The following is a 57101-nucleotide window of genomic DNA, read 5'->3' as shown; positions in this document are numbered from 1 at the left end:
ACCCGCCCACCCGTGCTGCCTCGGCTGCGCCTGCCAGGCCCCGGCGCCAGCGCTTTCCCGCCGTTGTCGTCGTGTTTTCCCACCCGCCCACCCGTTCCGCCCTGGCTGCGTCTGCCCGGCATCCGGTCACGCCGGTCCGCCCGGCGGAGTCCTTCACTCCCCGCGCCGCAGCGGTTCCGGGGTGCGGCCCCGGGTCTGGGGAGCAGCCGTGTGGGGGCTGTTGGGCGGGGTGAGGCGTGGGGCAGGCTCTGCGCATGGACTCCGGTGCTGAGGTGGTGCGGGCGCTGCGGCGCGAGGTGCGGGGGCGGGTGGACGCCGGGGCCGGGGCGCGGGCCCTGGTGACCATGGACGCCTCCAACTACCGCCGCGTGCCCCTGGCCGTGGTCGCCCCGCGCGACGCGGCCGACGTCACCGCCGCCCTGGCCGTCTGCCGGGACCACGGCACGCCCGTGGTGCCCCGCGGCGCGGGCACCTCCATCGCCGGTCAGGCGACCGGCACCGGCGTGGTGCTCGACTTCACCGCCCACATGAACGGGATCGCCGAGCTGGACCCGGCCACCCGCACGGCCCGCGTCCAGCCCGGCCTCGTCCTCGACACGCTCCGCGCCGCCGCCGCCCCGCACGGCCTCACCTTCGGCCCCGACCCCTCCACGCACAGCCGCTGCACCCTCGGCGGCATGATCGGCAACAACTCCTGCGGCTCCCACTCGGTCGCCTGGGGCACGACCGCCGACAACGTGTGCGCGCTGACCGTCGTACGCCCGGGAGGAGACGGGCCCGTCCCGCTCACCCCCGGCACCTGGGACGGGGCCCCCGCCGGGCTCCAGCCCCTCGTCGACGGCGCCCTCGCCCGCCTCCGCACCGGCTTCCCCGACCTGCCTCGCCGCATCTCCGGCTACGCCCTCGACGCCCTGCTCCCCGAGCGCGGCCCGGACCTGCCCCGCCTGCTCTGCGGCAGCGAAGGCACCCTCGCCGTCGTCACCGAGGCCACGGTCCGCCTCGTCGAGGCGCCCCGCGCCCGCGCGCTCGCCGTCCTCGGGTACGCCGACGAGTCCGCGGCGGCCGAGGCGGCCGTCGGCCTCCTCCCGTACCGGCCGCTGACGGTCGAGGGCATGGCCGCCGACCTCGTACGCGACGCGGAGGGCCTCCCCGAGGGCGGTGCCTGGCTGTTCGTGGAGACGGGCGGCGCGGCCCCCGCCGAGGCGCGGGCGCGGGCGGAGGCGATCGCGCGGGCCGCCGACTGCGTGGCCGCGGTCGTCGTCACCGACCCCGCCGCGCAGCGCGCCCTGTGGCGGGTGCGCGAGGACGCCGCGGGCACCGCGACCCGGATGCCGGACGGCACCGAGGCCTGGCCCGGCTGGGAGGACTGCGCGGTGCCGCCCGCCCGCCTGGGCGCGTACCTGCGGGAGTTCCGCGCGCTGCTCGCCGCGCACGGCCTGCGCGGCACCCCGTACGGGCACTTCGGCGACGGCTGCATCCACGTCCGCATCGACTTCGACCTGCTCACACCCCCGGGCGTGGCCCGCTTCCGCCGCTTCTCCGAGGAACTCGCCGACCTGGTCGTGGCGCACGGCGGCTCCCTCTCCGGCGAGCACGGCGACGGGCAGGCGCGCGCGGAGCTGCTGCCGAGGATGTACGGGCCGGAGCTGGTGGACCTCTTCGCCCGCGTCAAGGACCTCTGGGACCCCTCCGGCACCCTCAACCCCGGCATGCTCGTCCGCCCCGACCCCCTCGACGCGAACCTCCGCTTCGCCGTCCTGCCGCGCGAGCCCGTCGACGTCGCCTTCGGCTACCCCGGCGACGGCGGCGACTTCACCGCCGCCGTCCGCCGCTGCGTCGGCGTCGCCAAGTGCCGTACGGCCACCGCGGGCGCGGGCGGCGGCGTCATGTGCCCGTCCTTCCGCGCGACCGGCGAGGAGCGGCACTCCACGCGCGGCCGTGCCCGCCTCCTGCACGAGATGCTGGCCGGGGAGGTGGTCACCGGCGGCTGGCGCGCCCCGGAGGTACGGGACGCGCTCGACCTGTGCCTGTCCTGCAAGGGCTGCCGCTCCGACTGCCCGGTGGGCGTCGACATGGCCACGTACAAGGCGGAGTTCCTGCACCACCACTACGCGGGCCGGGTGCGGCCCGCCGCCCACTACGCGATGGGCCGGCTGCCCCGCTGGCTGCGCGCGGTCGCCGCGCTGCGCGCCGCGCGCCTGGTCAACGCCCTGGCCGCGCTGCCCCCGCTCGCCGCCCTGGCCAAGCGCGCCGGCGGCGTCGAGCCCCGCCGCCCGCTGCCCCGCCTGGCGCCCCGCACGCTGCGCCGGTGGTGGCGCGCACGCCCCGGCCCCCGCGTATCCGGCGCGGGCCGCACGGTCGTGCTGTGGCCCGACACCTTCACCGACCACCTCTCACCCTCGGTGGGGCGGGCCGCCGTCCGGGTCCTGGAGGCGGCGGGGCTGACCGTCCGCCTGCCGCCGGAGGGGGTGTGCTGCGGGCTGACGTACGTCTCGACGGGGCAGTTGGACCAGGCTCGCGCCGTGCAGCGGCGCACGCTCGCCCGCATGCGGCCCCTCCTGGAGGCGGGTGTGCCCGTCGTCGTCCTGGAGCCGAGCTGCGCGGCGGCGCTCAAGGCCGACCTGGTGGACCTCGTCGGCGCGGCCGACCCCGCCGCGCGCGCCCTCGCCGACTCCGTCCGCACCTTCGCGCAGGCCCTGGAGGAGTACGCGCCCACGTGGAAGCCCCCGCGCCTTGACCGCCGCGTCGTCGGCCAGACCCACTGCCACCAGCACGCGGTCCTGGGCGACGCGGCGGAGCGCCGCCTGCGCGAGAAGGCGGGCCTGACCGGCGGCCTCAGCGGCGGCTGCTGCGGCCTCGCGGGCAACTTCGGCTTCGAGAAGGGCCACTGGGAGGTGTCGACGGCCTGCGCGGAGGAGCACCTCCTGCCGTCGGTACGCGAGGCCCCACCGGGTACGGCGGTCCTCGCGGACGGCTTCTCCTGCCGTACGCAGCTCGACCACCTGGCGGGGGTCCGCGGGCGCCACCTGGCGGAGCTGCTGGCGGAGGGGCTGGACGAGGGCGGGGCCAGGGGGTGAGGTCGATGTGGCGGTGGTTCGCCCAGCGGTCGGAAGTGACGAGAGGCCGCCCCCCGGCCGCCGGCTCCCACGAGTTCGACGGCCCCGGCGCAGTGCATTACATTGGACGGTAGAGTTCAGGAAGATGACCTAAGGGGCGGGCTGCCGCGCGCGGTGGCGGCGGAAAGGCGTGGCATGAACATCTCGGACGCGCAGCAGGCGGCGGGACGCGGCGGCGGAGCGCCGGGACCGCGGGCCGCCGCGGAGGCCCCCGCCACGGTCGGGCAGCCCGAGGTGGCCGGGGCCGCGCAGGAGGCGGGGCCGGGCGCGCCGGCCGGGGGCGCCGAAGCGGGGCCGGGCGCAGGCCCCGGAGGGCGCCACGCGGCGCTGGCGCCCGTGGGGCTCGTGCTCGCGGGCTGCGTCTCCGTGCAGTTCGGCGGGGCCCTCGCCGTGAACCTGATGCCGCGCACGGGCGCGCTCGGCGTGGTCACGCTGCGGCTGCTGTTCGCCGCCGTGATCCTGCTCGCCGTCTGCCGCCCCCGGCTGCGCGGCCACTCGCGCGCCGACTGGGGCACGGTCGTCGCCTTCGGCGTCACCCTGGCCGCCATGAACGGCCTCTTCTACCAGGCCGTCGCCCGCATTCCCCTCGGGCCCGCCGTCACCCTGGAGGTCCTGGGCCCGCTGGCCCTGTCCGTGCTGGCCTCCCGCCGCCTGGTGAACGTGGTCTGGGCGGGCCTCGCCCTCTGCGGCGTCTTCCTGCTCGGCGGCGGTGGGGGCTTCGGCGGCCTCGACCTCGCCGGTGTCGCCTTCGCGCTCGGCGCGGGCGCCATGTGGGCGGTGTACATCGTCTTCAGCGCCCGCACCGGCCGCCGCTTCCCGCAGGCCGACGGGCTCGCGCTCGCCATGGCCGTCGGGGCCGTGGTGATGCTGCCGTTCGGCATCGTCGAGTCCGGCGCGAAGCTCACCGTGCCCAGCACGCTCGGCCTCGCCGCGGCCGTCGCCGTGATGTCGTCCGTGCTGCCCTACACCCTCGAACTCCTCGCCCTGCGCCGCCTGCCCGCCTCCACCTTCGCGGTCATGATGAGCCTGGAACCGGCCATCGCCGCGTTCGCCGGCTTCCTCGTCCTGGACCAGGGCCTGACCGTCCTGGAACTGCTGGCCATCACCCTGGTCATCGCGGCGAGCATGGGCGCGGTGCGGACGCAGGTGGGGCGCGGCAAGGCGAAGACGGCGGCCTGAGGCCGGGCCTGCCTACGCGGCACGGGATGAAACAACGGGAGAGAACGGCCTCTTGAGCAGGTGGGATGGCTGTACGCCTCCGGGGGGGGGGTTAGGGCCAGGGCTCGTCGGGGTTGTCCAGGCGGAGTCGGTGCCCCAGTACGTCGCGGGCGGTGGTCAGCAGGGAGCGGTTGTGGCTGAAGGCGTAGCTGCGCAGGCGGATGAGGGCTTGGGCGCAGCTGATGTGCATTTGGGCGGAGAGCATCCCGGTGGCCTGGTGGACCTCGGCGAAGTGCAGGCCGGGCTCGTCCAGGAGTCGGGCCTCCGGGGGGTCGGTCCAGGCGGCCTGGCTGATGATGGCCTGGGCGAGGGTGTCGGTGAGGCCGAAGGCGTCGGCCAGTTCGTCGGGGCTGAGCGGGCCGGGCCGGGTGCGGTGGCCGGTGAGGGCGCCGAGGGCGATGACCCCGATGCGCAGCGGGAACGCGAAGACGGCACCGACCCCGAGCTCCTCGATGGCGCCTGGCAGGCCGGGCCAGCGGGTGGGGGCGAAGGCGGTGGGATCGGACAGGTTCGGCAGCAGCATCAGCATCCCGTACTCGGCCGCGTCCAGGCTGGGTCCCTGGCCCTGGGTGCGCTGCAGATCTTCCAGGGCCGTGGTGTGCTCGCCGAAGGACTGCACCAGCTCCGCGCTGCTGTCACGAGGGCGCAGCAGCAGTGCCAGGCCGTCAAGGCCCAGCTCCCGGGCACATCCCTCAAGCGGCACCCGGCTCAGCCCGGGGCCGGGATCCGCGGCGATAGCCCGCAGGTAGGACACCATCACCCGCTCCAGCACCATTCTTCACCCCCCTTGCAGCGTGTCCGGCGCCACGAGGCGCACCGGCCCGGGCCGTGCAGCGCCTCACTGCCCGGAGTCCAGCAAGGAGGGATCCGCGGTGCCGTGCAGGACCTGGCGGGCGATTTCGGTGAACCGGGTCCGGTGAGCGCGGGCGTGCCCGCGCATCAGTGTGAAGGCTTCCTCGACGTCGACGTGGCGGCGGTGGGCGAGGAAGCCCTTGGCTTGTTCGATGATGACCCGGCTGTCCAGCGCGGCCTGCAGCTGCGCGTTCACGGTCATGTGCTCACTCACCGCCCGCTGTTGAAGGACGCCGATGGTGGCGGTATCGGCCAGCGCCTGGCCCAGCCGCAGCTGGCCGGCAGGCAGCGGGCCGGGCTCGTCGCGGAACAGGTTCAGCGCGCCGATCACCTGTTCATGCAGCCTGAGCGGGGCCGCCACCACCGAGGTGAACCCCAACTCCACGGCCGCCGGGGCAAAGCGCGGCCACCGGGCCTGCACGGCGGGAGCCTGCAGGGACCCGGCGGTGACCTGGGCACGGGAGTGGAAGCAGTCCCGGCACGGGCCCTCGTCCCACTCGAGGCTGGCCAGCTCCAGCTTGCGGGTCCGTTCGTCCGAGGCGGCCGCGTCCACCAGCTGGCCCTGCGGGGTGGCCAGCAGCACCCCGGCCGCCGTCACGTCCAGCAGATCCACGCAGTGCTCGGTCAGTGAGTGCAGGAAGTTGATGACGTCGAAGTCCTGCACCAACGTGTCGGCGAGGTCGACGAACGCCAACGCCAGCCGGTCCTCATGCGATGGATCAGACATGCCCCGCGCCACCCCCAAGGGCCCAGGAGACGCCCGTTGGGAGGCATCCCACCTGCTTCAGTCTCCACCCCGGGCGGCAAAGAGGCGAGCCTGCCCGTCCGGTGCACACCAGCGACCGAGAGCGTCCGAAGTCGACTGCTTGGGTGTACGGACGTGTTCATAAACGCAGTAACAAGCGGACCCCGCCGGGCCCACGTCTGCCGCCCACGGGAAGGGCCGCCCGGCACCAGCGTTTCCGCGGGCCTGCTGGGACGAAGGCACCGGTGGTGGAGCAGGCCCCCCGGTGCCGCCGCATGAGCAGGATGCCGCTTCACCACAGTTCTCGCGCGCAGGAGCAGGAGCCGGCGGCGCAATTCGCCACGCAGGCCACCGGTCACCGGCGCTACCGCCGGAGCTTCGGCGACTACGCGGTCCTGCGGCCCGGCGCGGAGCGCGTTCGGTAGCCCCGGGGCGGCGGTCAGGTGCCGGGGGCCAGGGGCGCGCCCGTCAGGCCGTTGCGGACCAGGGTCAGCAACTCCTCGTCGGCGAGGCCCAGTTCGCGGGCCTGCGCGACGAGGCGCTGCACCGCCTCGGTGAGCCGGGCCTGGTCCGCCGCGCGGGGAGCCGTGGTGATCACCGCGCCCCGGCCGCGGCGCAGCTCGATGAGGCCCTCGTCGCGCAGGCGCTGGTAGCCGCGGAGGACCGTGTGCACGTTGACGCCCAGCGACGCGGCCACCTCGCGGGCGGGCGGCAGCCGCTCGCCGGGGGCCGCGGTGCCGTCGGCGACGGCCCCCCGTACGCAGGCGGCGATCTGCTCGCCCAGCGGCACGGGCGAGCCGGGAAGGACCCGGAACAGCATCGCTACCCGCGCTCCCCGGTCCCTCGGGCCACCAGGCCGTTGAGCAGCGCGGCCGCGGTGGTCGCGTCGTCGACGGTGACCACGTACGCGCGCCCGGCCTTCGTGCGGACCGAGAGCGCCTCGCCCGAACGCAGCACGAAACCGCGGCGGTTGGAGCGGATGCGGTAGCCCCAGCCGCCGAAGTCGCCGAGGGCGTGCACCTGGACGCTGTCGGCTCCGGTGACGGTGTCGAGCGGCAGGATCAGCCGGGGCCGGGGCAGCACCGTCGAGGCGACGGTGACGCCGCGCCGGTCGACGGTGACCCTGACAGCGGCGAAGGCGGCGCAGAGAAGCCCGACGGCCAGCAGCGGCAGCCCGGTCGGCCACGAGGCGGACGCCAGGGCGTACAGCGCGCCGAGGGTGACGGCTGCCGCGACGAGCAGCATCGGGCGGGAGACCGCGGTGCGGCTCCAGGCCGCCGCCTCGCCCTCGGCCAGGCGCAGGGAGGGGCCCGGTGGCGGGGGCGCCGGGCGCGGCCCGGGGCCGATGAGCCACCAGGCCGAGGCCCCGGTGGCGACGCCCAGGAGGAGGGACGCGACCGCGTGGCGCAAGGGGAGTTCGACGGTGGCCGGGTCGGGGACGTCCGAGTTGGCGAGGACGGTGACGACCGACAGATAGCCGAGTGTGACGGCCGAGCCGACGCCGAGCGCCGCGGTCACCCGGAAGCCCGACGTGTCCCGCGTGGCCACGGTCAGCACGGTGAACAGCAGTCCGAGGCCGACGAGCAGGCCGGTGGCGAACCACAGCGCGGCGGTGCGGCCCATGAATCCGTCGGCCGTGCCGTCCCCGGAGAAGTGGGTGGCGATCCGCCCGGGCAGCCGGTCGCGGTGCGCCACGAAGACCCCGACGTAGGCCGCCGTGGCGACGGCGAACGGCACGGCGGTCACGGCTCCCCGGCGGACACCGGGCACGGCACCCCGGGGGGCGGGGGCATCGGCCATCTGACGTCCCTCCCTGGTTGTTCGTTCGCGACTTGTTCGCATTGGAGTAGAACAACATCAGCATACGTGGCCGACACACCGATCGGCCGTCCATTAAGTAAGCAAGCATGCTTGCTTGTTTCTGGCGGTGCTGCCATGCTCCCAGGGCACACCGCCGTCCCCGAGGGGAGCGCACGTGTCCGACGCCCGCGCCGACCGCGCCCTGCTGACCGGCGTACTCGACGATCTGCGCGACGAGAGCGACGAACTGGACCGGCTGGTCCGGGACTTGACAGACGAGCAGTGGGCCCTGCCCACCCCCGCGCCCGGCTGGACCCTCGCCCATCAGGTCGCGCACCTCGCCTGGACCGACGAGGCCGCCCTGCTCGCGGCGACCGACCCCGCGGCGTTCGCCGCGCGGGCCGCCGCCGCGGTGGAGAAGCCGGACGGCTTCGTCGACGACGGGGCCCGCGAGGGCGCCGCGCTGCCGCCCGCCGCGCTGCTCGCGCGCTGGCGGGAAGGGCGCGACGCGCTCCAGCGGGTGCTGCGCGCCGCGCCCGCCAAGGCGCGCTTCCCCTGGTACGGGCCGCCGATGTCGCCCGCGTCCGTCGCCTCCGCGCGGCTCATGGAGACCTGGGCGCACGGGCAGGACGTCGCCGACACCCTCGGCGTCCGCCGTGCCCCGACCGCCCGGCTGCGGCACGTCGCCCGGATCGGCGTACGGGCGCGGGACTACGCCTACGCGGTGCGGGGGCTGAGCGCGCCCAGGGAGGAGTTCCGCGTCGAACTGGCCGCGCCGGACGGGGCGTTGTGGACCTATGGTCCCGAGGGCGCGGCCCAGCGCGTCACCGGGCCCGCGCTCGACTTCTGCCTCCTGGTCACCCAGCGCGCCCACCGCGCCGACCTGGCCGTGCGCGCCGAGGGCCCGGACGCCGACCGGTGGCTGGACATCGCCCAGGCGTTCGCGGGGCCACCGGGGGCGGGGCGGGAGCCGAAGGGGGCGGGCCGGTGAGGGGCGGCCAGGGGACGGGCGGCGCGGGCGAAGCCGCGCTGCACGCGCCGCCCCCGGCGGAGCCCCTGCGCATAGGCAACGCCTCCGGCTTCTACGGCGACCGCTTCGACGCCGTCCGCGAGATGCTCACCGGCGGCCCCCTCGACGTCCTCACCGGCGACTACCTCGCCGAACTGACCCTGCTCATCCTCGGCCGCGACCGCCTGAAGGACCCCGCGCGCGGCTACGCCAAGACCTTCCTCCAGCAGATGGAGGAGTGCCTGGGCGAGGCCCACGACCGGGGCGTACGGATCGTCACCAACGCGGGCGGCCTCAACCCGGCCGGGCTCGCCGACGCCCTGCGCGCCCTCGCCGGCCGCCTCGGCCTGCCCACCCGCGTGGCACACGTCGAGGGCGACGACCTCGGGGACCGCTTCCCCGGCGCGCTCACCGCCCACGCCTACCTCGGCGGCCACGGCATCACCGCGGCCCTGCGCGCCGGGGCCGACGTCGTCGTCACCGGGCGGGTCACCGACGCGGCCCTGGTCACCGGGCCCGCCGCCGCCCACTTCGGCTGGGCCCCGGACGCGTACGACGCGCTCGCGGGCGCCGTCGTCGCCGGGCACGTCCTGGAGTGCGGCACCCAGGCGACCGGCGGCAACTACGCCTTCTTCGCCGAGCACGGCCCCGCCGCGCTGCTCCGCCCCGGCTTCCCGCTCGCCGAGGTCCACGCCGACGGCTCCTGCGTGATCACCAAGCACGACGGCACGGGCGGCCTCGTGGACGTCGGCACGGTCACCGCGCAGCTCCTGTACGAGACGGCGGGCGCGCGCTACGCCGGGCCGGACGTCACCGCCCGCCTCGACACCGTGCGGCTGCGGCAGGACGGCCCCGACCGCGTGCGCGTCGAGGGCGTCCGCGGGGAGCCGCCGCCCCCGGCGCTCAAGGTGGGCCTCACCCGCCTCGGCGGCCACCGCAACGAGGTCGTGTTCGTCCTCACCGGCCTGGACGTCGAGGCGAAGGCCGACCTGGTCCGCGCCCAGGTCGAGGACGCGTTCGGCCGCGCCGGGTCCCGCCCCGCCGAGGTGCGCTGGGAGCTGGCCCGCACCGACCACCGCGACGCGGCCACCGAGGAGACCGCGAGCGCGCTGCTGCGGCTCGTGGTGCGCGACCCGGACCCGGACGCGGTGGGCCGGGCCCTGAGCGGCGCCGCGGTGGAGCTGGCGCTCGGCAGCTACCCCGGCTTCCACGTCACGGCGCCGCCCGGCAAGGGCACACCGTACGGGGTGTTCGAGGCGGCGTACGTGGACGCGGAGTCCGTACGGCAGGTCGTCGTGCTGCCCGACGGGCGGCGCGTGGACGTGCCCGCCCCGAGGGACACCCAGAAGCTCACGGAGGCCGAACCGCCCCCGCTGCCCGAGCCGTTGGCCTACGACGGGCCCACCCGGCGCGTTCCGCTGGGGTACGTGGCCGGCGCCCGCAGCGGCGACAAGGGCGGGGACGCGAACGTCGGCGTGTGGGCGCGCACGGACGACGCGTGGCGGTGGCTGGCGCACCACCTGACCGTGGACCGGTTCCAGGAGCTGATCCCCGAGAGCCGCCCGTTGAAGGCCGTCCGGCACGTGCTGCCCCATCTGCGCGCCCTGAACTTCACCGTCCACGGGCTGCTCGGCGACGGCGTCGCCTCCCGGGCCCGCTTCGACCCGCAGGCCAAGGGGCTCGCCGAATGGCTGCGGTCCCGCTCCACGGACATCCCGGAGGTGCTCCTATGACCGTGCTCGCGTCCGCGCTCGACACCGCGGGCCCCGAGTACGCCGCCCACCGCGCGGCCATGCTCGCCAAGCTGGCCGAGCTGGAGGCCGAGACGGCCAAGGCCCTTGAGGGCGGCGGCGAGAAGTACGTACGCCGGCACCGCGACCGCGGCAAGCTCCTCGCCCGCGAGCGGATCGAGCTGCTGCTCGACCCGGACACGCCGTTCCTGGAGCTGTCCCCGCTGGCCGCCTGGGGCAGCGACTACCCCGTGGGCGCGTCCATGGTGACCGGCATCGGCGTCGTCGAGGGCGTCGAGTGCCTGATCACCGCCAACGACCCGACCGTGCGCGGCGGCGCCAGCAACCCCTGGACGCTGAAGAAGGCCTTCCGCGCGCACGAGATCGGGTGCGCCAACCGGCTGCCGTCGATCCACCTCGTGGAGTCCGGCGGCGCCGACCTGCCCTCGCAGAAGGAGATCTTCATCCCGGGCGGGGCGCTGTTCAAGCACCTCACGCAGTCCTCGGCCGCGGGCATCCCCACCGTCGCCGTCGTCTTCGGCAACTCCACCGCGGGCGGCGCCTACGTCCCCGGCATGTGCGACCACGTCATCATGGTCAAGGAGCGCGCGAAGGTGTTCCTCGGCGGGCCGCCGCTGGTGAAGATGGCCACCGGCGAGGAGAGCGACGACGAGTCCCTCGGCGGCGCCGAGATGCACGCCCGCACCTCCGGCCTCGCCGACCACCTTGCCGAGGACGAGCACGACGCGCTGCGCCAGGCCCGCCGCGTCGTCGCCCGCCTCAACTGGCGCAAGGCGCACGCCGATCCGCCGCCCGCCGCACCGCCGGCGTACGACTCCGAGGAACTCCTCGGGATCGTCCCCGGCGACCTGCGCACCCCCTTCGACCCGCGCGAGGTCGTCGCGCGGATCGTGGACGGCTCCGACTTCGACGAGTTCAAGCCGCTGTACGGGACCTCGCTGGTCACCGGCTGGGCCCGGCTGCACGGCTATCCGGTCGGCATCCTCGCCAACGCCCAGGGCGTGCTGTTCTCCGCGGAGTCGCAGAAGGCCGCCCAGTTCATCCAGCTCGCCAACCAGCGCGACATCCCGCTGCTCTTCCTGCACAACACCACCGGCTACATGGTCGGCAAGGAGTACGAGCAGGGCGGCATCATCAAGCACGGCGCCATGATGATCAACGCCGTGTCCAACTCGCGCGTCCCGCACCTGTCCGTCCTCATGGGCGCCTCCTACGGCGCCGGGCACTACGGCATGTGCGGCCGCGCCTACGACCCCCGCTTCCTCTTCGCCTGGCCCAGCGCCAAGTCCGCCGTCATGGGCCCCCAGCAGCTCGCGGGCGTCCTGTCGATCGTGGCCCGGCAGTCGGCCGCCGCCAAGGGCCAGCCGTACGACGACGGGGCCGACGCCGCGCTGCGCGCCATGGTCGAGCAGCAGATCGAGGCGGAGTCGCTGCCGATGTTCCTGTCGGGGCGGCTGTACGACGACGGGGTCATCGACCCGCGCGACACCCGCACCGTCCTCGGCATCTGCCTGTCCGCCCTGCACACCGCCCCCTACGACGGCGCCCGCGGCGGCTTCGGCGTCTTCCGGATGTGAGGGGCGCGTCCCCGTGAGAGGTGAGAGGCGAGTCCCATGATCTCCAAGCTGCTCGTGGCCAACCGCGGCGAGATCGCCTGCCGCGTCTTCCGCACCTGCCGCCGCCTCGGCATCGCCACCGTCGCCGTGTACTCCGACGCCGACGCGGACGCCCTGCACGTCCGCGAGGCCGACGAGGCGGTACGGCTGCCCGGCGCGGCCCCGGCCGACACGTACCTGCGCGGCGACCTGGCCGTGGCCGCCGCGCGGGCGACCGGCGCCGACGCCGTCCACCCCGGCTACGGCTTCCTCTCCGAGAGCGCCGCTTTCGCGCGGGCCGTCGAGGACGCGGGCCTGGTCTGGATCGGGCCGCCCCCGGACGCGATCGGGGCGATGGCGTCCAAGACCCGCGCCAAGGAGCTGATGGGCCTCGCCCCGCTGGCCCCCGAGGACGTCACGGAGGCGGATCTGCCGGTCCTGGTGAAGGCGGCGGCCGGCGGAGGCGGGCGCGGCATGCGTGTCGTACGCGAACTGGGCGCGCTGCCCGGCGAGTTGGCGGCGGCCCGCGCCGAGGCCGCGAGCGCCTTCGGGGACGGCGAGGTGTTCGTCGAGCCCTACGTGGAGGGCGGGCGCCACGTCGAGGTGCAGCTCCTCGCGGACGCGCACGGCACCGTGTGGCCGCTGGGCACGCGCGACTGCTCGCTCCAGCGCCGCCACCAGAAGGTCGTCGAGGAGGCCCCGGCCCCGGGCCTCGCCGAGGACCTGGTGGAGCGGTTGTACGAGCTGGCGACCGGCGTGGCCCGCAGGGTCGGCTACCGGGGCGCGGGCACCGTGGAGTTCCTCGTCGCCGCCGACGGCACCCCGCACTTCCTGGAGATGAACACCCGCCTCCAGGTGGAGCACCCCGTGACCGAGGAGGTCTGCGGCGTCGACCTGGTGGCGCTCCAGCTCCGCGTCGCCGAGGGCCACCCCCTGGAGGGCCCGCACCCGCCCCGGCCCACCGGGCACGCCGTGGAGGCCCGCCTGTACGCCGAGGACCCGGCGGCCGGCTGGGCCCCGCAGACCGGGACCCTGCACCGCCTGGCCGTGCCGGACGGGGTGCGCCTGGACACCGGGTACGCGGACGGCGACACCGTCGGCGTGCACTACGACGCGATGCTCGCGAAGGTCGTCGCGTACGCCCCCACACGCGCGGAGGCGATCCGGGCGCTGGCGGGCGCCCTGGAGCGGACCACGGTGCACGGCCCGGTCACCAACCGCGACCTGCTCGTCCGCTCCCTGCGCCACCCGGAGTTCACCGCCGGGCGCATGGACACGTCCTTCTACGACCGGCACCTCGCCGAGCTGACCGCCGCCGACACCACCCCGTGGACGCGGTACGCCCCGCTGGCCGCCGCCCTCGCCGACGCCCGCGGCCGCTCCCGCTTCGGCGGCTGGCGCAACCTGCGCTCGCAGCCGCAGGTCAAGCGCTACCGGGGCGCCGCCGACGGCGTCGAGCACGAGGTGCGGTACGCGGCCACGCGCGACGGCTTCCAGGTGGAGGGCGTCCGCGTCCTCGACACCGCGCCCGACCGCGTGACGCTCGACGTGGACGGCGTCCGGCGCGTGTACCCCGTGCGCCGCTACGCCGGCACCGACCACGTCTACGTCGGCAACCTGGCCCTCGTCCCGCTGCCCCTGCTCCCCGAGCCGACCGCCCGCCAGGAACCCGGCTCCCTGCTCGCGCCCATGCCGGGCACGGTCCTGCGGGTCGCCGACGGGCTCACGGAGGGCGCCGCCGTCACCGCCGGGCAGCCGCTGATCTGGCTGGAGGCCATGAAGATGGAGCACCGCGTGACCGCCCCCGCCACCGGCACCCTCACCGCGCTGCACGCCGAACCGGGCCGCCAGGTCGAGGTGGGCGCGCTGCTCGCCGTCGTACAGGAGTCGGCCCCCACGCCCGGAGCGTCGACCGCACCCGCAACCCCAGCCCCATCCGGAGCCCCATCCGCCTCGCGGGAGGACATCTCAGCATGACCAGTGTGAGCACCGTCCTGGAGACCGAGGAACACACCGCGCTGCGCGCCGCCGTCGCCGCGCTGGGCCGCCGCTACGGCCGCGACTACCTGACCCGCGTCGTCCGCGAGGGCGCCCACCCCGACGCCCTGTGGGCGGACGCGGCGAAACTCGGCTACCTGGGCGTGAACCTCCCGGAGGAGTACGGCGGCGGAGGCGGCGGCATCGACGAACTCTCCCTCGTCCTGGAGGAGTTGGGCGCGGCGGGCTGCCCGCTGCTGATGATGGTGGTGTCCCCGGCGATCTGCGGCACGGTGATCGCCCGCTTCGGCACCGAGGAGCAGAAGCGGCGGTGGCTGCCGGGGCTCGCCGACGGCAGCCGCACCATGGCCTTCGGCATCACCGAGCCCGACGCGGGCTCCAACTCCCACCGCATCACCACCACGGCCCGCCGTGACCTGGCCACCGGCGACTGGCTCCTGACCGGCCGCAAGGTGTTCATCTCCGGCGTCGACATCGCCGACGCCACCCTCGTCGTCGGCCGTACGGAGGACGCGCGCACGGGCAGGCTGAAACCGTGCCTGTTCATCGTGGACCGGGACGCGCCCGGGTTCACCCGGCGCCCCATCGAGATGGAACTCAAGGCGGCCGAGAAGCAGTTCGAGCTGGTCCTCGACGACGTCCGGCTGCCCGCCGACGCGCTCGTCGGCGACGAGGACGCGGGCCTGCTCCAGCTCTTCGCGGGCCTGAACCCGGAGCGGATCATGACGGCCGCGTTCTCCCTCGGCATGGGCCGGTACGCCCTCGCGCGGGCCGTGGAGTACGCCAAGGAGCGCGCGGTGTGGAAGACCCCCATCGGCGCGCACCAGGCCATCGCGCACCCCCTCGCCCAGTGCCACGTCGACCTGGAGCTCGCGAGCCTGATGACCCGCAAGGCCGCCCGGCTGTACGACGCCGGGGACGACGTGGCGGCGGGCGAGGCCGCGAACATGGCGAAGCTGGCCGCGGCCGACGCCTGCGTGCGGGCCGTCGACCAGGCGGTGCACACCCTCGGCGGCAACGGCCTGACGGCGGAGTACGGCCTGGCCTCACTGATCGTGGCCTCCCGGGTGGCCCGGATCGCCCCGGTGAGCCGCGAGATGATCCTCAACTACGTCTCGCACCAGACGCTGGGCCTGCCGAAGTCGTACTGAACCGCCTCCGGGCCGTACGGAATCCTCTCGGAATCCTCTGGGGAAAGGTGGAGCGATGGCGGTGGTGACCGCGTCGGAACCCGAGCGGGGCGTGGTGACGCTGACGCTCGACTCGCCCGCGAACCGCAACGCCCTGTCGGGCGCCCTGGTGGGCGAGCTCGCCGCGGCGCTGGCCCGGGCGGGCCGGGACGACGGCGTGCGGGCCGTCGTCCTGACCCACACCGGGTCGACGTTCTGCGCGGGCGCGGACCTGCGGCAGCCACCGGACCCGGCGGCGTTCGTGGCGCTGCTCCGGCAGGTCGTGGAGGTGCCGAAGCCGGTCGTGGCCCGGGTGCGCGGCCACGTACGGGCCGGCGGCCTCGGCCTCCTGGCCGCCTGCGACATCGCGGTCGCGGGCGGCCCGGACGCGACGTTCGCCCTGACCGAGGTGCGCATCGGCGTGGTGCCCGCGGTGATCTCCATGCCGCTCCTCGCCCGCCTCGACGCCCGCGCGGCGAGCCGCTACCACCTCACCGGGGAGCGCTTCGGCGCGGCGGAGGCGGCGCGCATCGGCCTCGTCACCGCGTACGACGACGACGTGGACGCCGCCCTCGCGCCGGTCCTCGACGGCCTGCGCAAGGCCGCCCCCTCGGCGCTCGCGGACACGAAGAAGCTCCTCACGGCTAAGGTGCTCACCGCATTCGACGAGGAGACGGACGCCGTCGTCGCCCTGTCCGCGCGCCGCTTCCGCTCGGCCGAGGCGCGCGAGGGCATGACGGCGTTCCTGGAACGACGGGAGCCCCCATGGGTGCTGTGACCGAGGCCGACCGCGCGCCCAAGCAGGACCGCAGCCGGGCCACGCGGCAGCGGCTGCTTGAGGCGGCGGTGGCGTGCCTGGCCGAGCACGGCTGGACCGGCTCGACGGTCACCGTCGTCGCCGAGCGGGCCGGGGTGTCGCGGGGCGCGGCCCAGCACCACTTCCCGACCCGCGAGGACCTGTTCACGGCGGCCGTGGAGTACGTGGCCGAACGGCGCTCGGAGGCGCTGCGGGGGCTCTTCCCCGAGGGCGCCCGGGCGGCCGACCGCGGCGCGGTCGTCGCCGCCCTCGTCGACCTCTACACCGGCCCCCTGTTCCGGGCGGCCCTGCACCTGTGGGTGGCGGCGTCCAACGAGCCCCAGCTCGGGCCGCGCGTCGCCGAGCTGGAGGCCCGCGTGGGCCGTGAGACCCACCGCATCGCGGTGGAGCTCCTGGCCGTCGACGAGTCCCGCCCCGGCGCACGCGAGACCGTCCAGGGCCTCCTCGACATGGCCCGCGGCCTGGGCCTGGCCAACCTCCTCACGGACGACGCGCCCCGCAGGGACCGGGTGGTCCGCCAGTGGGGCCTCCTCCTCACCGAGGCCCTGCGCTAGCGCCCCGCCCTCAACCGCCGGCCGGGCTGGAGCCGCCCCGCGTCCCGCCGCCGTCGCCTGCCGGAGCGCTCCCCACCCACCCGCCCTCCCATCGGCCTGGCGGCCTCGTCCTCAAACGCCGGACGGGCTGAAACCGTCCCACGTCCCACCGCCGTCGCCTGCCGGAGCGCTCCCCACCCACCCGCCCTCCCATCGGCCTGGCGGCCTCGTCCTCAAGCGCCGGACGGGCTGGGAGTGTCCGGTGCGTGCCGTTGTCGGCTGACGGTGATTCATCGCTCCGCGGCGGATGCGGCCTTCGGCCTTGTCCTCAAGCGTCGGACGGGCCGGGAAGCGTCCGCTGGGCGCCGTCGTCGGCGAGCAGGCAGCCGACGACGGCGAGTCGCGGGAAGTACCAGCCCGTCCGGCGTTTGAGGACGAGGCGCGGAGCGCCGAAGAAGGGGGAGAGGGGCGGAGCCCCAGACGAGTGGCGGGGGCCCGGGGGCGGCAGCCCCCCGGTTCGGGGAGGGGTGGGTCTGGGGCGCCCCGCGCGGGCTCAGCCCGAGATGTCCTCGTACCCGGAGATCTCCCGCGGCCCCCGGGCCGCAGGCCCGACATACCGCGCCGAAGGCCGCACCAACCGCCCCGTCCGCTTCTGCTCAAGAATGTGCGCCGACCACCCCGCAGTCCGCGCACACGTGAACATCGACGTGAACATGTGCGCCGGCACCTCGGCGAAGTCGAGGACGATCGCCGCCCAGAACTCCACGTTCGTGGCCAGCACCCGATCCGGCCGCCGCGCGTGCAACTCGTCCAGCGCCGCCTTCTCCAGCGCCTCCGCCACCTCGAAGCGAGGAGCGCCCAGCTCCCGCGCGGTCCGCCGCAGCACGCGGGCGCGCGGGTCCTCCGCCCGGTACACCCGGTGCCCGAAGCCCATGAGCCGCTCACCCCGGTCCAGCGCCTGCTTCACGTACGCGACGGCGTCCCCGGTCCGCTCGATCTCCTCGATCATGCCGAGCACCCGGGACGGGGCGCCCCCGTGCAGCGGCCCGGACATGGCCCCGACCGCCCCGGACAGCGCCGCCGCGACGTCCGCCCCGGTGGAGGCGATGACCCGGGCGGTGAACGTGGACGCGTTCATGCCGTGCTCCGCGGCGGACGTCCAGTACGCGTCGACGGCCTGCACATGGCGCGGGTCGGGCTCGCCGCGCCAGCGGCGCATGAACCGCTCCACGACCGTCTCGGCCTTGTCGATCTCCCGCTGCGGCACCATCGGCAGGCCCTGCCCCCGCGCGGACTGGGCGACGTACGACAGGGCCATCACGGCCGCCCGCGCGAGGTCGTCGCGGGCCTGGGCCTCGTCGATGTCGAGCAGCGGGCGCAGGCCCCACACGGGGGCGAGCATGGCGAGCGCGGACTGCACGTCGACGCGGATGTCACCGGAGTGCACGGGGATGGGGAAGGGCTCGGCGGGCGGCAGGCCCGGGTCGAAGGCGCCGTCGACGAGCAGCCCCCACACGTTGCCGAAGGAGACGCTGCCGACCAGGTCCTCGATGTCGACGCCCCGGTAGCGCAGGGCACCGCCCTCCTTGTCCGGTTCGGCGATCTCCGTCTCGAACGCGACGACTCCTTCAAGTCCGGGTACGAAGTCGGACATCAGGCGGCTCCTCATGATGTGTACGAGATGATATGTACGGGATGATGTGTACGAGATTTGTACGACGGCTCTGTACGACGGCTCTGTGCGGCGGATGCGTGCGACCGGTGGTCCGGCGCCGCTCCGGGGTAACCCGGTGATGCCCCGCGCGGTCGGATGTCACCCAACCGATACGGTTTCGGCACGATAACCCTTGGTGCCAGTCGAGGCGATGGACTGCGGCACTCAGTGCCACACATCACCTCTTGGTGGGGCCGCGCGCCCGCCGACTGCCGCTCCGCGCCCCGGTATTCGCCCGCCGTGCGCCCGTCGTACGCCCGGCGTCGGCCGCTCGTTCGCCCCGTCCTCAGCCCGTCGTGCGCCCGTGGCCGCCCCGGCGCGGGGGAGGCGTTCCCCGTCGGCAACCGACTGTCGTGCCCCGGCATTCGTATACGGCAAGATGACCGCGTGACCGAGTCCCGCGCCACCGCATCCGAGTCCGCCACAGCCGTTGACCTGGCCGCCATGCGCGCGCAGTACCTCGTCGACGGGATCGCCGAGACCGATGTCGCCGCCGACCCGTTCGAGCAGTTCGGACGCTGGTTCCAGCAGGCGGCGGCGCAGGCGGCGGAGCCGGCCGGGGTGCTGGCCGAGCCGAACGCGATGGTCTTGTCCACGGCGGACGGACAGGGGCGGCCCAGCTCGCGCACGGTGCTCCTGAAGGGCTTCGACCGGCACGGCTTCGTGTTCTTCACCAACTACGAGTCCCGCAAGGCGCGGGACATCGCCGCCAACCCGCACGTGTCGCTGCTGTTCCCCTGGCATCCGATGGCGCGGCAGGTGATCGTGACCGGCACGGCGGAGCGGACCGGCCGCGAGGAGACCGTCCGCTACTTCCGCAGCCGCCCGCACGGCTCGCAGCTCGGGGCGTGGGCCAGCGCGCAGTCCTCGGTGATCGCCTCGCGGGACGAACTGGACGGGGCGTACGCGGAGTTGGCCGCGCGCTACCCGGAGGGGGAGCAGGTGCCCGCGCCGCCGCACTGGGGCGGCTTCCGGGTGGTGCCCGAGACGGTGGAGTTCTGGCAGGGCCGGTCCAACCGCCTGCACGACCGCCTCCGCTACACCCGCGAGGGCGCCACCTGGGCCCTGCACCGCCTGAGCCCCTGACCGGCCGGCCGCGGAGCGCCGGAGCCCCGGAGTCCCGGAGCGGTGCCGGGCGGGGCGGCTAGGGATTGGTGAGGACCGCGTCGAGGAAGGGCTCGATGGCCTCGCGCCAGCCCTCCGGCTGGTCGTAGTGCACGAGGTGGCCCGCGTCGGGCACCTCCGCGTACGCGCCGCGGGGCAGCACGCGCACCATCTCCTGGGCCTCGGCCCGCCCCAGCTCCCCGTCGATCCCCCGGACCACGAGCGCGGGGCACCGGACCTGGACCAGCTCCTCCCAGTGCGCGTCGTACACCCACGTCTCGCGGGACTTCAGCATCTGCGCGGGGTCGAAGACGGGCCGCCACCCGTCGGGGCCCTCGGTCATGACCTCGGCGAAGTACGCCCCCCGGGAGGGGTTGGGCCGCTCCACCCAGGGGTCGTCCTCGCCGAACCACTTGCGGACGTCCGCCAGCGTCGCGAAGGGCACCGGCCAGGACTTGAACCAGGCCTCCCAGTCCCGCTGCGAGGCCGCGCCCAGCGCGGAGGCCCGCATGTCGCAGATGACCACGCCGCGGACGAGGTCGGGGCGGCGCGCGGCGAGCTGCCAGGCGGTCAGGGCGCCCATGGAGTGGCCGATGAGGACGGCGGGGGCGAGACCGAGCTGCTCCAGGGCGGCCTCGGCGTCCTCGACGTACGCCTCGCGGGTGTAGGGACCCTCGGGCGGCTTGTCGCTCTGGCCGTGGCCGCGCTGGTCGAGGGCGACCGCGCGGTGCCGCTCGGCGAGCCAGCGGGCGGCCGGCGCCCAGTGCGAGGCGCGGCCCATCAGCCCGTGCAGCAACAGCACGCCGCCCGACGGCGACTCGGCCTCTCTGGACTTGGGAGGGTCGGCGTACTCCCACGCCGCGAGACTCACGCCACCCGCGCCGGTCACGTCGATGCGCCGCACCATGGTCCCAGGCACCCCCCTAGATCCGCTCGGGTACTCAGCTCACACCCGGCACGCTATCGAACCTCCATTCGAAAGCGGCCGTCTTGCCGCCAACACCCCTCGTTCGGGTGACCATCCTCAAGGATTGACCGCCGTCGCCAAGGGGAGATCTTCCTCGGGAGGCGGGCCGCTCGGGGAGACCGGTCCGAGGGGGACGACCCTGAGAGCTCGGGGCTCCGGGTCGGTACAGGGGAGGACAGGCCCCGGCGCCGCACGGCGCCGGGGCCCTCTGCTCCAGGGCCCCGCACCGGCGGGGCGACGTACGCGCCGGGAGCGCCCGGTGCCGCGCCCCGCGTATCCCTGCTCACCGCCCGGGCACATCGTTCCGTCCTCTCTCCGGCCGGGCCCTCCGGCCGCGCGGCCAGACCCGGTGGCGACCCGGCCACGTCCGGGTGCGGACACGGTCAAGAGCCGTCAGGTCATATGCCTCTCGCGACAGCGTCGCACGCAAATCGTCGCGGCGCTGCGATTCCGCACACTGAATCTTGGCCCCCGGCGGATCTCGGACACGGCCCCGGAGCCGTGTCCTGGGCGCCTGCCGGCCGTCCCTTACGGGTTCCCCGTGGGGAGGGACGGGACTTGCGGGGCGAGGGGGCTTGAGGGGGCGGCCGGTTCCTGGGCGGAGGCGGGTGGCCGGGATGGCTGTGCCGGTGGCCGGGGTGGGCTGGACTGCGCCGCGTTGGCCGCCGGGGTGTGCTGTGCGGGTGGCCGGGCTGCCGCGGTGGTGGCCGGGGTGTGCTGTGCCGGTGCCTGGGCAGGACCGCGCCGCGGCAGGGGCGGACCCGTGCCCCGGCTGAGGTGAGCCCGTGCCACGGCGGGGGTCAGGCCCGTGCCGTGGTGGGCGCCGGGCCCGTGCTCAGGTGGGCCGCGGCGCCGTACGGGAGGAACTCAGCGCTTGGCGACGAACACGTGCGAGGCGACGTCCGCCCCGAGCTCGGCGGCCTCGCCGCTGCTGCCGACGAGCACGCCGCCCGCCGACTCCGTCACGCTCACCACGGAACCGGGCTGCACGCCGGCGCGCCGCAGCGTGTACATGAGCTGCGCGTCCGTCTGGATGGGCTCGCCGATGCGGCGCACCACCACCGTCTTGCCGTCCGTGCCCGGGTCCAGGTCGATGAGGGAGACCATGCCCTCGTCCAGGAACGGGTGGGAGCCGTCCGTCTCGCCGAGCTCCTCGAGGCCCGGGATCGGGTTGCCGTACGGGGACTCGGTGGGGTGGCGCAGGAGCTCCAGGACGCGGCGCTCCACGGCCTCGCTCATCACGTGCTCCCAGCGGCAGGCCTCCGCGTGCACCTGCTCCCACTCCAGGCCGATCACGTCGACCAGCAGGCACTCGGCGAGACGGTGCTTGCGCATCACGCGCGTGGCCAGGCGGCGGCCCTCCTCGGTCAGCTCCAGGTGCCGGTCGCTGGCGACGGCCACCAGGCCGTCGCGCTCCATCCGCGCCACCGTCTGGCTCACCGTCGGGCCGCTCTGGTCGAGCCGCTCGGCGATCCTGGCGCGCATGGGGACGACACCCTCCTCCTCCAGCTCGAGGATGGTGCGCAAATACATCTCAGTGGTGTCAATCAGCCCCGACATGGGTGCCCCTCAGAATTCGCTCGTGCGCTGGCCCTGCTCCCAATTCTGACGCATACCACTGACAACCGGGTCGCGCCGCCGGAAGCGGCCCCCGCGGGCCGCCCCTGTGGGCCGTATTGACAGGGTGCTGGTTCAGACCGCACGGTGATCCGCGACACGACGGGACCGCGGCGGGACCACGGCGGGACCGGGGCGGGACCTGGGCCGGACAAAGGGGTGCTTCGCGGATGACCAACGGCTTGGACGGCGGGGGCGCGGCCGGGACCGGACGGGCCGGAGGGGCCGGAAAGGCCGGGGACACCGGCATCGCCGGGCGGTACCTGGACGCCGCGATCGGTCTCCTGACGCGGGTACGCGACGAGGAGGCCGGGGCGATCGCCGCCGCCGGGGAGCTGATGGCCGAGACCGTCGCCGCCGACGGGCGGCTCTTCGCCTTCGGCGCCGGGCACTCCTCGCTCGCCGCGCAGGACGTCGTCTACCGCGCGGGCGGGCTCGCCCTGATGAACCTGCTCTCCGTACCCGGCGTCATCGGCGTGGACGTCATGCCCGCGACCCTCGGCTCCGCCCTGGAGCGGGTCGACGGCCTCGCGGCGGCCGTCCTGGACTCCAGCCCGGTCCGGCGCGGCGACGTCCTCGTGGTCGTCTCCCTCTCCGGTCGGAACGCGCTGCCCGTGGAGATGGCCCTGAACGCCCGCGCGCTCGGCCTGCGGGTCATCGGCGTGACCTCCGTGGCGTACGCGGAGGAGACGAAGTCGCGGCACGTGTCCGGCACCTTCCTGAAGGACCACTGCGACGTCGTGCTCGACTCGAAGATCGCCGTCGGCGACGCGGAGCTCACCCTCGACTCCGTCGAGGCGCCCTTCGGGCCCGCCTCCACGGTCGTCGTCAGCGCGCTGATGCAGGCCACGATGGCCGCGGCGGCGGCCGGGCTCGCCGCGCGGGGGATCCAGCCGCCGCTGCTGCGGTCCGGGAACGTGGACGGGGGGCACGACTGGAACGGGCGGGTGTTCCGGGAGTACGGGGGGCGGATCTTCTACCGCCACCAGCCCTAGGCTCGGGGCGCCGCTGCCGTCCCCCGCCCCACCCTGGCCCCACGGCCCGGCCCCACGCCCGCCCCGCCGCTGCCGCGGCGGTTGTCTCCCACCCGCCCACCCGTGCGGCCTCGGCTTCGCCGGTCCGGCCCCGGCGCGGGGCGCTGCGGCTGGTCTGCCACCTTTCCGCCGCTGCCGCGGCGATGCCTCCCACCCGCCCACCCGTGCCACCTCGGCTTCGCTGGCCTGGCCCTGGCGCGGGGCGCTGCGGCTGGTTTGCCGTCTTTCCGCCGCTGTCGCGGCGATGCCTCCCACCCGCCCACCCGTGCCACCTCGGCTTCGCCAGCCCGGCCCTGACGCGCGGCGTTGTGGCTGGAGCGTTGGCCCTCCACCCGCCCACCATCCCCGTTGCTCCTCGGCTTCGGGGACCAGGCGTCGGCGTAGGTGCTGCGCCTGAGCGGAAGAGCGACTGGAGTGGGCCAAGGCGCTCACAGCGGCCACAGGCTTCGACATGCCGGTCGTCGGTAAGTGCCTGTACTGGGGCGGCTGCGCGGGCCACGGTGGTGCTGTCCCCGGCTGGACTGTCGGCTCTCTCCGGCCGCCTGTTGCTTCTCAACTTCGACGGGTTCCGGCGCCTTGCGTCTGGATGTCCGGCTCTGGGGTGGGACGCTGTGGTCGCGCCTTCGTCCCCTTGCCGCTGCTGCAGCGGTGTCCCCCTGTTTCGTCCTGAGGCGTACCCCTGCGGCTGCTTCGGCGCCTCCAGGCTGCTCACCACCTGTTGCTGCACGGCTTCGCAGGTCCAGTTCCGCGCGGGGTGCTGCTGCCGCGTCATCTTCCGGCCGCTGTCGCGACGGTGTGTCCTGGCAGACCAGGGTTCCTGGTTCTTTCGACCGACCGACCCTGATACGGGGCGCTGTGGCCAATCCGTCGGCTCTCCGGCTACCCAACACCCGTTGCTCCTCGACTTCGGGGGCGCGCACTTGTGTCCGGCGACTTCCGTGGTGGTGTTCTCCGCGTGTCCGTCCGTTGCCCTGGGCTTTGTGCGTTCGGCTCCGGCGTGGAGCAGTCGCCTCCGGCTTCGCAGAGCCGGTCCAAAGCGGAGCACCGCGTCTGGGTGGGCGGTTTTCTGTCATTGGCGCGGTGGTTCTTCTCCTGCCCGAGCACCAATATTTCTGTCTGCCTGGTGCGCAGCGCGGCGGGTACGGTCTCGAGCTGCGCATCGCTGGTGCAGTCGATCTTCTGTCCCGGCCAGGCAGGTTCCTGGAGCGCCGCGTTGTTGAGTGCTTCGTGCTGCGCCTGGTCAGGCTCAGGTGCGGGTGCCGTCGGCGTGTGCGGTGTGCAGTGCCGATGCAAGTGGCGGTACTCCTGGCTTGGCGGCTCAGCCTCGATGCGGGCTTGCGCTCGTCTTCACGCCCCGCGTGGGTGGGAGTGTGGCAGGGGTGGGGTGTGGGGCTTGGTGGGGGCGGTGCCGGGTGGGTTCTGCCTTCCAACCGGGCAGTCGGGCAGGGCCCCATCGGCCGGGCTGCGAAGGAGCTGGCCCGGGGCGTGTCCTGGGTCGGGGGGCGGGCGGGGGCGCCCTGGGTCGGGCCGTGGGAGGGGTGCGCCTCAGGCTGGGCGGCGGGCGGGCGCGGCGCCGGGTGTGCCCCCGGGCGTGGCCAGTAGGCAGGCGTCCCCCGGGCGTGGCCTACGGGCAGGCATCCCCTCGGGCCGGGCGGCACCACCCGGACCGGCAGCCCTGCCCCCGAACCGGCAGCCCTGGCCAGGGTTCACAGCCCTGCCCCCAGGCCCGCAGCCCTGCCCCCAGGCCCACAACCCCGCCCCCAGGCCTACAGGCCCACCCCGGCCGGGCCGCCGGGGCAGCCCTCAGCCCGGCAAGGGGAGGGCGGGTGGGTGGGACGAAGGCTTCGGGTGGGTCAGGGGCGGGAGGGTGGGGTCGTCAGGTCCAGGGAGGCTGCGATCCGCGCGGCCACGCTCTCCGCGTACACCGCGTCCGCCCGGTCGAACGGCGAGCGCGCCGCCCCCCGCAGGAACGTCACCACGCCCAGCGTCCGCCCCCTGCTGCGCAGCACCGCGCACAGCGCGTGCACGGAGGACTCCGGCCACTGGCGCGCCGCCGCCCAGTCCCTGGCCCGCTCGGGGGACGCGAGGCCCGCGCTGGCGCGGACGGACCCGGCGCGCTCCACGCACTGCGGTGCCGGATGCCCCTCCGGATAGCGCACCGGCAGCCCCGCCTTGTCCCCGGACAGGCACGGCCCCGGCGCCCCCGCGGGCGACGCCGCCACCCGCACCAGCCGTACCGCCGGCTCGTCGGCGGCCAGCAGGTCGACCAGGGCATGGTCGGCGAACCCGGCCAGGGCGAAGTCGAGCTGGACGGTGACGGCCTCCATCGGGTCCTCGCACTCGGCGGCGGCCCGCGCCGACCGGTGCAGCTGCTGCGAGCGGAACCGCAGCTGCGCCGCCTCCTGCTCGCTCTGCTTGGCCTCCGTGACGTCCCGGAACAGCCAGCCGACGCCGAGCGGCACCGGCTCCTCCGCCAGCGGCGAACCCAGCCGCAGGAAGCCGCTGCGCCAGCACCGCCGCTCCGCCTGCCCGTCCTCGCCCCGTACCGACACCCACATCTCGGCGGGCGCGGGCGGCGCCCCCTCGGCGAGCACGTGCGTGAGGGCGCTCTCCAGCTCCTCCACGCCCTGGAGCAGCACCTCCCCGAGCGGCCGCCCGAGCAGGGCCGCGCGGCCGGCCCCGAGCAGCCGCGCGGCGTGTTCGTTCACCACGGCGGGCCTGAGGTCGGCGTCCACGAGCACCACGCCCCAGGAGGCGTCCTCGAACAGCGCCTCGCTCAGCGCGATGGACCGCTCCAGGTCGATCTGGGTGTGCACCTCGGAGAAGGCGCAGTACACCCCGGAGGGCTTGCCGTCGCCGCCGCGCACGGCCGCGGACTGCGTACGGACGAGGACGCGGCCGCCGTCCTTGGTGACGAGCGCGAACTCGTGCACCTGCCGTCCGGGGGCGTGCATGGCGGCCAGCAGGCGCTCCTCGACCTCCTCCGCGTCGGCGGGCCGTACGGCCCACCCGGCGAAGCCGCGCCGCCCCACGGCCTCCGCGGCCGACCAGCCGAGGATCCGCTCGGCCTCGCGGTTCCAGTGCGTCACGACCCCGTCGGCGTCGAAGGCGCACAGCGCGGCGTCCATCCCGTCCAGGAGCGCCGCCAGCAGTTCGGCGCCGCCGGGCCCGGGCTCTTCGGGACCCAGTTCACCGGTCGTACCGCTCTGTCGGGAAGCACTCACCCGGAACCCCCTGCAGGCCGTGTCCTCTTCCTCATGAGCTGCTTGTACTGCATGAGCTGCGCGTACCGCACCTCAGATCATTCAACTCGAACGTGACGCGCGCCACAGCGAGTTCCCGGAAGTCGCGGCAAATCGTTGCGCGCCCCGGCTCACGGAAAAACAGTTGAACGCCCCGGGCGGGCTTCCTAGGGTGGGTGTCACTTCGGAGAGGAGGTGGTTCGGCAGATGTATGGAAACCGGACGGAAGAGGTGGCTGCGGGCTAGCGGCCCGCCACCACATTCAGTGCGGTGCCGGACCAGCGCGTGAGACAGGCGCGCAGCCGGCCGAAATTCACAGCAGTCACCCGACCCGCGAGCCGCCGGTACGTCCGGCCGGCTCCCCCGGCCCCAGGCCGGGGGACCAGGCTCGCGGGTTGCTGCGTTGTCCGGGACGTGCGCGTGCCCGCCGGTGTGGTGCGGAGGTCGCTCCCGGACAGCCGCTCGAAGAGCCGGAGGCCTCGGCGCGTACGGCGGGGCGGGCCAACTGACCGTGCCTGTGCGGCTAGCGGCGGCGGGCCTCCCGGCCGCAGGCGTACGCCAGCGGGGAGATGATCTCCTCCGCGTCGGGGAGCCAGCGGTTGGCGGCCGTGGGGCGGCAGGCCCACTGGACGGCCCCGGAGGCGCCGAAACGCGTGGGCGGCGCGGCCACGTACGCCCCCTCACCGAGGGTGACGAGGTCGAGGGTCGCGGGCGGCCAGCCGAGCTTGCGGACGAGGTCGGGGACCTTAGCCGCGGCGCCGGGCAGGACGAAGAACTGCATGCGCCGGTCGGGCGTGCACGTGACCGGGCCGAGCGTCAGCTCCATCCGCTCCATGCGGGCGAGGGCGAGGAAACCGGCGGTCTCGGGGACGTCGATCGCGTCGAACGTACGGCCCGTCGGCAGCAGGATGGAGGCGTTCGGCTGCTTCGCCCACAGCCGCCGGGCGACGGTCGCGCTGCCGGTGGCCTGCGTGGGCCAGTCGTCGCGCACCGGGTGCGCGCCGGGCGCGGGGCACGCGGCGTCCTGGCACGAGCAGCGCCAGGTGCCGTCGACGGACTCCAGCCAGGCGCCGGGGAAGACGTCCCAGTGCCGTTCCTCCGCGTACCGTACGGCCGAATCCTGCAGGGCCTCTCCGCGCTGCTTCGGGATCTGCGCGGCTGACGTGACTCCGATGGTCTCTTCCACGCAGGGCACAACTCCGCCCGCCAGGTCCGGTTACGGCCCGTCATGTGCGCGGGGGAGGAGCATCGTTCCCGCCACGGGGCGCATGGGAGCACGACCGGGGGCGCGCACGGGCAAAGGGGTCCCGGCGCGGGTAACCACGTCAGGGGCAGTCGGAGTTCATCCCAGTTCACCCGGCTCGCTGACATGTGCGCGCTGTGCCATGTTGTGATGCGTTGTGATGCGTTGCGATGTGCTGCGATGCGTTGTGGCAATGTCTGGTGTGTTTGTGGGTGTTTGTGGTGCATCTTCCGGTTGTTTCCCGGGCATTGATCATCTGGGCGGCACCGGCGAACAAGACCGGACCGTTCCTCGTTCGTCGCCTGACTCGAAATCCGACCCGAAGTACCAGATGGTCCACGGTGCACACAGGGGGTACGCCATGGCCGCAAGGCCACTCGTCGCGCGGCAGCCCAACGAACGGCTGCAAGCACTCATTCAGGAAGCCGGCTGCTCGAACGCCGGTCTGGCCCGCCGCGTCAACATGTGCGGGGCGGAGCACGGTCTCGATCTCCGATACGACAAGACGTCGGTGGCTCGCTGGCTGCGCGGCCAGCAGCCGCGCGGCCGCGCCCCCGGCATCATCGCCGAGGCGCTCGGCCGCAAGCTGGGGCGCACGGTCACGATCGACGAGATCGGCATGGCGAACGGCAAGAACCTCGCCTCCGGCGTGGGCCTTCAGTTCTCCCCCACCGTTCTCGGCGCGATCGAGCAGGTCTGCGAGCTGTGGCGCAGCGACGTGGGCCGCAGGGACTTCCTGTCCGGCTCGTCCGTCGCGGCCTCCGCGCTCGTCGAGCCGAGCCGCGACTGGCTGATCTCCTCGCCGGACCCGCAGGTCGGCCGGACGGCCGGGCCGCGCGTCGGCCTGTCGGACGTGGCGGCGGTCAAGGCGATGACGGAGGCGCTGACGCAACTGGACCACCAGTACGGCAGCGGACACGTGCGACCGGTCGTCGTGCACTACCTGAACTCCGTGGTCTCCGGCCTGCTCGCGGGCTCGTACCGGGAGGCCGTGGGGCGCGAACTGTTCGCGGCCGTCTCGCGGTTGACGGAGCTGGCCGGGTACATGGCGGTGGACACCGGCCAGCCCGGCCTCGCCCAGCGGTACTACATCCAGGCGCTGCGGCTGGCACAGGCGGCGGGCGACCGCGGCTACGGCGGTTACGTCCTCGCGGCGTCCATGAGCCACCTCGCCGCCCAGCTCGGCAACCCCCGCGAGATCGCGCAGCTCGCGCGGGCGGCGCAGGAGGGGGCGCGCGGGCGGGTCACCCCGCGCGTGGAGTCCATGTTCTACGCCGCCGAGGCGCGCGGGCACGCGCTGCTCGGCGACGCCCGGTCCACGCAGGCCGTGACGGGCCGCGCGGTCGAGGCGATGGAGCGGGCCGTCGGCGAGGAGCGGTCGGGCGACGACCCGGCCTGGATCCGCCACTTCGACCAGGCCTACCTCGCCGACGAACTGGCCCACTGCCACCGCGACCTGGGACAGGCCGACGCGGCGGCACGGCGCGCGGAGGAGGCCCTGGCCGGGCACCCGGAGACCCGGGCGCGGCGGCGCGCGATCGGCCTGGTGCTGCTCGCCACGGCGCAGGTGCAGCGGCGCGAGGTGGAGCAGGCCTGCCACACCGGGCTGAAGGCCGTGGAACTGCTCGGCACGCTGCGGTCCAACCGCGGCGCGGAGTACCTGGACGACTTCCAGCAGCGCCTGGAGCCGTTCCGGGAGGAGCCGGTGGTGCGGGAGTTCGGCGCGCGCGTCGAACTGCAGGCCGCCTGAGGGGAGCGGGAGACGCACGCGTCCGGTGCCCCCTAGGGGACCCCTGTAACAGCGTCTCCCGCACAACTTCCGTTGCTCCTGTGGCGTCTGTGACGTGGGCGTCACGTGTGGGCTCTGAGCTGCGTGGCCGACGGCCGCGGGGACCCGGTAGCGTGACCCGACGTTCCGAAGGTTCCCCCATTAGTAGGAGTCCCGGTGACGCAGCAGAGCGGTCAGGGCGCCGCGTCCTCCGACCCGCGGCAGCCCGCGGAGCGGCACGCCCACGAGGGCATCGTGCTGCCCGCGGACGGCGGCGAGCCCCTGATGCCCGGCGGCCACCAGGCGGCCCCGCCCGTCGGCAGCCCCTGGGGCGAGCCGTGGGGCCCGGCGGCCCCGCAGTCCCAGGACCCGGGCGAGAGCTGGGGCGGCGCGCAGCACCCGGGGCAGGGCACCGGCGCGGGCTGGTCGGCCGCGCCGCAGCAGGACTCCACCGCGCCGCGCATGCCGCTGCCGCCCGAGGGGGCTCCGCTGCCGCCGAGTGCGCCGCCGGGTACGCCGCCGAGTACGCCGCCGACGGGCGGGGGCGGGTACGGCTATCCGATGCAGGGCCAGGGCCAGGGCCAGGCGCACGGCCAGGCGCAGCCGTTGCCGTCCGCGGAGTACGGCGGGGCGTATCCGATGCCCGGCCAGGGGCAGCCGCTGCCGCCGACGGGCCAGGGCGCGCTGGGCGCCGCCGGGGGGTACGGCGAGTACGGGCCGCCCGCCGCCGGTCCCGGGCAGCCGCAGCAGCCGCAGCCGGGCGCGGGCCCCGTGCCGCCGGGGTCGGCCGCCGAGCACACCCAGGTGCTGCGGCCGGTGGACGCGGGGCAGCAGGGTCAGCAGGGGTACTCAGGGCCATCGGGGCAGCCGGGGCAGCCGGGGCAGGGCGGCCATGGACGCCACGGGCGCCACGGGCGCCACGCGGGCCCCGCGCGCCATGCGGACCCCGGGAGCCACAGCGGCTCCGGGAGTCACGGCGGCCCCGGCAGTCATGGAAGCCCCGGCAGTCACGCGGCCCCCGCCAGTCACGCGGGTCCCGGCAGTCACGCGGCCTCCGCGAGCCAAGCGGGGCCGGGTGGACACCCGGGTCCCCAGGACGGCCCCGACGCGCAGGCCACCCAGTACATACCGCCGGTCGGGCCGGGGGCGCTGCCGCCCGAGATGCCCGCGGGGGACGCCACGCAGTTCCTGGGACGGGCGGACGCCACGCAGTTCCTGGGCCGCGCCGCGGACGTCGTACCGGAGGAGGGCGCCTACCCCGGGGACAACGCGCCCACCCAGTACATCGCCCCCGTCACCGACACCGGCCCGCCCCCCGCGCCCGCCGCGGGCCACGGCGAGCGGCAGCCGCCCGCCGAGTTCGACAGCCTCTTCCGGCGGGAGCCGGAGGGCGCCTCCTCCACCCAGCAGATGCCCCGGGTCGAGGCGCTGCCGCCCGAGCCCGCGCCGGAGCCCCAGCCGCGCCGCCGGGGCCGTACGCGCTCCAAGACGCCGCTGATCGTCGCCGTCGGGGTCGCCATCGCCGTGATCGGCGTCGGCGCGGGCGCGATGCTCGCCTCGGGCGGCGGGGACGCGAAGGCGGAGGACAAGGAGCCGACGGCCGTGAGTTCCTCGCAGGACGAGGACGGCAAGGACGACGACGGCGGCAAGGCGAAGCCCTCGCCGTCCGCCGACCCGGCGAAGAAGCAGGCGGTCGCCCTCGACAAGCTCCTCGCGGACAGCAACGACAGCCGCCAGTCGGTGATCGACGCCGTCCGCGACGTGGGCAGGTGCCAGAACCTCCGGCAGGCCGCGAGCGACCTGCGGGCCGCCGCCCGGCAGCGCAACGGCCTCGTCGGCCGGCTCGCCGAGCTGGAGGTCGGCGAGCTGCCCGCGCACGGCCGGCTGACCACCGCCCTGAACCGCGCCTGGCGGGCGTCCGCGTCGGCCGACAACCACTACGCCGCGTGGGCCGGGCAGGTCGCGGGCAAGAAGGGCTGCCGCAAGGGCCACGCCCGCCCCACGCCGCAGCAGGCGGCGGGCAACCGGGCGAGCGGCGAGGCGACCCGCGCCAAGCAGCAGGCGGCGGAGCTGTGGAACGCGATCGCGGACAAGCACGGCCTGACCAAGCGGGCGCCGACGCAGCTCTAGGGCGCGCACGGCCGCGTCGGGCACCTCGGCGGGCGGTCGCCAAAGTCTGCTGCCGGGCACCTCGGGCGGGCGGTCGCCGAGGTCTGCCGGGTGTCTCAGCGGGCGGACTCCAAGGTCTTCTTCACGTCCACGAACGACTCGCGGGCCATGACGAGGCGGCCGTCGCGCACCACCTGGAAGGTGACGGCCGCGTTCACCAGGCGCGGGTACTCGCCCGCCGCGAGCATGTCCTCGAAGCGCCAGCTCAGCGTCGGCGTGAGCCCGCCGGTGTCCACGCGGAGCCCCTGGTTGAGGGCCTTGCGCAGGGCGCGGGGGGTCACCTCGCCGCCGTCGAGCGACTCCACGGCCTGCCGCAGGACGGTGTACGCGATCCACGTGGTCTGCACGCCCGCGTCGGCGGGGTCCACGCGGTTGTCGCCGAAGGCGTGCTTCCGGATGACGTCCCGCATCGGCCCCCACCGCCGGTCGCTCGCCGCCGGGTACCAGCCGGTGACGTACGCGCCCTCGTACGGCCCCTCGGCGCCGCCCGAGCGGTTGATCAGCGACTGGTCGACGCTGCCGAGCACGGAGGCGGTGCGCACGGCCGGGTGCGCGTCCCCGGTGCGCCGGAAGGAGTCGAAGAACGTGCCGGTGCGCTCGCCGAGCGCCGCCGCCACGCAGCCCTTGCGGCCGCCGCCCGCCGCGCGGTCGAGCGCCTGGTCGGCCTCCGCCGTGTAGTCCGAGGCGTCCTCGGGCGCCCGGATGTCGGCGGACGCCCTGCGGTGGCCCTGGGCGAGGCCGGAGTCCAGGAGCTTGGAGAGGTCGTCGCCGGTGACGGTGTCGGGCCGGACCAGCGAGACCCGGTCGCAGACCCCGGCGAGCTGCCGCCCGTTGCCCGCGATCAGCGCCGGCTGGCCGCCGTTGACCGGGTAGGACAGCGGGCTGGCGAACTCCTCGTCGGTGAGGCCGTAGCCGCCGATGTACGGGATGCCCGCGACCTCGAGCGGCGACATGAAGGCCCGGCCGTGCTGGCTGTACGAGCCGACGACGGCGGCCACCTTCCGCTCGACGGCCTCGCGGGCGCAGCCGGCCGCCTCCACCGGGTCGTTGCGGACGTTGCAGGTGATGACCCGCAGCTCGTGCCCGTCGAGGCCGCCGTTGGCGTTGACCCAGCGGGCGAAGGCCTGGGCCATCGCGGGCATGCCGGGCTTGTTGGTGGCCCGGGTGCCGTCGGGCGCCCATGTCATGACGGTGACGGGGTCGTGCTCGGAACCCCCCGTGGTACCGGGGACGACCCCGCAGCCGGCCGTCAGCGCCGCGGCCGCCGCCACCGCCGCCGCGGCGCACGCCGCTCTGCGCGCTCGGGTCGCGGTCTCGGCGGGGCGGGGGAGGAAGACGCGTCGCAAGGCGGGCATGAACACGCACGATTGCGGTAGGGGACCAACCGTGGAGTGACGCTCTCTCAACGGATGGTGACGAACGCGTGAACGGGCAGGGCCCAGGAAGAGGGGAGGATGTGGGAACGTACGATCGATGACCGTGCAAGGTTCGGAGAACTCTTCCCGTCGCGGCCGTCGGTCAAGGACCATAGGCGCCATGCCAACGAACGACATGCCGTGGTGGCGCTGGCGCAGCAACGTGCGCTCGGCGCTGCACATGCTCTCGGACCCGGAGTTCCAGCGGGAGTGCTGGCTCGCCGGGCGCGAGGAGTACGGGGACGTGACGGACGCCGTGTACCGCCTTGTCGAGGACACGTGGCTGGACAACTGGTCCGCGGAGAAGTACGTCGGGACGATCTTCCGCGACCCGCAGGAGGCGGCCCTGGTCGACGCGGCCGTGCTCCGGGTCCTGCGCATCATGCACGAGGTCGGGCCGGACGCCGCCGTGTCCGCGTACCTGGCCCACCCGGGGTGGCCGGAGGCGGTGCGGGCGGCGCGGGACGCGCACGTGCGCCTGGCGGCGGGCGACGGGGAGGACCCGGACGTGCCGCCGAAGTCGCTTGAGGTGCTGCGGATACTGACGCGCTCCGGCTGACGCCCGCGCGGCGGGGCCGGGGTCTGTTTGTGTGGTGGGGCCGGGTCAGCCTGTGTGGTGGAGCTGGAGTTCCGTCCGTCCGTGTGGTGGAGCCGGGGCCTGTCCGTGTGGTGGGGCCGGGGGTCCGCGCTGCGGGACGATTGCCGCCGGCCGTGCCCGCTATGGGAACCTTGGCCGCATGAACGAGCAGTCCGCCGCCCCCGCCCCCGCCGAACAGTACGTCCTGACCCTCTCCTGCCCGGACAAACAGGGCATCGTGCACGCCGTGTCGAGCTATCTCTTCATGACCGGCTGCAACATCGAGGACAGCCAGCAGTTCGGCGACCACGACACCGGCCTGTTCTTCATGCGCGTCCACTTCTCCGCGGAGCCGCCGGTGACCCTGGACAAGCTGCGCGCGAGCTTCGCCGCCGTCGGGGACTCCTTCCACATGGACTGGCAGATCCACGGGGCGGAGGACCGCATGCGGATCGTCCTGATGGTGTCCAAGTTCGGCCACTGCCTGAACGACCTGCTGTTCCGCTCCCGGATCGGCGCCCTGCCGGTGGAGATCGCCGCCGTCGTCTCCAACCACACGGACTTCGCCGAGCTCTCCGCCTCGTACGGGATCCCCTTCCACCACATCCCGGTCACCAAGGACACCAAGGCCGAGGCGGAGGCGCGCCTGCTCGAGCTGGTGCGGGAGCAGGACGTCGAGCTCGTCGTGCTGGCCCGTTACATGCAGGTCCTCTCGGACGACCTGTGCAAGGAGCTCAGCGGGCGGATCATCAACATCCACCACTCCTTCCTGCCCAGCTTCAAGGGCGCGCGGCCGTACCACCAGGCGCACGCGCGCGGCGTGAAGCTGATCGGTGCCACCGCGCACTACGTCACCGCCGACCTGGACGAGGGGCCCATCATCGAGCAGGAGGTCGAGCGGGTGGGGCACGAGGTGACGCCCGAGCAGTTGGTGGCCGTGGGGCGGGACGTGGAGTGCCAGGCGTTGGCGCGGGCCGTCAAGTGGCATGCGGAGCGGCGCATTCTGCTCAACGGGCGCCGTACGGTCGTCTTCGCCTGAGGCGTGGGCTGCGCCCTGCTGCCGCGGGGCTTTCCCACCCGCCCACCCGTGCCACCTGGCTGCGCCTGCCGGGCCCGGGGCGCGGGGCGCTGCGGATGGCGCTCCCGGGCTTCGCCGCTGCCCCAGCGGGGTTTCCCACCCGCCCACCCGTACCACCCGGCTTCGCCCGCCGGGCCCGGGCGCGGAGCGCTGCGGGCGGTGCCCCCCGCGCCGCCGCTACCGCGGCGGAGTTTCCCACCCACCCACCCGTCACACCCGGCTGCGCCTGCCAGACCCGGGGCGCGGGGCGCTGCGGGGGGTGCCCCCGGTTTCCGGGGCTGCCTGGGGGGTCCGTGACACCTGGCTGCGCCGCCAGGCCTGGGCGCGGGGTGCTCCTTGGTTCCTGGCTGGGGGGCCGTGACACCTTGCTGCGCCCGCTGGGCTTGAGCGCGGGGCGCTACGGTGGCGCGTCCCCGATCTCCCGGCTGCCGGGGTGGGCCCGTGCCACCCGGCTTCGCCCGCCGGGCCCGGGCGCGGGGCGCTGCGGGCGGTGCCTCTGGGTTCCGCTGCTGTCGCGAAGGGCCCGTGACAGCCGGCTTCGCCCGTCCGGCCCGGATGCTGGGCGCTGCGGGTGGTGCTCCGGTGCTGCCGCTGTCGCGGTGGGCCCGTGGCGCCAGGCCCTGGCGCGGAGCTCTCTGGGTGGGGGCGGGCGGGTGGGACCGTCCTGCGGGGGGCGGTTGGGGTGTGGCTACAGGCGGCTCAGGGATGCTGTTGCGAAGAGGGCGTCGCGGATTGCCTCGCGGTCGCCTACCTGGCTCGCGGTGGACCCATGGCGCCCGGGCTTCGGCCACCAGGCCCTGGTGCGGAGCCCTCTGGGTGGGGGCGGGAGGGCGGGACCATCCTGCGGGGGGCCGCTGGGGTGCGGTTACAGGCGGCTCAGGGACGTTGGCGAAGAGGGCGTCGCGAATCGCCTCGCGGTCGCCTAACCGGTCCGCGGTGGACCCCTGACGCCCGGCTTCGGCCGCCAGGCCGGGGCGCCGAGTCCTGTGGGTGGGGGCGGGTGGGTGGGACCGGCCTGCGAGGGGTCGCTGGGCGTGGCTACAGGTGGCTCAGCCCTCCTTCGGGGGGCTACAGGCGGCTCAAGGATGCTGTTGCGAAGAGGACGTCGCGGATCGCCTCGCGGTCGCCCACCTGGCCCGCGGCGGCCTCCTCGGGGGAGACGTGGCCTGCGGCCAGGCGGCAGAACTCCACTCCGTCCAGCGCGACGTGCGCCACCTCGCCGTCGGCGGAGCCGCTCGTGCCGGGTGTGTCGAGGGGGATGAGCCACTCGCCGCCCCCGGCCCCCTCGACCTCCAGGCGCAGGCTGCGGCCCGGCGGGCCCGCCGGGCTCCGTCCCGCACGGCGCCGCTCGGCCAGCGTCACGGGCAGCAGCCGCGCCGCCAGGTCGATCATGCGGTGCAGATGGCGGGGCGCGGGCGGCTCGTACGGGTAGTCGACGGCCTGCGCGATGTCCTCGGCGTGGATCCAGCACTCGAAGGCCCGCTCCAGCATCGAGTCGCGCAGCGGCAGCGCCAGGCCGGGGGCCGCGTCCCCGGGCGCGCCGGTCGTATCGGGCGGTACGCCGTACGGCACCGGGAGGCGGCCGGAGCCGCCGCCCGCGAACGACACCGTCCGGATCAGCTCGTGCGTCTGGTCCCGCCAGGGCTCCCGCACCGCCCGTGTGGGCGGGGCCTGCGCCGCCCGCCAGTACGCCTCCGTGCGCGCGTCCGGGCCGAGGCCCGGCGTGGTGTCCGCGCCCAGCGGGTCCTCCAGGCCGAGCGCGGTGGCCACCAGGCCGTCGACGGCGAGGAGGTGGGCGATGACCCCGGCGACGGTGGTCTTGCGGCTGACGGGGTGGTCGTCGTCGAACCACCGCAGCCGCACCGGCGCGTGCCACTCGGCGTCCCCGATGTCCTTCAGGAGCGCGTCGAGCCGGGCGGTCTCCGCGTCGTACGGAGCGGCCCAGTCCGGGAGCGGGACGCGCGGTGGGCGCCGGCCGAGGCAGCTCGCCAGGACGCGGGTGCGCAGCCCGGGGTCGAGGTCGAGGCTCTCCTCGGGGTGGAGCAGCCCGACCGCGTCCCGCAGCCGCAGGGCCTCCTCGGCGCACGGCCCGCAGTCGCCGAGGTGCTCCTCGACGGCCGCCGCCTCGGCGGGGGAGCAGGCGGCCAGCGCCCAGGCGCCGAGCAGGGACTTCAGCACCGGGTGGTCGAGCACGAGCGGCTCGGGCGCCGCGGCGGGCAGCGGCGCGCCGGTGTCCTCCGCGGGCGCGCGCGGCGCCGGTATGCGCGGGTGGCCCGTGGAGCCGCCTGCGCCCTCGCCCCCGCCGTCGTACGGATCGGGCAGGCCCGGCCTGTTCACAGTGCTCTCCCGTAGCCATGGGCGCCGTACGAGGGGCCCGTGGGACCCGTGGGGTCGGCGACGGCGGTGGTGTCGCGCGTGCCGTGGGTGTCCCGGGTGTCCCGGGTGTCGTACGCCGTGGACAGGAGCTGGAGGCCGAGGCGGAGCCTGCGGCGGGCCTCGTCCTCGGTGACGCCGAGGTCGGCGGCGGTCTGGCGGTAGTCGCGCCGCTGGAAGTAGGCCAGCTCCAGGGCGGCGCGCAGCGGGGCGGGCATGGCCGTGACGATGTAGTCCGCGCGGGCGGCGGCGGAGGCGCGGCGGACCTTGCGCTCCAGCTCCTCGGGGGTGCCGGCACCGCCGCCGCGGGCGAGGGCGGCGGACTCGGTGTGGCGCAGCCGGTGGACGGCCTGCTGGTGGGCGAGCGTGGCGATCCAGGAGCGCAGCGGGCCCTGCTTGGGGTCGTACGCCTCGGGGTTCTCCCAGATGTGGGTGAACACCTCGCGCGTGACGCGGTCGGCCGCGGCGACGTCGCCCAGGACGCGGTGCGCCAGGCTGTGCACGAGCGAGGCGAAGCGGTCGTACAGCTCGCCGAGCGCCGCGGCCTCCCCGTGCGCCAGTCGCTGCTGCATGCGGCGGTCCCACCGACGCGGTGCGTCCCCCTCGTGCGCTCGCCGTGCTCGCCTTCACCGTTGATTCGAATGTAGTCGGCCGCACTGACAGCGCACCGCTTTCCCCTCGCTTTCCGGCTCTTTGCCGCGATGCGGGGGCCCGGCGGGGCGGCGGATGATATTGGGCCGGTCGTCCGCAACGCCCCCTTTCCGGGCGCGGGTGGGTCTGGTGTTTCATGGAACGTGGCCGAGACGGCGGCGACGAGAGAGGCGGGGAGCCCGGTGGACGAGAGGCGTGGCGCGTGGCGCTGAAGGTGGCCGTCGGCGAACAGCGGGGCTGGGCCGTGCTGCGGGTGTCCGGCGAGATGGACCTCCTGACCTCGCCGGTGCTGCGCCAGCGCGTGCACGAGGCGGTGGCGGAGGGCCGCCGCAGCGTGGTCCTCGACCTGTCCGAGGTGCTCTTCTGCGACTCCAGCGGCGTGGGCGTGCTGATCGCCACGCGCCGCCTGATGCGCTCCTGCCGCGGCCGGCTGCGGCTGATCCTGCCCGCCCAGGGGGCGGTTGACGGCTCGCACGTGAACCGGGTCCTCGCGGCGCTCGGCGTCCGCCGCCTGTTCGAGGTGTACCCGGACGCGGCGCGGGCGGTGGACGACGCGGCCGAGCCTCTTTCGGCGTAGCGGCGGGACGTTCGTGCCGCGTCCGGCGGGCGCGCGCGGGTAAGCGGAACCCTGTATACCTGTCAAGATCGGATTACTGGTACAACCTTTCCGAGCGGATGCCACCGTCGGCGTGCCCGCCGGGCCCGGAGCGCGTCCGTGACACTCCCTCGTCGCGGAATTCCCGCGGTCTCGGCACGAGCGTCGCTTTTCCGCCTCCCGGCGGGCGACGGCGTCGTACGCTCGCTGAACAGAAACTGACGGACATCTGACGTGGCCGCGGCCATGTCGGACGTACCCCCACCCGCATGAGAAGTGAGGCGGCCCGAACACCATGGACAGTGCCGAGTACGAGCGCAGGATCGCGGCCCGTTTCGCCACCTTCGACCAGGACGGCAACGGCTACATCTCCCGTGAGGACTTCAGCACGGCGGCCGCGGCGCTGCTCGCCGAGTTCGAGGTGCCCGCGCGGTCCGAGCGGGGCCAGGCCCTGTACGTCGGGGCGGAGGCGTTCTGGCAGGGCATGGCCGGGATCGCCGACCGGGACGGCGACCAGCGCATCACCCGGGACGAGTTCGTGGGCGGCGCCGTGAAGCGGCTGCGGGACAACCCCGCCGGGTTCGCGGAGATCGCGCGGCCCTTCCTGCACGCGGCCCTGGCCTTGGCGGACGGCGACGGCGACGGGGTGGCCCAGGGGGCCGAGGTGGAGCGGGCGCTGCGGGCGCTGGGCGTGGAGCGCGAGATCGCCTCCCTGGCCGCGCAGGCCCTGGGCCCGGTGACCGAGGATCAGGTCGTGTCGGCCTTCGCGTCGTACTTCACCGTTCCGGAGTAGGGCGGACGCCGCGGTCCGCGGGCGAGCACCGGGCCGTCGCCCCGCGCCCGCGGCCACGACCGCCCCACCGCGCCTGGTCGCGCGGCTCACCCTGCTCGCGACCCCCGTTCAGTCCGCGTACCGCTCCCGCAGCACGTACTTGAGGACCTTGCGCAGCGTCTCGTTGCGGGGCAGCGCGTCCACCACCTCCAGCTGCTCCGGGAGCTTGTGCGCGGCCAGGCCCGCCTCGCGCAGGTACGCCGTCGCCTGGGGCAGGGTCAGGTCGGGGACGCCGGGCGCGCGTTCGACGACGGCGCAGACGCGTTCGCCGCGGGCGGGGTCGGGCAGGCCGACGACCGCGGCGCCGGCGACGGCGGGGTGGCCGTGCAGCAGGTCCTCGATCTCCCTGGCGGAGATGTTCTCGCCCTTGCGGATGATGACGTCCTTGGCGCGGCCGGTGAGCACCAGGTGCCCGGAGTCCAGGACGTGCCCGAGGTCGCCGGTGCGCAGGAAGCCGTCCGCGTCGAAGGCCTCGCGGGTCGCGGCCGCGTCCAGGTAGCCGCGGCAGACGGCTTCGCCGCGCAGCCGTATCTCGCCGTCGGTGCCGGGCGGCAGCTCCGCCCCGGCGGCGTCGGTGACGCGGATCTCCATGCCGGCGGGCGGGCGCCCCTCCGTGGTGGCGAGGTGCTCGGGGGCGTCGTCCGGGGACCCCATGGTGATCATGGGTACTTCGGTCATGCCGTAGCCGTGGGTCAGTTGGCAGCCCAGCTCGCGCACGACGGCGTGGTACAGCTCGGGCGGCTTGGGGGCGCCGCCGCCCGCGAGGAGGCGCAGGGTGGGGATCAGCGGGCGGGCGGGGTCCTTGCGCTGCTCGGCGAGGAACATCGTGTAGAACGCCGTGGAGCCGCCCGCGACGGTCACGCCGTGCCGCCGGTAGCCGTCGAGCGCGTCGGGCAGCGCGAACCGCTCGAAGAGCACCGCGGGGAAGCCGTACAGGAGCAGCATCACCGTGTAGTCGGGCCCGGCGATGTGCGCGTAGGGGAAGGCCATCGAGCCGACGTCCCGCGGTGACAGCCTCAGGGCGTGGGCGAGGCAGGCGCCGCCCGCGAGCAGGGAGCGGTCGGTGTGCAGCACGCCCTTGGGCTCGGACGTCGTGCCCGAGGTCCAGTAGATCCAGCGCACGGCCGTGCCGTCGGCGGGCGGCGGGGGCAGCACACCGGGGTCGCCGTCGGGCAGCTCGTCGTACGCGGTCAGGACGGTGCGCGCGCCCAGGCGCCGGGCCATCGCCGTGTGGTCGAAGCCGCGCCACACCCCGGGGACGGCGAAGAACTCCGCCTGTGACGTACGCAGGGCGAAGCCGACCTCGCGCTCGCGCAGGGAGGGGATCAGGGGCGACTGGACGGCGCCGAGCCGGGCCAGGGCGAAGGAGAGCACGGCGGTCTCGATGCGCGTGGGCAGCTGCCAGGCGACGACGGTGCCGGGCCGTACGCCGCGCTCGTACAGGCCCGCCGCGACGCGCTCACAGCGCTCGCGCAGGCCGCCGAAGGTGAGGGTCCGGTCGGCGGCGGGGTCGGCGGCGGCCTGGATGAGGACCGGGGCGCCGGGGGTGAGCGCGGCGCGCCGGTCGATCAGTTCCCACAGGGTGGCGCTGGCGGCGAGCGCGTGGGCGGTGTCGGTCACGGGTGCCTCCTCGGACGGCCGAGCGAGCGCCGGCGGCGCGGAAACTGACGGTGTGTCAGTCGGCGGGCAGAGCGTAGGGCCGCGCGCCTTGCCGGTCCAGGGGTGCGGGGCTAGCCTGCGAGCTGACGTACCGTCAGATGGTGGGCGACGGAGGGCGGCGCATGGAACTGCTGCGGAACGGCGGCGCCCGCGCCCCGGGCCCGGGGCGCGGCTGATGGACCTGGCGTACACCGAGGAGGAGGAGGCCTTCCGCGACGGGCTGCGGGCGTGGCTCGCCCGTACCCTGCCGACGCTGCCCGCGCCCCCCTCGCCGCACGACTGGCCGGGGCGGCGCGCGTACGACACCGCCTGGCAGCGGGCGCTGTACGACGCGGGCTACGGCGGCGTGCACTGGGAGGCGACGCCCACCCAGCGGCTGATCTTCCTGGAGGAGACGGAGAAGGCGGGCGCCCCCTACGTGGGGGCCAACTTCGTCGGACTGCTGCACGCGGGGCCGACCCTCGCCGCCGAGGGCACCCCGGAGCAGCGGGCGCGCTGGCTGCCGCCGATCCTGCGCGGCGACGAGGTGTGGTGCCAGGGCTTCAGCGAACCGGACGCGGGCTCCGACCTGGCGTCGCTGCGCACGCGCGCGTGGCGGGACGGCGACCACTACGTGGTGCGCGGCTCCAAGATCTGGACCTCGCACGCGGAGGTGGCCGACTGGTGCGAACTCCTCGTGCGCACGAACCCCGGCGCCCCCAAGCACCGGGGCCTGACCTGGCTCGCCCTGCCGATGGCCGCGCCGGGCGTCACGGTACGGCCGCTGCGCACGCTCGCCGGGTCCACGGAGTTCGCCGAGGTGTTCCTCGACGAGGTGCGGGTGCCCGTGGACCACCGGGTCGGCGCCGAGGACGACGGCTGGCGCGTGACCCTGGTGACCCTGTCCTACGAGCGGGGCACCGCCTTCGCGGGGGAGGTGGTGGCCTGCCGCCGCGTGCTCGGCGGCCTGGCCCGCGAGGCCCGCGCGAACGGCCGGTGGGACGACCCCGTGCTGCGCCGCCGACTCGGCCGCCTGAGCGCCGAGTTCGGCGCCCTGTGGCGGCTCGCGCAGTGGAACGCCGCCGAGGCCCAGCACACCGGCGGCGTCCCCGGCCCCGGCGGATCCGTGTTCAAGCTGCGCTACTCCCACGCGCGCCAGGAGCTGTACGACGCGGCCGCCGACGTCCTCGGCGACGACGCCCTGGACCTCGGCCGGCCCTGGACGCGGGAGCGCCTGTCGTCGCTGTCGTACACCATCGCCGCCGGCACCTCGCAGATCCAGCGCACCATCGTGGCCGAGCGGCTCCTCGGGCTGCCGAAGGGGCGGTGAGGCGTGGACTTCCAACTGGGCGCCGACCAGCGCGCGTTGCGGGACGGCTTCCGGGAGATCCTGCGGGCCCGGTTCGGGCGGGACGCGCTGCGGGCCGCCGTGGACGCGCCCGGCCTGGACCGGGAGCTGTGGCGGACCCTCGGGAAGGCCGGGTTCTTCGCGCTGTGCGTGCCCGAGGCGCGCGGCGGGCTCGGACAGGGCGCCGCGGAAGCGGTGTTGGTGTTCGAGGAGGCGGGGCGGGCGCTCGTGCCCGGGCCGCTGGTCGCGACGTTCCTCGCCGCCGGCGACGTCGACGGCGCCGCCACCGGCGAGGCCGTCGTCACCGCCGTGTCCGGGACGCTCGTGCCCTGGCTCGCCGCGGCCGACGTGGTGCGCGGCGACGTCACCGCGGCCCAACCCCTGCGCTCCGTCGACCCGCTCACACCGCTGCACCGCGTCCCCGGCCGCCGGGAGGACGGCCCGGCCGCCTCGCTGCTGCTCGCCGCCGAACAGCTCGGCTCCGCCTGCGCGTCCCGTGACGCCGCGGTCCGCTACGCCGGTGAGCGCGAGCAGTTCGGGCAGCCCATCGGCGCGTTCCAGGCGGTCAAGCACCTCTGCGCCGACCTGCTCGTCCGCACCGAGCTGACCCGCGCCGCGGTGTACGCCGCCGCCGTCACCGGCGACCCGCGCGAGGCCGTCGCGGCCAAGCTCCTCGCCGACGACGCCGCCGTGCGCAACGCCCGCGACTGCCTCCAGGTGTACGGCGGCATGGGCTTCACCTGGGAGGCCGACGTGCACCTGCACCTGAAGCGGGCCTGGGTGCGCGCCCGGCTCGGTACGACGGCGGCGCGCGCGGAGGAGGAGCTGGCCGCCGCGCTGTGCGGGGACGTTCGTGAGGGATGGTGCGATGAAGGTGGTTGGTGAGGTGTGGGTGGTTGGTGGCGTGTGCGGTGTTTTGCGGGGCGGGCGTCGTCTCCTGTGGCGTCCGTAGCTGGATGGGATGGCAATGTCACGCTGTGCTGACCATGAGTGTGATCGACGTGAGAAATGCCGGACGCCCGTGGGGCTACGGAACGTCGATACCGGGTTGTGTCCTTTGCGTGACTCGTCGCGACGCGGAGTCGGCGCCCGGCTCCGGTACCTTGTGTGAGATGCGAGTGGTCCTGAGGCCGAACCGTGCCGGAGCAGCCCCCGAGGGCCCTCCGTGCCTGGTAACGCGCTTCGCTCGCCGGACAGGACACGGCCGAGCGCCCGCCTGTCCGACCCCCCGCGGCGCGCGTCGCACAGTATGCCGTACGCGTACTCCTTCGCGCTGGAATATGCCCGAAGCGCTTGTTGGGGTGACTGTACGTCAACCATGCTGGCTTCCGAGGGGCTCACGTTCCGTGACCCTGTGGAGTCGCGAGGCGATGTGTCCGCCGGTTCGGATGGTGTGAGCGGTGCAGGTGCTTCAAGTTCAGCTAGAAGTCGGGCCGGACCCCGCGGAAGTGGGCCGGGCGCGCAGATGGGCGCGGTCGCGGCTCGCGGGGTCGGGCATAGCGGCCGACGAGCCCGTGGCCGAGACGCTGATCCTGCTGATCTCGGAGCTGGTCACCAACGCCGTGGTGCACACCGGCTGTCCGGCCGTCCTGCGCATGCTGCTCCCCGGGGTGCCCGCGAGCGAGCCCGGCACCGTCCGCGTCGAGGTCGCCGACCGCAGCGCGCGCCCGCCGCGGCAGCGGCACGCGGAGCGGGACGAGACGAACGGCCGCGGCCTGGAGCTGGTGGACGGGCTCGCGGACCGGTGGGGCTGGCAGCACGAAGGGGCCGGCAAGCGGATCTGGTGCGAGGTGGACCGGTGCGAGGCGCCGCCTCCCGGGCGGGGGGCGGCGTTCCGGCACCCGGCCCGCGAGGGTGTCGCGCTCGGGGTCCGCTGATCCGGCCGTGTTCCCGCGAAGGTGTCGGCTCGGGGTCCGCTGATCCGGCCGTGTTCCGTCCGGGGCTTCGTCCCTTTCCCTCGCGTCGGCGCCGCATGCCGCGTCCGCAGGCGCCGGACGCGTCGGATCGGCCGGTTCTCGCCTGCCTGTGCCGACCGTGCCCCCTGTCGTGTCGGCGCGTGCGCCGTGTTGTGCCTCTGTGCGCGTCCGTGCGCGGGCGGAGCAAAAGCGGCATAGGGCATAAATTCCCGAGCGGGTGTTGACGTAGCGTGTCCGGCTGATCACGCTTGAGTGCAGCGATTCGCCGCGAGGGGACGCCGAGGGACGGTGGCGCCTGTGGCCCGGTCCTTGGCGAGGTGCGGGTCGCGATTCGGCGTCGCGCCCCTTCAGGGCACCAGGGGGGCGGGGCTCGTACGCCGGAGCGGATGGCGGCGCGCGGACACGCGACAGGGGCAGGCGCCGACGCGCCGCCACCCGAACTCCGAGCGGGCCCCGAGGGAAGGGGTCCGCGGCTCAGAGGACCGCGACCGGCGCCACCGGCGCGCCCGTGGCACCCGTGACCGGCTCGGGCGTCGCGGCCAGCAGGAAGCTGTAGCGGGACTCTTCTCCACAGGCTGTGGACAACTCTTCGAGATTCCAGTTCTGGCCCTGGAGCATGCCCATCTCCACCAGGTGCAGGGCGTGCACCGGCAGCCACAGGCCCTCGATCTCCGGCGGGAAGACCTCGAAGGTGAGCGTGTCGTTGGCGACCGCCGCGACGTCCCGCGCGTGGAACCACTCCGGCGTCCGGTACGAGAGTCCCGGCGACGGGTGGGCGTACGCGTCCCGGTCGCCCGCCAGGTACACCGCCATGTGGCCGGTGCGGACGAGGACGACGTCCCCGGCGCGCACCGCCACCCGGCCGAACTCCTCGGCCCGGTCCAGGTCTTCGGGCGTCACCGCGTGGCCGCCCGGCAGCCGGTCCGCACCCCGCGCGCGGGCCACGTCGAGCAGGACGCCGCGCGTGAGGAGGTGCGGGACCTTGTCGATGGAGCTGTAGCGGGCGCCCCGGTGGGCCGTCACGGTGTCGGCGGGGCGGCCGTTGTAGAGCAGGCCCGAGTGCGAGACGTGCGGCAGCGCGTCCCAGTGGGTGGCCGCCTGGAGCCCCATGACCACCGCGTCGTCGCTGGTGGCGACCGGGCCGGGGCCCAGGCGGCGGTTGACCTGGGTCATGGTGTGCAGCGGGTTGACCCGCCCGGGGATCAGGCCCGTCTGGACGCCGTCGTGGCGCAGCGGCAGCGCGAGCGGGACGCGGCGGCCCGTGCGGACGGTGGCGGCGGCCGCGCGCGCCACGTCGTCGGTGATCAGGTTCAGGGTGCCCAGCTCGTCGTCGGCGCCCCAGCGGCCCCAGTTGTTGACGCGCCGGGCGATCTCGTGAAACTCCGGCGGCATGGGCGGGTGTGCGCGTGGCGCCGACATGGGGCCTCCCCGGGGCTTGTGTCACCGCGACCGACGGGCCCTAAAATCTAACGGTCCGTCAGAAACCGCGGGAGGGGGCCGGTGTGGGGAACTTCTTGGCAGGCAAGGTGGTGGCCGTGACGGGCGCGGGGCGCGGCATCGGCAGGGCCGTCGCGCTCGCCGCCGCGGCCGAGGGCGCCCGGGTCGTGGTCAACGACTACGGGGTGTCCGTCGCGGGCGCCGAGCCCACCAGCCGGGTGGCCGAGGCCGTGGCCGAGGAGGTCGCGGCGGCGGGCGGCGAGGCCGTGGCCGTCGCCGACGACGTCTCCACCATGGCGGGCGGCCGACGCGTCGTCGAGACGGCGCTGTCCGCGTACGGGCGGCTCGACGGGGCGGTGTGCGTCGCCGGGATCCTGCGGGAGCGGATGCTGTTCAACATGACCGAGGACGAGTGGGACCCGGTCCTCGCCACCCACCTCAAGGGCACCTTCACCGTCTTCCGGGCCGCGTCCGCCGTGATGCGCGGACAGCGCTCCGGCACCCTCGTCGGCTTCACCAGCGGCAACCACCAGGGCTCCGTCTCGCAGGCCAACTACAGCGCCGCCAAGGGCGGCGTCATCTCGCTCGTGCGCAGCGCGGCGCTCGGCCTGCACAGGTACGGGGTGACGGCCAACGCGGTGGCGCCGGTCGCGCGCACCCGCATGTCCGCGCAGGTGCCCGTGGAGCTGAAGGAGATCGGCGAGCCGGAGGACGTCGCCGCCCTCGTGGTGTACCTGCTGAGCGACCGGGCGCGGCGGGAGCGGATCACCGGGCAGGTGTACACCGTCGCCGGGCCCAAGATCGCCGTGTGGGCGCAGCCGCGCGAGCTGCGGGCCGCGTACGCCGACGGCGGCTGGACCCCGGAGCGGATCGCGGACGTGCTGCCCGGGACGGTGGGCAGCGACCCGATGCCCCTGCTCGCGCGGGTGGAGGCGATGGCGAGGGCCGCGGCGGACGGGGCGCGCCCGAACGCGGGACCCGCGCCGGGGCCCGCGCCGGGGGCGGCGGCCGGCGCCCGGCCGGATCCCGCGGGCCCCGCCGCCTAGGCCCGCCGTGGACTTCGGACCCGGCCCCGGGGACGAGGCGTTCCGGGCGGCGGCGCGGCAGTGGCTGGCCGAGCACCTCACGGGCGCCTACGCGGCCGCCGCCGGGCACGGCGGCCCGGGCGGCGAGCACGAGCGGGTGGACGTACGCCGGGCCTGGGAGCGGGAGTTGGGGCGCGGCGGGTGGATCGGCATCGGCTGGGACACGGCGCCGGGCGCGTACGGGAACCGGACGGCGACGCTCACGCAGCAGGTCGTGTGGGCCGAGGAGTACGCGCGGCTGCGGGCGCCCGGGCGCGTGGGACACATCGGCGAGAAGCTGCTCGCGCCGACGCTCCTCGCGTACGGGACCCCGGAGCAGAAGGACGCGTTCCTGCCGCCCGTCGCGCGCGGGGAGGCCCTGTGGTGCCAGGGGTACAGCGAGCCGGGGGCGGGCTCCGACCTGGCGGGGGTGCGGACGGTCGCCGAGCGCGACGGGGGCGCGTACCGGATCAGCGGGCAGAAGGTCTGGACGTCGCTCGCCCACGAGGCCGACTGGTGCTTCGTGCTCGCGCGCACCGGCCCGCCGGGGGCGCGGCTCCACGAGGGCCTGTCGTTCCTGCTCGTGCCGATGGACCAGCCGGGCCGGATCGAGGTGCGGCCGATCCGGCAGCTCACGGGCACGGCCGAGTTCAACGAGGTGTTCTTCGACGGGGCGCGCGCGGACGCCGCCCATCTCGTCGGCGGGGAGGGCGGCGGGTGGCGGGTCGCCATGGGGCTGCTGGGCTTCGAGCGGGGCGTGTCGACGCTCGCCCAGCAGATCGGGTTCGCCGCCGAACTGGCGGACGTGGCCCGCGAGGCCGTGCGCGGCGGCGCCGCCGACGATCCCGTCGTACGGGCCGAACTCGCCGAGCTGTGGGCGCAGTTGCGGGTCATGCGGTGGAACGCGCTGCGCACCCTCGGCGGTGGCGACCCCGGCGCGCCCAGTGTGGCGAAGCTGCTGTGGGGCGGGTGGCACCAGCGGCTGGGGCGGCTCGCGGTGCGGGTGCGCGGGGCGCGCGGCGCGGCCGGGCCCGGCGACTGGTCCCCGGAGGACCCCTACCGGCTCGACGCGGCCCAGCGGCTCTTCCTCTTCTCGCGCGCCGACACGATCTACGGCGGCTCGGACGAGATCCAGCGGAACATCATCGCCGAGCGGGTGCTCGGCCTGCCGAGAGAGGCCCGGGGGCCTCGGTGAGGGGTGCGCGATGGCCGGTACGGGACGTGGGCGCGGACGGGGTGCGCGATGAGGGGGGTGGTGTTCGACGGGCGGGGCGTGGAGGTCGTCGACGACCTGGAGGTGCGCGAGCCGGGACCGGGCGAGGTGCTGGTGGCGGTGGCGGCGGCCGGGCTGTGCCACAGCGATCTGTCGGTGCTCGACGGGACGATCCCGTTCCCGGTGCCGGTGGTGCTCGGGCACGAGGGCGCGGGCGTGGTGGAGGCCGTGGGCCCGGGCGTCACGCACGTCACCGCCGGTGACCACGTGGCCCTGTCGACCATCGCCAACTGCGGGGCGTGCGCGGAGTGCCACCGGGGGCGGCCCACCATGTGCCGCAAGGCGATCGGGGCGCCCCGGCAGCCGTTCACCCGGGGCGGCGGCCCGCTCCACCAGTTCGCGGCGGTCTCCGCCTTCGCCGAGCGCACGCTCGTCCGGGCCGTGCAGGCGGTGCGGATCCCCAAGGAGATCCCGCTGACCTCGGCGGCCCTGATCGGCTGCGCGGTCGTCACCGGCGTCGGCGCCGTGCTGAACCGCGCCCACGTCGCGTACGGGGACTCCGTCGTCGTGATCGGCGCCGGCGGCGTCGGGCTCAACGTCCTGCAGGGCGCGCGGCTCGCCGGGGCCCGGCCGGTCGTGGCCGTCGACGCGAACCCGGAGAAGGAGGCGGCGGCCCGGCAGTTCGGCGCGACCCACTTCCTGACCTCGATGGCGGACGTCACCCGCGTCCTGCCCACCGGGGCGGACCACGCCTTCGAGTGCGTGGGCCGCGTCGACCTGGTCCGGCAGGCCGTGGACGCCTTGGACCGGCACGGCCAGGCGGTGCTCCTCGGGGTGCCGGCCGCCGGGGCGGAGGCCTCGTTCGCCGTGTCCTCGCTGTTCCTGGACAAGTCGATCCTGGGCTGCCGCTACGGGGCGGGGCGCCCGCAGCGGGACTTCACGCTGTACGCGGAGCTGTACCTGGCGGGGCGCCTGCTGCTGGACGAGCTGGTGACGCGGACGTACGAGGTGGGGGAGTTCGCCCTGGCCCGGGCGGACGCGGAGGCGGGGCGGGGGGCTCGGGGGGTGGTGGTGTTCTGAGGGTGGGGGCGCCGGGACCGGGGCGGGGGGCGCGCGTCGCTCGGGCCGGGCGCGGACAGCGCGGCGGGGGCGGTGCGCGTGCGTGCGCCGCCCCCGCTGTCACGTGTCGAGCCGGGTGCCCTTGCGCCGGGACGCCTTCTCGGTGTCCTTGGTGTGCCACCACTCGAAGAGATGGGTGCGCACCAGAAGGGCGAGATATTCCGCGGCCTCGTCGGTCAGGTCACCGCTGACGAGACTGGCTTCCTGCCCCTGATAATCAAGGGAAACCCGCCACGATTCACCCTGGGCTCGAATGTCGAGTTCCACGAGAAGCAGCCGGGGCGATACTTCCGTGACGCGCAGCTCCCGTACGTCGATGGAGAATCCTGGCCATTCCTGCTGTGCGCCGAGAAGTCGTTCTCCGAGCGCTTCCCGGACTTGCCCGGACGTGGCCATGGCTCACCTCTCTAGCATGCGGCCCTGGCGATCGCGGTGTATTCCACGGTGGCCGTGATGATGCCCTGCGGGGTGAGGCCGCCGGGCTTTCCGCCGAGCGGTCCTTTATTGTATACCACCTTGAAATTCTTCTTCGGATTCGGCGTGCAGCCCGTTCCCGGCTTGTAGCGGTACACCACGCCGGGGCGCACTTCGTGGCCCTTCCAGAGCGTGTCGTTGATCTTGTTCTTGAAGGCCGTGCTCCAACGGCCGTGGTTCACGATGTGCTTGTAGCCCCACGTCTTGGTGCCGCAGCGCAGCGGGATCTTCGAAGGCCCGCGGTAGAACGTGTACGCGACCTTGGAGTAGTGCTTCCCCTTGCACGGGTCGGCCTTCGTGGCCTGCGTGACGCTGTCGGAGCGCTGTTCCTGGGCATGGGCCGACGGCGCGGAAAGGGAAATGCAGAGCGCCCCCATGGCGGCGGCGAAATGTACGGCGATCCTGCGGTTGTGCTTCACCTGTACGGACTCCTCGGCTGGTCAGAGGAGTTCGATCTTGGCGCCGCCGCGGCGCGCATGGCAAGTGGCGTCCCGCGTGACCGTCATCACGTACACAAGGAAGGGGCGCACGCAATCCGGTGACTTTCGGTGCGGCGGTCCGGCGCCTCTGGGGGGAGCGGCATTCACCTGAGCTTCCGGATGCGGCATCGGGCTCGTTTACGGAGGAATGTCGGCGGGGATTAGGGGTAGGTTTATCGGCTACTTCTCAGCTGCGAACGGTGCGCCGGAAAAGGGTTCCTCGGTGTCACTTCGCAATGCGGGCAGGCGGGTGTCCGGGCAGGTGTGCCGTGCCCGGCGTCGAGCTGAACGTACGGCGGTAGGCCGTCGGGGTTACGCCCAGGGTGCTCTGGAGGTGCTGGCGGAGGGACTGGGCCGTGCCGAAGCCGGACTCCCGGGCGATCCGGTCCACGGACAGGGAGGTGGACTCCAGGAGGTGGCGGGCCCGCTCGACGCGCTGGCGGGTGAGCCACTGGCCGGGGCTGACGCCCACCTCCTCGCGGAAGCGGCGCGTGAAGGTGCGGACGGACATCGCCTCCCGCTCGGCCAGGTCACGCAGTTGCAGCGGCTCGTGCAGCCGGTCCAGGGCCCACGCCCGCGCGGCGGACGTCGTCGCGAGGCGCGGCTCGGGCACGGGCCGCTGGACGTACTGCGCCTGGCCGCCGTCGCGGTGCGGCGGGACCACGGTGGAGCGGGCGACCTCGTTGGCGACGGTGGCCCCGTGGTCGCGGCGCACCAGGTGCAGGCACAGGTCGAGGCCCGCCGCGACACCGGCGGAGGTGAGCACGTCGCCGTCGTCGACGAACAGCACGTCCGCGTCGACCCGGACCTTCGGGAAGAGCCGCTGGAAGTGCTCCGCGTGCCACCAGTGCGTGGTCGCGGGGCGGCCGTCCAGGCGGCCCGCGGCGGCCAGGACGTAGGCGCCGGTGCAGATCGAGACGAGGCGGGTGCCCGGGCGGATCTGCGCGAGAGCGGCGGCGAGGTCGTCGGTGAGGCGGCCCTCCTCGTAGACGGGGCCCAGCTCGTAGGAGGCGGGCACCACGACCGTGTCGGCCGTGGCGAGCGCCTCGGGCCCGTGCTCGACGAGGATGTCGAAGTCGGCGTCCGTGCGGACCGGGCCGGGCGGACGCGCCGTGCAGGTCACGACCTTGTAGAAGCCCCGCCCCGCGGCGTCCTTGGCGCGGCCGAAGATGCGCTGCGGGATGCCCAGTTCGAACGGGATGACACCGTCCATGACGAGGACGACGACCCGGTGCCGGAGGTCCGCCGCGGGACGGCCGTCGGCCGGTGCGCCCGCGTTCCGGTCCTGGCCCGTGGCGGCCCGGCCCGTGGCGTCCCGGTCGGCAGTCCGACGCGTGGCGGCCCGGTCGGCGTCCCGGCGGTCGGCGTTCCGGCGATGGGCGTTCCGGCGATTGGCGTTCCGTGCGGCGGCCATGGCCCGATCCTAGCGAACGCTGTCCTCCGGGCCACTCGATCGCGGTGATCCCCGGCCGGATCCTGGCTGACGTGACCCAGACAACCGAGACGTCCGTACGCGGGGACGGCGCGCGGCCCGCCACCGGCCCGGCGCGCCGGGTGCCCCGGATCCACCGCGCCTGGCTCGTCGCCGCCGTCACCTTCGTGACGATCATCGGCGGCGCGGCCTTCAACTCGCTGCCCGGGCTGCTCATCGACCCGCTGCACGACGAATTCGACTGGTCCCGGGGCGAGATCGGATTCGCCGTCTCCATCGACATGGCGCTGTACGGGCTCACCGCGCCGTTCGCCGCCGCGCTCATGGACCGCTTCGGCATCCGCAAGGTCGTCGTGACCGCGCTCAGCCTGGTCGCGGCGGGCGCGCTGCTCAGCGTGTGGATGACCGCGAGCTGGCAGCTCATGCTCTACTGGGGCCTCCTGGTGGGTCTCGGCACCGGCTCCATGGCGCTCGCCTTCTCCGCGACCGTCACCAACCGCTGGTTCGTCGCGCGGCGCGGCCTGGTCACCGGCATCCTGACCGCGGCGGGCGCCTCCGGGCAGCTCGTCTTCCTGCCGCTGTGCGCGTGGATCGTGGACGAGCACGGGTGGCGGCCCGCGTCCGTGACGGTCGCCCTCGCGGCGCTCGCCGTGGTGCCGTTCGTGTGGCTGCTCCTGCGGGACCACCCGGCCGACGTCGGACTCGCGCCGTACGGGGGCGAGTTCACGCCCAAGCCGGAGCCGGCGCGGGGTGCCGCCGCGCGCGCCGTACGGGTGCTCCTGGACGCCGCGCGGACGGGACCGTTCTGGCTGCTCGCGGGCTCGTTCGCGATCTGCGGGGCGTCGACGAACGGGCTGATCCGTACGCACTTCGTGCCGTCGGCGCACGACCACGGGATGCCGGTCACCGCCGCGGCCTCGCTGCTGGCCGTGATCGGGGTCTTCGACGTGGTGGGCACCATCGCCTCCGGCTGGCTCACGGACCGCTTCGAGGCGCGGCGGCTCCTCGCCGTCTACTACGCGCTGCGCGGCGTCTCCCTGCTCTTCCTGCCGATGCTCCTCGCGCCCAGCGTGCACGTGCCGATGGTGTTCTTCATCGTCTTCTACGGGCTCGACTGGGTGGCCACGGTGCCGCCCACGCTCGCGCTGTGCCGGGAGCACTACGGGGCGGACAGCGCCATCGTCTTCGGCTGGGTGCTGGCCTCGCACCAGGTGGGTGCGGCGGTGGTCGCGTTCCTGGGCGGGGTGGCCCGGGACGTCTTCGGCTCGTACGACGTGGTGTGGTACGCCTCCGGGGGCCTGTGCGCGGCGGCCGCGCTGATGGCTCTGGTGATCCGGCGCAACGGCCGGGAGGCGGAACTGGCCGCCTAGGGCCCGTACGGGCCACCGGACGGACCCCGGGCCCCGGTCAGCCGACGCCGAAGGAGCCGCGGTGGAAGAGCAGCGGGGGCGCCCCCTCGCGCGGGGCGTCCAGGGCCTCGACCCGGCCGACCACGATCAGGTGGTCGCCGCCCGTGTGCACGGCGTGGACGGCGCAGTCGATCCAGGCGATCGCTCCCGCGAGGCGTGGGGAGCCCGTGGCGGGGGCCGGGTCGTGGGCCACTCCCGCGAACTTGTCGGCGCCGCTGACCGCGAAGGCGCGGCACAGCTCCGCCTGGTCCGCGCTCAGGACGTTCACGCAGAAGACGCCCGCGCGGGCGATGCGGGGCCACGTCGTGGACGCCCGGCCGACCATGAAGCAGACCAGCGGCGGGTCGAGGGAGAGGGACGAGAACGACTGGCAGGCGAAGCCCGCCGGGGAGCGGCCGGGGCCGCCCGGCGCGGTGACGACGGTGACCCCGGTGGCGAAGTTCCCGAGGACGCGGCGGAACACGGCCGGGTCCAGCGGGGCGCGTTCGTCCTCGCGGACGGCGCGCAGACGGGGGCGGTGACCGCCGTGGGCCCCCACGGGGGTGGGGCCCGCGGCGGCTCCGCGGCCCGTCGGGGCCGCCGCGGCCGGGGCGCCGGTCGACCGGAGGTAGCGGACCACGGTGGCGGCCATTGCCGCGTGTCCCATCACGCCTTCCATTAAAACTGACGAACCGTCAGATCGGAACCTCCCCGGCGGCCGGCCGCCCCGGACTCAACGGCCCTCGTACATCGGGGTGCGGCGGTCCACGAAGGCGGCCACGCCCTCCTGGGCGTCGCGGGTCGTCATGGTGATCTCCTGGGCGGCGGCCTCGGCGGCCAGGGCGGTGGCGCGGTCGCCGTCCAGGGACGCGTTGACGAGCTGCTTGGTGAGGGCGAGGGCCCGGGTGGGCCCGGCGGCGAGGCGTTCGGCCCAGGCGCGGGCGGTCTTCTCCAGGTCGGCGTCCGGGACGACGCGGTTGACCAGGCCGAGGCGGGCGGCGTCGGTGGCGGGGAGGGCGTCGCCGAAGAACATCAGCTCCTTGGCGCGCTGCGGGCCGACGAGGCGGGGCAGCAGGTAGGCCCCGGCGCCGTCCGGGACGAGGCCGCGGCGGACGAACACCTCGACGAACGCGGCCGACTCCGCGGCGAGCACCAGGTCGCAGGCGAGGGCGAGGTGGGCGCCGAGGCCGGCGGCGGTGCCGTTCACGGCGGCGAGTACGGGTTTCTCGCAGTCCAGGACGGCGGTGACGAGGCGCTGCGCGCCGCGGCGGAGGGTACGGGCCACGTCCCCGGCCACGCGGTCGCCCGTGGCCGGGGGCGCGGCGGACGGGGCGCGCAGGTCCGCGCCGGCGCAGAAGGCCGGGCCGGTGGCGGTGAGGACGACGGCCCGGGTGTCCGGGTCGGCGGAGGCCTCGTCGAACAGGGCGACGAGGTGGTCGCGGTGGGCGGGGGCCAGGGCGTTTCTGGCCTCTGGCCTGGCGAGGGTGATCCAGGTGATGTGGTGGGTGGTGGTGTGGTGGATGGGCATGGGGTGTCCGTCCGTGGGGTCGGGAGGGGGCGGTGGGGCGGTGCACTGGTGTGGGCCGGTGGGTCGGTGGGGCCTCGCGGGGGCGCCCCAGTCCCGCCCCTTTCCCGAAACCATGGGGCTCCGCCCCCTGGACCCCCGGCCCATCGGCGCTCCGCGCCTCGTCCTCAAACGCCGGACGGGCTGAAACCCCCACCGCGCAGCGGTCCGGGTGAAAGACGACGTGCAAGCCGCGAGGCCGGGGCCGCGCTGCCCGGTGTGGTGGCACGGGTGGGCGGGTGGGTGAGGATCCGCCGCGGAGCGGCGGTGCAGTTCGGGGACGGCGTGCAGGCCGCGAGGTCGGGGCCGGGCCATCAGGTGTGGTGGCACGGGTGGGCGGGTGGGTGAGATTCCGCCGCGGAGCGGCGGTGTGGGTTGGGGACGGCGTGCAAGCCGCGAGGTCGGGGCCGGGCTGCCCGGTGGGGCCCTGCGGGTGGGCGGGGCCACGGGCTCAAGCGCAGCGCACCAGTGCGTCCAGGGCCGCCACGCCCTGGCCCAGTACCACCAGCGGGTTGATCTCCAGCTCGGCCAGCCCTCCGCCCAGCTCCAGAGCCATCCGCTGCACCCGCAGCACCACCTCCACCAACGCGTCCAGGTCCCCCGGCGGAGCCCCCCGTACGCCGTCCAGAAGCGGCCGGCCCCGCAGTTCGTCGAGCATCGCCCGGGCCTGGTCCTCGCCGAACGGCGGCACCCGGACGGAGACGTCGTGGAGGACCTCCACGAGCACCCCGCCGAGCCCCACCGTCACCGTGGGGCCGAAGAGCGGGTCCTGGCTGACGCCCACGACCATCTCGACGCCGCGCTCCACCATCTGGCAGACCAGGACGCCGTCCAGGCTGATGTCCTCGTAGCGGGCGATGTCGGTGAGGTCGCGGTAGGCGTCGCGGACCTGGCTGGCGGAGGTGAGGCCGGTCCTGACCAGGCCGAGTTCGGTCTTGTGGGCGATGCGGGCGCCGGAGGCCTTCATGACGACGGGGTAGCCGACCTGCCCGGCGGCGCGGACGGCGGCGGCCGCGCTGGTGACGAGCTGCTCGCGCGGTACGCGGATGCCGTACGCCCGCAGGAGCTGTTTCGCGGCGTGCTCGCTGAGCTGGTGGCCGGGGCGCAGCAGGGCCTGGGCCTTGCGGAAGGAGGGCGAGGGGGTGCGCGGGGCCTCGTCGAAGGGCGAGCGGTAGGAGGCGGCGAAGCGGTGGTGGCCGAGGTACGCGCGGACCGCGGTGACGCAGTTGGCGAAGGTGCGGAAGGTGGCGACGCGGGAGGAGCCGAGGAGGGTGGTGCGGTAGGCGTCCTCCGTGCCGACCGGGGAGCCCCAGATCACGCAGACCAGCTTGTCCGTGTCCTCGGCCGCCGCGACCAGGTCCCGCACCAGCTTGTCGCTCAGGGGCGGGAACGGACCGGTGACGGGGCAGACCAGGACGCCGACCTCCGGGTCGGCGAGGAGCGCGTCGATGATCTTCCGGCCGCGCGGGTCGCCGACGGGGTGGCCGCCGTTGTCGACGGGGTTGGAGACGTTCAGGTCGTGCGGGATCCACTGGTGGAGCTCCGCCTGCTTCGCCGCCGACAGGCGCGGCAGCCGCAGGCCCGCCGCGGTCGCCAGGTCGGCGAAGTGCGCGCCGGTGCCGCCGGAGATGGAGTAGACCGCGACGCCGTCGGCGCGCGGCGGGCGGGCCCGCGCCAGCAGGGCGGCGGTGTCCTGGAGTTCGTCGAGGCCGTCGACGCGGATCACGCCGTACTGGCGCAGCGCCGCGTCCACGACCGTGTCGGCGCCGGTCAGCTTGCCGGTGTGGGAGGCGGCCGTACGGGCGCCCGTCTCGGTGCGGCCGACCTTGACGGCGACGACGGGGACGCCGCGCCGGGCGGCCCGGTCGGCGGCGAGGAGGAAGCGGCGGCCGTCCTTCAGCCCCTCGACGTAGGCGGCGACGCAGCCGACCTCCGGCTGCTCGGCGAAGTACGCGAGGAAGTCGGCGGCCTCCAGGTCGGCCTCGTTGCCGGTGGGCGCCCAGTGGGAGAGGCGGATGCCCAGCTCCTGGAGCGCGTAGAGGGGGCGGCCCTGGTGGCCGGACTGGGTGAGCAGGGCGATGGCGGGCCCTTCGAGGTCCTCGCGGAACTCCTGGAAGGCGTTGAGGTTGGTGTTGGGGCCGAGCAGGCGCAGCCCCGTGCCGCGGACGGCGGCGGCCAGCCGGTCCTGCGCGGCGGCGCCGGCCGCGCCGGTCTCGGCGAAGCCGGAGGCGAAGACCACCGCGAACCGCGCCTTGGCGGCGGCGAGTTCCTCGACCACGGGCAGCGGGTCGCGCACCAGGACGGCGGCGACGTCCACCGGCTCGGGCAGCTCGGCCACGGAGCGGGCGCAGGGGACGCCGAGGACGGCCGGGCGGGTGGGGTGCACCGGGTACAGCCGGGCGCCCACGCGCGCGGCCCAGGCGGCGAGTTGGCGGGTGACCCCGGAGTTGGGCCGCCCCTCGGTGTCCGACGCGCCGATGACGGCGACGGTCTCGGGCCGGAAGAAGCGGTCCAGGTCGGGTACGTCGGCGTGCAGCGGGCGGCCGCTCACGTCCAGGTCGCCCGCGGCGGCGGCGCGGCCGTGGACGGTGGCGGAGGGGAGGTTGCCGCAGGCGACGGCGCGTGCGCGGCGGGGGTCGGGGGTGAAGGTGCCGTAGGTCGATCCAAGCATCGGTCCGCCCGCTCCTGTGTGACAGTGACGACGGTGGGGGCGTGGGCGCGCGGAGGGCCGCCCGGCCCGTGTGTCCCAGAACTGACGCATAGTCAGGTTACTGAACTGACGGCCCGTCAGGAATGGGGCGGCGGGCAAAGTCCGCCGGGCGGCGGGCCGGGTCCGGCCGGGCCCGGTGGGCGTGCGCGCGCATACCGCGGCGGGCGGCGGGCGCGCCCGGGGAGGGGGGGGGGGGGGGGGGGGGGGGGGGGGGGGGGGTGCGGCCCCCCCCCGGGGCGGGGGCGGGGGCCCCCGGGGGGGGGGGGGCCTGGGGGGGGCGGGGGGGGGGGGGGGGGGGGGGGGGGGGGGGGGGGCGCCCTGGGTCGGGCCGTGGGAG

The 57101-nt window shown here is 75.0% G+C and carries 45 protein-coding genes; 25 read left to right on the top strand and 20 right to left on the bottom strand.

Annotated features, from left to right (window positions below; genetic code table 11):
• Window positions 1–254 precede the first annotated feature (254 nt).
• Both QK440_RS17615 and QK440_RS17610 read left to right on the top strand, forming a co-directional pair.
• Window positions 255–3077 carry an FAD-binding and (Fe-S)-binding domain-containing protein gene (locus QK440_RS17615; protein WP_282794059.1) on the top strand — a complete coding sequence of 941 codons (2823 nt, stop codon included), beginning with the start codon at window positions 255–257 and terminating at the stop codon, window positions 3075–3077.
• Between the two features lie 174 nt (window positions 3078–3251).
• Entirely contained in the window at window positions 3252–4295 is a 1044-nt protein-coding gene (locus tag QK440_RS17610; protein WP_282794058.1) for an EamA family transporter, read from the top strand.
• A 91-nt stretch (window positions 4296–4386) separates the two neighbouring features.
• On the opposite strand, the gene QK440_RS17605 is transcribed toward QK440_RS17610, so the two are convergent.
• Window positions 4387–5109, bottom strand: coding sequence for an ANTAR domain-containing protein (locus QK440_RS17605; protein ID WP_282794057.1), 723 nt, complete (start codon window positions 5107–5109; stop codon window positions 4387–4389).
• A 63-nt stretch (window positions 5110–5172) separates the two neighbouring features.
• Window positions 5173–5913 carry a GAF and ANTAR domain-containing protein gene (locus tag QK440_RS17600; RefSeq protein WP_282794056.1) on the bottom strand — a complete coding sequence of 247 codons (741 nt, stop codon included), beginning with the start codon at window positions 5911–5913 and terminating at the stop codon, window positions 5173–5175.
• Window positions 5914–6206: 293 nt separating this feature from the next.
• Between QK440_RS17600 and QK440_RS17595 the strand changes: the two genes are divergently transcribed.
• Window positions 6207–6356: a hypothetical protein gene (locus QK440_RS17595; RefSeq protein ID WP_282794055.1), complete on the top strand. Its 150-nt coding sequence runs from the start codon at window positions 6207–6209 to the stop codon at window positions 6354–6356.
• 14 nt (window positions 6357–6370) lie between these two features.
• Here QK440_RS17595 and QK440_RS17590 read toward each other — a convergent pair whose 3' ends face one another.
• Complete coding sequence (locus QK440_RS17590) at window positions 6371–6751, bottom strand: GntR family transcriptional regulator (protein WP_282794054.1); 381 nt, start codon at window positions 6749–6751, stop codon at window positions 6371–6373.
• Window positions 6752–6753: 2 nt separating this feature from the next.
• Window positions 6754–7731, bottom strand: coding sequence for a DUF1648 domain-containing protein (locus tag QK440_RS17585; protein WP_282794053.1), 978 nt, complete (start codon window positions 7729–7731; stop codon window positions 6754–6756).
• A 175-nt stretch (window positions 7732–7906) separates the two neighbouring features.
• On the opposite strand from QK440_RS17585, the gene QK440_RS17580 reads away from it, so the two are divergent.
• Genes QK440_RS17580 through QK440_RS17550 form a run of 7 tightly spaced genes read left to right on the top strand, consistent with a single transcriptional unit; the run spans window position 7907 to window position 16624 of the window.
• The gene (locus QK440_RS17580; RefSeq protein WP_282794052.1) at window positions 7907–8722 is read left to right on the top strand and encodes a TIGR03084 family metal-binding protein; all 816 of its coding nucleotides are present in this window, start codon (window positions 7907–7909) and stop codon (window positions 8720–8722) included.
• Window positions 8723–8760: 38 nt separating this feature from the next.
• The gene (locus QK440_RS17575) at window positions 8761–10473 is read left to right on the top strand and encodes an acyclic terpene utilization AtuA family protein (RefSeq protein ID WP_282794082.1); all 1713 of its coding nucleotides are present in this window, start codon (window positions 8761–8763) and stop codon (window positions 10471–10473) included.
• Window positions 10470–12068 carry a carboxyl transferase domain-containing protein gene (locus QK440_RS17570; RefSeq protein WP_282794051.1) on the top strand — a complete coding sequence of 533 codons (1599 nt, stop codon included), beginning with the start codon at window positions 10470–10472 and terminating at the stop codon, window positions 12066–12068. Before QK440_RS17575 ends, QK440_RS17570 begins: the two co-directional genes overlap by 4 nt.
• 36 nt (window positions 12069–12104) lie before the next feature.
• Window positions 12105–14063 carry a biotin carboxylase N-terminal domain-containing protein gene (locus QK440_RS17565; protein ID WP_282794050.1) on the top strand — a complete coding sequence of 653 codons (1959 nt, stop codon included), beginning with the start codon at window positions 12105–12107 and terminating at the stop codon, window positions 14061–14063.
• Between the two features lie 5 nt (window positions 14064–14068).
• The gene (locus tag QK440_RS17560) at window positions 14069–15235 is read left to right on the top strand and encodes an acyl-CoA dehydrogenase family protein (RefSeq protein ID WP_282794081.1); all 1167 of its coding nucleotides are present in this window, start codon (window positions 14069–14071) and stop codon (window positions 15233–15235) included.
• 55 nt (window positions 15236–15290) lie between these two features.
• On the top strand, window positions 15291–16031 hold the full coding sequence (locus tag QK440_RS17555; RefSeq protein WP_282794049.1) for an enoyl-CoA hydratase family protein: 741 nt from the start codon (window positions 15291–15293) through the stop codon (window positions 16029–16031).
• A complete protein-coding gene (locus QK440_RS17550) occupies window positions 16019–16624 on the top strand; it encodes a TetR/AcrR family transcriptional regulator (RefSeq protein WP_282794048.1) in 606 nt (201 codons plus the stop codon). The genes QK440_RS17555 and QK440_RS17550 overlap by 13 nt, the downstream gene beginning before the upstream one ends.
• Window positions 16625–17156: 532 nt before the next feature.
• Here QK440_RS17550 and QK440_RS17545 read toward each other — a convergent pair.
• Window positions 17157–18257: a citrate synthase 2 gene (locus QK440_RS17545; protein WP_282794047.1), complete on the bottom strand. Its 1101-nt coding sequence runs from the start codon at window positions 18255–18257 to the stop codon at window positions 17157–17159.
• Between the two features lie 504 nt (window positions 18258–18761).
• On the opposite strand from QK440_RS17545, the gene pdxH reads away from it, so the two are divergent.
• A complete protein-coding gene (gene pdxH, locus QK440_RS17540) occupies window positions 18762–19403 on the top strand; it encodes a pyridoxamine 5'-phosphate oxidase (protein WP_282794080.1) in 642 nt (213 codons plus the stop codon).
• A gap of 58 nt (window positions 19404–19461) precedes the next feature.
• On the opposite strand, the gene QK440_RS17535 is transcribed toward pdxH, so the two are convergent.
• Both QK440_RS17535 and QK440_RS17530 read right to left on the bottom strand, forming a co-directional pair.
• Window positions 19462–20328, bottom strand: coding sequence for an alpha/beta hydrolase (locus tag QK440_RS17535; RefSeq protein ID WP_282794046.1), 867 nt, complete (start codon window positions 20326–20328; stop codon window positions 19462–19464).
• Between the two features lie 927 nt (window positions 20329–21255).
• A complete protein-coding gene (locus tag QK440_RS17530) occupies window positions 21256–21948 on the bottom strand; it encodes a metal-dependent transcriptional regulator (RefSeq protein WP_282794045.1) in 693 nt (230 codons plus the stop codon).
• A gap of 227 nt (window positions 21949–22175) precedes the next feature.
• On the opposite strand from QK440_RS17530, the gene QK440_RS17525 reads away from it, so the two are divergent.
• Complete coding sequence (locus QK440_RS17525) at window positions 22176–23000, top strand: SIS domain-containing protein (RefSeq protein ID WP_282794044.1); 825 nt, start codon at window positions 22176–22178, stop codon at window positions 22998–23000.
• 1892 nt (window positions 23001–24892) lie between these two features.
• Here the strand turns inward: QK440_RS17525 and QK440_RS17520 are convergent.
• Both QK440_RS17520 and QK440_RS17515 read right to left on the bottom strand, forming a co-directional pair.
• On the bottom strand, window positions 24893–26263 hold the full coding sequence (locus tag QK440_RS17520; protein ID WP_282794043.1) for a PAS domain-containing protein: 1371 nt from the start codon (window positions 26261–26263) through the stop codon (window positions 24893–24895).
• A 541-nt stretch (window positions 26264–26804) separates the two neighbouring features.
• A complete protein-coding gene (locus QK440_RS17515) occupies window positions 26805–27476 on the bottom strand; it encodes a bifunctional DNA primase/polymerase (protein ID WP_282794042.1) in 672 nt (223 codons plus the stop codon).
• A 409-nt stretch (window positions 27477–27885) separates the two neighbouring features.
• Here QK440_RS17515 and QK440_RS17510 point away from each other — a divergent pair, with 409 nt between their 5' ends.
• Window positions 27886–29274, top strand: a complete 1389-nt coding sequence (locus tag QK440_RS17510; RefSeq protein ID WP_282794041.1) for a transcriptional regulator — start codon at window positions 27886–27888, stop codon at window positions 29272–29274.
• 195 nt (window positions 29275–29469) lie between these two features.
• On the top strand, window positions 29470–31422 hold the full coding sequence (locus tag QK440_RS17505) for a hypothetical protein (RefSeq protein ID WP_282794040.1): 1953 nt from the start codon (window positions 29470–29472) through the stop codon (window positions 31420–31422).
• A 95-nt stretch (window positions 31423–31517) separates the two neighbouring features.
• Here the strand turns inward: QK440_RS17505 and QK440_RS17500 are convergent, their stop codons facing one another.
• Window positions 31518–32816 carry an ABC transporter substrate-binding protein gene (locus tag QK440_RS17500; protein ID WP_282794039.1) on the bottom strand — a complete coding sequence of 433 codons (1299 nt, stop codon included), beginning with the start codon at window positions 32814–32816 and terminating at the stop codon, window positions 31518–31520.
• A 118-nt stretch (window positions 32817–32934) separates the two neighbouring features.
• Between QK440_RS17500 and QK440_RS17495 the strand changes: the two genes are divergently transcribed.
• The gene (locus QK440_RS17495) at window positions 32935–33435 is read left to right on the top strand and encodes a hypothetical protein (RefSeq protein ID WP_282794038.1); all 501 of its coding nucleotides are present in this window, start codon (window positions 32935–32937) and stop codon (window positions 33433–33435) included.
• Between the two features lie 178 nt (window positions 33436–33613).
• Window positions 33614–34492: a formyltetrahydrofolate deformylase gene (gene purU / locus QK440_RS17490; RefSeq protein WP_282794037.1), complete on the top strand. Its 879-nt coding sequence runs from the start codon at window positions 33614–33616 to the stop codon at window positions 34490–34492.
• Window positions 34493–35599: 1107 nt separating this feature from the next.
• Here the strand turns inward: purU and QK440_RS17485 are convergent.
• Window positions 35600–36853, bottom strand: coding sequence for a zf-HC2 domain-containing protein (locus QK440_RS17485; RefSeq protein WP_282794079.1), 1254 nt, complete (start codon window positions 36851–36853; stop codon window positions 35600–35602).
• An 11-nt stretch (window positions 36854–36864) separates the two neighbouring features.
• Complete coding sequence (locus QK440_RS17480) at window positions 36865–37476, bottom strand: sigma-70 family RNA polymerase sigma factor (protein ID WP_282794036.1); 612 nt, start codon at window positions 37474–37476, stop codon at window positions 36865–36867.
• Between the two features lie 281 nt (window positions 37477–37757).
• On the opposite strand from QK440_RS17480, the gene QK440_RS17475 reads away from it, so the two are divergent.
• On the top strand, window positions 37758–38132 hold the full coding sequence (locus QK440_RS17475; RefSeq protein WP_190138030.1) for an STAS domain-containing protein: 375 nt from the start codon (window positions 37758–37760) through the stop codon (window positions 38130–38132).
• A gap of 313 nt (window positions 38133–38445) precedes the next feature.
• Window positions 38446–38943, top strand: a complete 498-nt coding sequence (locus QK440_RS17470; RefSeq protein WP_282794035.1) for an EF-hand domain-containing protein — start codon at window positions 38446–38448, stop codon at window positions 38941–38943.
• A 108-nt stretch (window positions 38944–39051) separates the two neighbouring features.
• On the opposite strand, the gene QK440_RS17465 is transcribed toward QK440_RS17470, so the two are convergent.
• Window positions 39052–40602 carry an AMP-binding protein gene (locus QK440_RS17465; protein ID WP_282794034.1) on the bottom strand — a complete coding sequence of 517 codons (1551 nt, stop codon included), beginning with the start codon at window positions 40600–40602 and terminating at the stop codon, window positions 39052–39054.
• 214 nt (window positions 40603–40816) lie between these two features.
• Here QK440_RS17465 and QK440_RS17460 point away from each other — a divergent pair, with 214 nt between their 5' ends.
• The 3 genes from QK440_RS17460 (at window position 40817) to QK440_RS17450 (ending at window position 43845) form a co-directional block, all read left to right on the top strand.
• The gene (locus QK440_RS17460) at window positions 40817–41950 is read left to right on the top strand and encodes an acyl-CoA dehydrogenase family protein (protein ID WP_282794033.1); all 1134 of its coding nucleotides are present in this window, start codon (window positions 40817–40819) and stop codon (window positions 41948–41950) included.
• A 3-nt stretch (window positions 41951–41953) separates the two neighbouring features.
• Window positions 41954–42853 (top strand): acyl-CoA dehydrogenase family protein, encoded by a 900-nt coding sequence (locus QK440_RS17455; protein WP_282794032.1) that lies wholly within the window; start codon window positions 41954–41956, stop codon window positions 42851–42853.
• A gap of 515 nt (window positions 42854–43368) precedes the next feature.
• A complete protein-coding gene (locus QK440_RS17450) occupies window positions 43369–43845 on the top strand; it encodes an ATP-binding protein (RefSeq protein ID WP_282794031.1) in 477 nt (158 codons plus the stop codon).
• Between the two features lie 513 nt (window positions 43846–44358).
• Here the strand turns inward: QK440_RS17450 and QK440_RS17445 are convergent.
• Window positions 44359–45303, bottom strand: coding sequence for a cyclase family protein (locus QK440_RS17445; protein ID WP_282794030.1), 945 nt, complete (start codon window positions 45301–45303; stop codon window positions 44359–44361).
• 83 nt (window positions 45304–45386) lie between these two features.
• Here QK440_RS17445 and QK440_RS17440 point away from each other — a divergent pair, with 83 nt between their 5' ends.
• Genes QK440_RS17440 through QK440_RS17430 form a run of 3 tightly spaced genes read left to right on the top strand, consistent with a single transcriptional unit; the run spans window position 45387 to window position 48678 of the window.
• Window positions 45387–46367 carry an SDR family oxidoreductase gene (locus QK440_RS17440; RefSeq protein ID WP_282794029.1) on the top strand — a complete coding sequence of 327 codons (981 nt, stop codon included), beginning with the start codon at window positions 45387–45389 and terminating at the stop codon, window positions 46365–46367.
• Between the two features lie 7 nt (window positions 46368–46374).
• On the top strand, window positions 46375–47580 hold the full coding sequence (locus QK440_RS17435; protein WP_282794028.1) for an acyl-CoA dehydrogenase family protein: 1206 nt from the start codon (window positions 46375–46377) through the stop codon (window positions 47578–47580).
• Window positions 47581–47628: 48 nt separating this feature from the next.
• A complete protein-coding gene (locus tag QK440_RS17430; protein ID WP_282794027.1) occupies window positions 47629–48678 on the top strand; it encodes an alcohol dehydrogenase catalytic domain-containing protein in 1050 nt (349 codons plus the stop codon).
• Window positions 48679–48777: 99 nt separating this feature from the next.
• On the opposite strand, the gene QK440_RS17425 is transcribed toward QK440_RS17430, so the two are convergent.
• From QK440_RS17425 to QK440_RS17415, 3 genes are all read right to left on the bottom strand, one after another.
• On the bottom strand, window positions 48778–49113 hold the full coding sequence (locus QK440_RS17425) for a hypothetical protein (RefSeq protein WP_282794026.1): 336 nt from the start codon (window positions 49111–49113) through the stop codon (window positions 48778–48780).
• A gap of 11 nt (window positions 49114–49124) precedes the next feature.
• On the bottom strand, window positions 49125–49610 hold the full coding sequence (locus QK440_RS17420) for a hypothetical protein (protein WP_282794025.1): 486 nt from the start codon (window positions 49608–49610) through the stop codon (window positions 49125–49127).
• Window positions 49611–49896: 286 nt separating this feature from the next.
• Window positions 49897–50883, bottom strand: coding sequence for a helix-turn-helix domain-containing protein (locus QK440_RS17415; RefSeq protein ID WP_282794078.1), 987 nt, complete (start codon window positions 50881–50883; stop codon window positions 49897–49899).
• A 260-nt stretch (window positions 50884–51143) separates the two neighbouring features.
• On the opposite strand from QK440_RS17415, the gene QK440_RS17410 reads away from it, so the two are divergent.
• A complete protein-coding gene (locus QK440_RS17410; protein ID WP_282794077.1) occupies window positions 51144–52472 on the top strand; it encodes an MFS transporter in 1329 nt (442 codons plus the stop codon).
• A 37-nt stretch (window positions 52473–52509) separates the two neighbouring features.
• Here the strand turns inward: QK440_RS17410 and QK440_RS17405 are convergent, their stop codons facing one another.
• The 3 genes from QK440_RS17405 to QK440_RS17395 form a co-directional block, all read right to left on the bottom strand.
• On the bottom strand, window positions 52510–53157 hold the full coding sequence (locus QK440_RS17405; RefSeq protein ID WP_282794024.1) for a flavin reductase family protein: 648 nt from the start codon (window positions 53155–53157) through the stop codon (window positions 52510–52512).
• Between the two features lie 66 nt (window positions 53158–53223).
• Window positions 53224–54018, bottom strand: coding sequence for an enoyl-CoA hydratase-related protein (locus QK440_RS17400; RefSeq protein ID WP_282794023.1), 795 nt, complete (start codon window positions 54016–54018; stop codon window positions 53224–53226).
• 487 nt (window positions 54019–54505) lie between these two features.
• Complete coding sequence (locus QK440_RS17395; protein ID WP_282794022.1) at window positions 54506–56725, bottom strand: acetate--CoA ligase family protein; 2220 nt, start codon at window positions 56723–56725, stop codon at window positions 54506–54508.
• Between the last annotated feature and the right edge of the window lie 376 nt (window positions 56726–57101).

The sequence above is a fragment of the Streptomyces sp. CC224B genome (assembly GCF_030010595.1).
Taxonomy (GTDB): Bacteria; Actinomycetota; Actinomycetes; order Streptomycetales; family Streptomycetaceae; genus Streptomyces; species Streptomyces longispororuber.
Note: the sequence above shows the minus strand (reverse complement) of the source record. Positions and strands in the feature narration are given on the sequence as shown.

What these genes read in the sequence shown, in the direction of transcription:
- QK440_RS17615 (WP_282794059.1), top strand. Translation starts at nt 255, where the DNA reads ATGGACTCCGGTGCTGAGGTGGTGCGGGCGCTGCGGCGCGAGGTGCGG.
- QK440_RS17610 (WP_282794058.1), top strand. Translation starts at nt 3,252, where the DNA reads ATGAACATCTCGGACGCGCAGCAGGCGGCGGGACGCGGCGGCGGAGCG.
- QK440_RS17605 (WP_282794057.1), bottom strand. Translation starts at nt 5,109, where the DNA reads ATGGTGCTGGAGCGGGTGATGGTGTCCTACCTGCGGGCTATCGCCGCG.
- QK440_RS17600 (WP_282794056.1), bottom strand. Translation starts at nt 5,913, where the DNA reads ATGTCTGATCCATCGCATGAGGACCGGCTGGCGTTGGCGTTCGTCGAC.
- QK440_RS17595 (WP_282794055.1), top strand. Translation starts at nt 6,207, where the DNA reads ATGAGCAGGATGCCGCTTCACCACAGTTCTCGCGCGCAGGAGCAGGAG.
- QK440_RS17590 (WP_282794054.1), bottom strand. Translation starts at nt 6,751, where the DNA reads ATGCTGTTCCGGGTCCTTCCCGGCTCGCCCGTGCCGCTGGGCGAGCAG.
- QK440_RS17585 (WP_282794053.1), bottom strand. Translation starts at nt 7,731, where the DNA reads ATGGCCGATGCCCCCGCCCCCCGGGGTGCCGTGCCCGGTGTCCGCCGG.
- QK440_RS17570 (WP_282794051.1), top strand. Translation starts at nt 10,470, where the DNA reads ATGACCGTGCTCGCGTCCGCGCTCGACACCGCGGGCCCCGAGTACGCC.
- QK440_RS17565 (WP_282794050.1), top strand. Translation starts at nt 12,105, where the DNA reads ATGATCTCCAAGCTGCTCGTGGCCAACCGCGGCGAGATCGCCTGCCGC.
- QK440_RS17555 (WP_282794049.1), top strand. Translation starts at nt 15,291, where the DNA reads ATGGCGGTGGTGACCGCGTCGGAACCCGAGCGGGGCGTGGTGACGCTG.
- QK440_RS17550 (WP_282794048.1), top strand. Translation starts at nt 16,019, where the DNA reads ATGGGTGCTGTGACCGAGGCCGACCGCGCGCCCAAGCAGGACCGCAGC.
- QK440_RS17545 (WP_282794047.1), bottom strand. Translation starts at nt 18,257, where the DNA reads ATGTCCGACTTCGTACCCGGACTTGAAGGAGTCGTCGCGTTCGAGACG.
- pdxH (WP_282794080.1), top strand. Translation starts at nt 18,762, where the DNA reads ATGCGCGCGCAGTACCTCGTCGACGGGATCGCCGAGACCGATGTCGCC.
- QK440_RS17535 (WP_282794046.1), bottom strand. Translation starts at nt 20,328, where the DNA reads ATGGTGCGGCGCATCGACGTGACCGGCGCGGGTGGCGTGAGTCTCGCG.
- QK440_RS17530 (WP_282794045.1), bottom strand. Translation starts at nt 21,948, where the DNA reads ATGTCGGGGCTGATTGACACCACTGAGATGTATTTGCGCACCATCCTC.
- QK440_RS17525 (WP_282794044.1), top strand. Translation starts at nt 22,176, where the DNA reads ATGACCAACGGCTTGGACGGCGGGGGCGCGGCCGGGACCGGACGGGCC.
- QK440_RS17510 (WP_282794041.1), top strand. Translation starts at nt 27,886, where the DNA reads ATGGCCGCAAGGCCACTCGTCGCGCGGCAGCCCAACGAACGGCTGCAA.
- QK440_RS17500 (WP_282794039.1), bottom strand. Translation starts at nt 32,816, where the DNA reads ATGCCCGCCTTGCGACGCGTCTTCCTCCCCCGCCCCGCCGAGACCGCG.
- QK440_RS17495 (WP_282794038.1), top strand. Translation starts at nt 32,935, where the DNA reads ATGACCGTGCAAGGTTCGGAGAACTCTTCCCGTCGCGGCCGTCGGTCA.
- purU (WP_282794037.1), top strand. Translation starts at nt 33,614, where the DNA reads ATGAACGAGCAGTCCGCCGCCCCCGCCCCCGCCGAACAGTACGTCCTG.
- QK440_RS17480 (WP_282794036.1), bottom strand. Translation starts at nt 37,476, where the DNA reads ATGCAGCAGCGACTGGCGCACGGGGAGGCCGCGGCGCTCGGCGAGCTG.
- QK440_RS17470 (WP_282794035.1), top strand. Translation starts at nt 38,446, where the DNA reads ATGGACAGTGCCGAGTACGAGCGCAGGATCGCGGCCCGTTTCGCCACC.
- QK440_RS17460 (WP_282794033.1), top strand. Translation starts at nt 40,817, where the DNA reads ATGGACCTGGCGTACACCGAGGAGGAGGAGGCCTTCCGCGACGGGCTG.
- QK440_RS17445 (WP_282794030.1), bottom strand. Translation starts at nt 45,303, where the DNA reads ATGTCGGCGCCACGCGCACACCCGCCCATGCCGCCGGAGTTTCACGAG.
- QK440_RS17430 (WP_282794027.1), top strand. Translation starts at nt 47,629, where the DNA reads ATGAGGGGGGTGGTGTTCGACGGGCGGGGCGTGGAGGTCGTCGACGAC.
- QK440_RS17425 (WP_282794026.1), bottom strand. Translation starts at nt 49,113, where the DNA reads ATGGCCACGTCCGGGCAAGTCCGGGAAGCGCTCGGAGAACGACTTCTC.
- QK440_RS17415 (WP_282794078.1), bottom strand. Translation starts at nt 50,883, where the DNA reads ATGGACGGTGTCATCCCGTTCGAACTGGGCATCCCGCAGCGCATCTTC.
- QK440_RS17405 (WP_282794024.1), bottom strand. Translation starts at nt 53,157, where the DNA reads ATGGGACACGCGGCAATGGCCGCCACCGTGGTCCGCTACCTCCGGTCG.
- QK440_RS17400 (WP_282794023.1), bottom strand. Translation starts at nt 54,018, where the DNA reads ATGCCCATCCACCACACCACCACCCACCACATCACCTGGATCACCCTC.
- QK440_RS17395 (WP_282794022.1), bottom strand. Translation starts at nt 56,725, where the DNA reads ATGCTTGGATCGACCTACGGCACCTTCACCCCCGACCCCCGCCGCGCA.